Source organism: Streptomyces sp. NPDC059443 (assembly GCF_042750105.1).
In the GTDB taxonomy this organism is placed as follows: domain Bacteria; phylum Actinomycetota; class Actinomycetes; order Streptomycetales; family Streptomycetaceae; genus Streptomyces.
In genome coordinates, this window is the sequence record NZ_JBHYVM010000013.1 from 51274 (window position 1) to 108026 (window position 56753).

Annotated in this window: 53 protein-coding genes and 5 pseudogenes (1 of these 58 running past the window's edge); 32 read left to right on the plus strand and 26 right to left on the minus strand. The window is 68.4% G+C overall.

The features are described 5' to 3' along the window. Nucleotides 1-161: 161 nt before the first annotated feature. The 3 genes and pseudogenes from ACFXDJ_RS15100 to ACFXDJ_RS15110 form a co-directional block, all read right to left on the minus strand. Entirely contained in the window at nt 162-374 is a 213-nt protein-coding gene (locus ACFXDJ_RS15100; protein ID WP_384652949.1) for a hypothetical protein, read from the minus strand. A 384-nt stretch (nt 375-758) separates the two neighbouring features. Then, a pseudogene (locus tag ACFXDJ_RS15105) lies at nt 759-863 on the minus strand (AraC family transcriptional regulator); the annotation flags it as partial. Nucleotides 864-1428: 565 nt separating this feature from the next. Further along, nucleotides 1429-1851: a hypothetical protein gene (locus tag ACFXDJ_RS15110; protein WP_384849165.1), complete on the minus strand. Its 423-nt coding sequence runs from the start codon at nt 1849-1851 to the stop codon at nt 1429-1431. Nucleotides 1852-2292: 441 nt separating this feature from the next. Between ACFXDJ_RS15110 and ACFXDJ_RS15115 the strand changes: the two are divergent. Beyond that, nucleotides 2293-2810, plus strand: a pseudogene (locus ACFXDJ_RS15115) (IS982 family transposase); the annotation flags it as partial. A 150-nt stretch (nt 2811-2960) separates the two neighbouring features. Here the strand turns inward: ACFXDJ_RS15115 and ACFXDJ_RS15120 are convergent. Both ACFXDJ_RS15120 and ACFXDJ_RS15125 read right to left on the minus strand, forming a co-directional pair. After that, nucleotides 2961-3212, minus strand: a complete 252-nt coding sequence (locus ACFXDJ_RS15120; protein WP_384652944.1) for a hypothetical protein — start codon at nt 3210-3212, stop codon at nt 2961-2963. Next, on the minus strand, nt 3212-3433 hold the full coding sequence (locus tag ACFXDJ_RS15125) for a hypothetical protein (RefSeq protein WP_384652942.1): 222 nt from the start codon (nt 3431-3433) through the stop codon (nt 3212-3214). The genes ACFXDJ_RS15120 and ACFXDJ_RS15125 overlap by 1 nt, the downstream gene beginning before the upstream one ends. A 345-nt stretch (nt 3434-3778) precedes the next feature. Here ACFXDJ_RS15125 and ACFXDJ_RS15130 point away from each other — a divergent pair, with 345 nt between their 5' ends. Next, on the plus strand, nt 3779-4342 hold the full coding sequence (locus ACFXDJ_RS15130) for a hypothetical protein (RefSeq protein ID WP_384652940.1): 564 nt from the start codon (nt 3779-3781) through the stop codon (nt 4340-4342). 19 nt (nt 4343-4361) lie between these two features. Here the strand turns inward: ACFXDJ_RS15130 and ACFXDJ_RS15135 are convergent, their stop codons facing one another. From ACFXDJ_RS15135 to ACFXDJ_RS15165, 7 genes are all read right to left on the minus strand, one after another. Next, nucleotides 4362-4613 carry a transposase gene (locus ACFXDJ_RS15135; protein WP_384652938.1) on the minus strand — a complete coding sequence of 84 codons (252 nt, stop codon included), beginning with the start codon at nt 4611-4613 and terminating at the stop codon, nt 4362-4364. Nucleotides 4614-4705: 92 nt separating this feature from the next. After that, the gene (locus tag ACFXDJ_RS15140) at nt 4706-5245 is read right to left on the minus strand and encodes a winged helix-turn-helix domain-containing protein (protein ID WP_384652936.1); all 540 of its coding nucleotides are present in this window, start codon (nt 5243-5245) and stop codon (nt 4706-4708) included. A gap of 66 nt (nt 5246-5311) precedes the next feature. Continuing rightward, a complete protein-coding gene (locus tag ACFXDJ_RS15145) occupies nt 5312-6481 on the minus strand; it encodes a cytochrome P450 (protein WP_384652933.1) in 1170 nt (389 codons plus the stop codon). Continuing rightward, nucleotides 6474-7046 (minus strand): DUF5825 family protein, encoded by a 573-nt coding sequence (locus ACFXDJ_RS15150; protein WP_384652931.1) that lies wholly within the window; start codon nt 7044-7046, stop codon nt 6474-6476. The genes ACFXDJ_RS15145 and ACFXDJ_RS15150 overlap by 8 nt, the downstream gene beginning before the upstream one ends. Beyond that, nucleotides 7043-8959, minus strand: coding sequence for a RiPP maturation radical SAM C-methyltransferase (locus ACFXDJ_RS15155; RefSeq protein WP_384849223.1), 1917 nt, complete (start codon nt 8957-8959; stop codon nt 7043-7045). Before ACFXDJ_RS15155 ends, ACFXDJ_RS15150 begins: the two co-directional genes overlap by 4 nt. Nucleotides 8960-9012: 53 nt before the next feature. Further along, nucleotides 9013-10284, minus strand: coding sequence for an MFS transporter (locus ACFXDJ_RS15160; protein ID WP_384652929.1), 1272 nt, complete (start codon nt 10282-10284; stop codon nt 9013-9015). A gap of 335 nt (nt 10285-10619) precedes the next feature. After that, the gene (locus ACFXDJ_RS15165; RefSeq protein WP_384652926.1) at nt 10620-11858 is read right to left on the minus strand and encodes a cytochrome P450; all 1239 of its coding nucleotides are present in this window, start codon (nt 11856-11858) and stop codon (nt 10620-10622) included. Nucleotides 11859-12421: 563 nt separating this feature from the next. On the opposite strand from ACFXDJ_RS15165, the gene ACFXDJ_RS15170 reads away from it, so the two are divergent. From ACFXDJ_RS15170 to ACFXDJ_RS15185, 4 genes are all read left to right on the plus strand, one after another. After that, nucleotides 12422-12583, plus strand: a complete 162-nt coding sequence (locus tag ACFXDJ_RS15170) for a hypothetical protein (RefSeq protein WP_384652924.1) — start codon at nt 12422-12424, stop codon at nt 12581-12583. A 90-nt stretch (nt 12584-12673) separates the two neighbouring features. Continuing rightward, complete coding sequence (locus ACFXDJ_RS15175) at nt 12674-14635, plus strand: B12-binding domain-containing radical SAM protein (protein WP_384849168.1); 1962 nt, start codon at nt 12674-12676, stop codon at nt 14633-14635. Continuing rightward, nucleotides 14632-15876 carry a hypothetical protein gene (locus ACFXDJ_RS15180; RefSeq protein ID WP_384849171.1) on the plus strand — a complete coding sequence of 415 codons (1245 nt, stop codon included), beginning with the start codon at nt 14632-14634 and terminating at the stop codon, nt 15874-15876. Before ACFXDJ_RS15175 ends, ACFXDJ_RS15180 begins: the two co-directional genes overlap by 4 nt. Nucleotides 15877-15917: 41 nt before the next feature. Then, nucleotides 15918-16868, plus strand: coding sequence for a ThiF family adenylyltransferase (locus tag ACFXDJ_RS15185; protein WP_384849174.1), 951 nt, complete (start codon nt 15918-15920; stop codon nt 16866-16868). Nucleotides 16869-17033: 165 nt separating this feature from the next. On the opposite strand, the gene ACFXDJ_RS15190 is transcribed toward ACFXDJ_RS15185, so the two are convergent. Further along, complete coding sequence (locus ACFXDJ_RS15190; protein WP_384652916.1) at nt 17034-17492, minus strand: TetR/AcrR family transcriptional regulator; 459 nt, start codon at nt 17490-17492, stop codon at nt 17034-17036. A 48-nt stretch (nt 17493-17540) separates the two neighbouring features. Here ACFXDJ_RS15190 and ACFXDJ_RS15195 point away from each other — a divergent pair, with 48 nt between their 5' ends. Next, nucleotides 17541-18032: a hypothetical protein gene (locus ACFXDJ_RS15195; RefSeq protein ID WP_384652914.1), complete on the plus strand. Its 492-nt coding sequence runs from the start codon at nt 17541-17543 to the stop codon at nt 18030-18032. Nucleotides 18033-18096: 64 nt separating this feature from the next. Here ACFXDJ_RS15195 and ACFXDJ_RS15200 read toward each other — a convergent pair whose 3' ends face one another. Continuing rightward, nucleotides 18097-19383, minus strand: coding sequence for an MFS transporter (locus tag ACFXDJ_RS15200; RefSeq protein WP_384849177.1), 1287 nt, complete (start codon nt 19381-19383; stop codon nt 18097-18099). Beyond that, nucleotides 19380-20537, minus strand: coding sequence for a PLP-dependent cysteine synthase family protein (locus tag ACFXDJ_RS15205; protein WP_384849180.1), 1158 nt, complete (start codon nt 20535-20537; stop codon nt 19380-19382). The genes ACFXDJ_RS15200 and ACFXDJ_RS15205 overlap by 4 nt, the downstream gene beginning before the upstream one ends. A 793-nt stretch (nt 20538-21330) precedes the next feature. Here ACFXDJ_RS15205 and narY point away from each other — a divergent pair. Then, nucleotides 21331-21543: pseudogene (narY, locus tag ACFXDJ_RS15210) on the plus strand (nitrate reductase subunit beta); the annotation flags it as partial. Beyond that, on the plus strand, nt 21517-21777 hold the full coding sequence (locus tag ACFXDJ_RS15215; RefSeq protein ID WP_384660908.1) for a hypothetical protein: 261 nt from the start codon (nt 21517-21519) through the stop codon (nt 21775-21777). The pseudogene narY and the gene ACFXDJ_RS15215, both read left to right, overlap by 27 nt. 105 nt (nt 21778-21882) lie before the next feature. Here ACFXDJ_RS15215 and ACFXDJ_RS15220 read toward each other — a convergent pair whose 3' ends face one another. From ACFXDJ_RS15220 to ACFXDJ_RS15230, 3 genes are all read right to left on the minus strand, one after another. Further along, nucleotides 21883-22518, minus strand: coding sequence for a VOC family protein (locus tag ACFXDJ_RS15220; protein ID WP_384660900.1), 636 nt, complete (start codon nt 22516-22518; stop codon nt 21883-21885). A gap of 718 nt (nt 22519-23236) precedes the next feature. After that, nucleotides 23237-23809 carry a dihydrofolate reductase family protein gene (locus ACFXDJ_RS15225; RefSeq protein WP_384660897.1) on the minus strand — a complete coding sequence of 191 codons (573 nt, stop codon included), beginning with the start codon at nt 23807-23809 and terminating at the stop codon, nt 23237-23239. Between the two features lie 513 nt (nt 23810-24322). Beyond that, the gene (locus ACFXDJ_RS15230) at nt 24323-24664 is read right to left on the minus strand and encodes a hypothetical protein (protein WP_384660894.1); all 342 of its coding nucleotides are present in this window, start codon (nt 24662-24664) and stop codon (nt 24323-24325) included. Between the two features lie 505 nt (nt 24665-25169). Between ACFXDJ_RS15230 and ACFXDJ_RS15235 the strand changes: the two genes are divergently transcribed. Together ACFXDJ_RS15235 and ACFXDJ_RS15240 are read left to right on the plus strand one after the other, a co-directional pair. Further along, nucleotides 25170-25487, plus strand: coding sequence for a hypothetical protein (locus ACFXDJ_RS15235; protein ID WP_384660892.1), 318 nt, complete (start codon nt 25170-25172; stop codon nt 25485-25487). Between the two features lie 293 nt (nt 25488-25780). Next, entirely contained in the window at nt 25781-26134 is a 354-nt protein-coding gene (locus tag ACFXDJ_RS15240; RefSeq protein WP_384660890.1) for a hypothetical protein, read from the plus strand. Between the two features lie 8 nt (nt 26135-26142). On the opposite strand, the gene ACFXDJ_RS15245 is transcribed toward ACFXDJ_RS15240, so the two are convergent. Both ACFXDJ_RS15245 and ACFXDJ_RS15250 read right to left on the minus strand, forming a co-directional pair. Further along, nucleotides 26143-26505 carry a hypothetical protein gene (locus ACFXDJ_RS15245; protein WP_384660887.1) on the minus strand — a complete coding sequence of 121 codons (363 nt, stop codon included), beginning with the start codon at nt 26503-26505 and terminating at the stop codon, nt 26143-26145. Between the two features lie 495 nt (nt 26506-27000). Continuing rightward, entirely contained in the window at nt 27001-28056 is a 1056-nt protein-coding gene (locus tag ACFXDJ_RS15250) for a hypothetical protein (RefSeq protein WP_384660885.1), read from the minus strand. A gap of 122 nt (nt 28057-28178) precedes the next feature. On the opposite strand from ACFXDJ_RS15250, the gene ACFXDJ_RS15255 reads away from it, so the two are divergent. Next, the gene (locus ACFXDJ_RS15255) at nt 28179-28520 is read left to right on the plus strand and encodes a hypothetical protein (protein WP_384660883.1); all 342 of its coding nucleotides are present in this window, start codon (nt 28179-28181) and stop codon (nt 28518-28520) included. A 198-nt stretch (nt 28521-28718) separates the two neighbouring features. Here the strand turns inward: ACFXDJ_RS15255 and ACFXDJ_RS15260 are convergent, their stop codons facing one another. Further along, entirely contained in the window at nt 28719-29261 is a 543-nt protein-coding gene (locus ACFXDJ_RS15260) for an ArsR/SmtB family transcription factor (protein WP_384664176.1), read from the minus strand. Nucleotides 29262-29318: 57 nt separating this feature from the next. On the opposite strand from ACFXDJ_RS15260, the gene ACFXDJ_RS15265 reads away from it, so the two are divergent. Further along, nucleotides 29319-30242, plus strand: a complete 924-nt coding sequence (locus ACFXDJ_RS15265; RefSeq protein WP_384664177.1) for a S41 family peptidase — start codon at nt 29319-29321, stop codon at nt 30240-30242. 39 nt (nt 30243-30281) lie between these two features. Further along, on the plus strand, nt 30282-30695 hold the full coding sequence (locus ACFXDJ_RS15270) for an acyl carrier protein (protein WP_384849183.1): 414 nt from the start codon (nt 30282-30284) through the stop codon (nt 30693-30695). Here ACFXDJ_RS15270 and ACFXDJ_RS15275 read toward each other — a convergent pair. After that, nucleotides 30610-31044: a hypothetical protein gene (locus ACFXDJ_RS15275; RefSeq protein ID WP_384664222.1), complete on the minus strand. Its 435-nt coding sequence runs from the start codon at nt 31042-31044 to the stop codon at nt 30610-30612. The two genes, ACFXDJ_RS15270 and ACFXDJ_RS15275, sit on opposite strands and share 86 nt — an antisense overlap. 929 nt (nt 31045-31973) lie before the next feature. On the opposite strand from ACFXDJ_RS15275, the gene ACFXDJ_RS15280 reads away from it, so the two are divergent. The 3 genes from ACFXDJ_RS15280 to ACFXDJ_RS15290 all read left to right on the plus strand — a co-directional run bounded on the left by ACFXDJ_RS15280 (nt 31974) and on the right by ACFXDJ_RS15290 (nt 33870). Beyond that, nucleotides 31974-33308, plus strand: coding sequence for a sialidase family protein (locus tag ACFXDJ_RS15280; protein ID WP_384849186.1), 1335 nt, complete (start codon nt 31974-31976; stop codon nt 33306-33308). A gap of 76 nt (nt 33309-33384) precedes the next feature. Then, a complete protein-coding gene (locus ACFXDJ_RS15285; protein WP_384656132.1) occupies nt 33385-33534 on the plus strand; it encodes a hypothetical protein in 150 nt (49 codons plus the stop codon). Between the two features lie 108 nt (nt 33535-33642). Beyond that, on the plus strand, nt 33643-33870 hold the full coding sequence (locus ACFXDJ_RS15290; protein WP_384656133.1) for a hypothetical protein: 228 nt from the start codon (nt 33643-33645) through the stop codon (nt 33868-33870). A 33-nt stretch (nt 33871-33903) separates the two neighbouring features. Here ACFXDJ_RS15290 and ACFXDJ_RS15295 read toward each other — a convergent pair whose 3' ends face one another. Continuing rightward, a complete protein-coding gene (locus ACFXDJ_RS15295) occupies nt 33904-35778 on the minus strand; it encodes a transglycosylase domain-containing protein (protein WP_384656136.1) in 1875 nt (624 codons plus the stop codon). Nucleotides 35779-36221: 443 nt separating this feature from the next. Here ACFXDJ_RS15295 and ACFXDJ_RS15300 point away from each other — a divergent pair, with 443 nt between their 5' ends. After that, the gene (locus tag ACFXDJ_RS15300; RefSeq protein ID WP_384656138.1) at nt 36222-36437 is read left to right on the plus strand and encodes a hypothetical protein; all 216 of its coding nucleotides are present in this window, start codon (nt 36222-36224) and stop codon (nt 36435-36437) included. Between the two features lie 190 nt (nt 36438-36627). Here the strand turns inward: ACFXDJ_RS15300 and ACFXDJ_RS15305 are convergent, their stop codons facing one another. Beyond that, entirely contained in the window at nt 36628-36846 is a 219-nt protein-coding gene (locus ACFXDJ_RS15305) for a hypothetical protein (RefSeq protein WP_384656141.1), read from the minus strand. A 272-nt stretch (nt 36847-37118) separates the two neighbouring features. Here ACFXDJ_RS15305 and ACFXDJ_RS15310 point away from each other — a divergent pair, with 272 nt between their 5' ends. From ACFXDJ_RS15310 to ACFXDJ_RS15375, 14 genes and pseudogenes are all read left to right on the plus strand, one after another. Continuing rightward, nucleotides 37119-38186: a DUF6183 family protein gene (locus ACFXDJ_RS15310; RefSeq protein ID WP_384656143.1), complete on the plus strand. Its 1068-nt coding sequence runs from the start codon at nt 37119-37121 to the stop codon at nt 38184-38186. A 64-nt stretch (nt 38187-38250) separates the two neighbouring features. After that, nucleotides 38251-39108 carry a hypothetical protein gene (locus ACFXDJ_RS15315; protein ID WP_384656144.1) on the plus strand — a complete coding sequence of 286 codons (858 nt, stop codon included), beginning with the start codon at nt 38251-38253 and terminating at the stop codon, nt 39106-39108. Between the two features lie 315 nt (nt 39109-39423). Continuing rightward, nucleotides 39424-39639, plus strand: a pseudogene (locus ACFXDJ_RS15320) (hypothetical protein); the annotation flags it as partial. Between the two features lie 360 nt (nt 39640-39999). Continuing rightward, entirely contained in the window at nt 40000-40296 is a 297-nt protein-coding gene (locus tag ACFXDJ_RS15325; protein ID WP_384656147.1) for a hypothetical protein, read from the plus strand. A 99-nt stretch (nt 40297-40395) separates the two neighbouring features. Next, complete coding sequence (locus ACFXDJ_RS15330) at nt 40396-41019, plus strand: sortase domain-bontaining protein (RefSeq protein ID WP_384656150.1); 624 nt, start codon at nt 40396-40398, stop codon at nt 41017-41019. A gap of 48 nt (nt 41020-41067) precedes the next feature. Next, nucleotides 41068-41223, plus strand: a pseudogene (locus tag ACFXDJ_RS15335) (transposase); the annotation flags it as partial. A gap of 361 nt (nt 41224-41584) precedes the next feature. Next, complete coding sequence (locus ACFXDJ_RS15340) at nt 41585-42442, plus strand: hypothetical protein (protein WP_384656152.1); 858 nt, start codon at nt 41585-41587, stop codon at nt 42440-42442. Next, nucleotides 42442-43299, plus strand: a complete 858-nt coding sequence (locus tag ACFXDJ_RS15345) for a trypsin-like serine peptidase (RefSeq protein ID WP_384656155.1) — start codon at nt 42442-42444, stop codon at nt 43297-43299. The genes ACFXDJ_RS15340 and ACFXDJ_RS15345 overlap by 1 nt, the downstream gene beginning before the upstream one ends. Nucleotides 43300-43403: 104 nt before the next feature. Beyond that, nucleotides 43404-44114 carry a DUF998 domain-containing protein gene (locus ACFXDJ_RS15350; protein ID WP_384656156.1) on the plus strand — a complete coding sequence of 237 codons (711 nt, stop codon included), beginning with the start codon at nt 43404-43406 and terminating at the stop codon, nt 44112-44114. Nucleotides 44115-44274: 160 nt separating this feature from the next. Beyond that, nucleotides 44275-49413 carry an amino acid adenylation domain-containing protein gene (locus ACFXDJ_RS15355; RefSeq protein WP_384656159.1) on the plus strand — a complete coding sequence of 1713 codons (5139 nt, stop codon included), beginning with the start codon at nt 44275-44277 and terminating at the stop codon, nt 49411-49413. Between the two features lie 45 nt (nt 49414-49458). After that, nucleotides 49459-50457 carry a guanitoxin biosynthesis L-enduracididine beta-hydroxylase GntD gene (gene gntD / locus ACFXDJ_RS15360; protein WP_384656162.1) on the plus strand — a complete coding sequence of 333 codons (999 nt, stop codon included), beginning with the start codon at nt 49459-49461 and terminating at the stop codon, nt 50455-50457. Between the two features lie 62 nt (nt 50458-50519). Continuing rightward, a complete protein-coding gene (locus tag ACFXDJ_RS15365) occupies nt 50520-51746 on the plus strand; it encodes an ATP-dependent carboxylate-amine ligase (RefSeq protein WP_384849189.1) in 1227 nt (408 codons plus the stop codon). Beyond that, entirely contained in the window at nt 51743-53596 is a 1854-nt protein-coding gene (locus ACFXDJ_RS15370) for a hypothetical protein (protein WP_384659248.1), read from the plus strand. Before ACFXDJ_RS15365 ends, ACFXDJ_RS15370 begins: the two co-directional genes overlap by 4 nt. After that, the gene (locus ACFXDJ_RS15375; RefSeq protein WP_384659251.1) at nt 53593-54837 is read left to right on the plus strand and encodes an MFS transporter; all 1245 of its coding nucleotides are present in this window, start codon (nt 53593-53595) and stop codon (nt 54835-54837) included. Before ACFXDJ_RS15370 ends, ACFXDJ_RS15375 begins: the two co-directional genes overlap by 4 nt. A gap of 130 nt (nt 54838-54967) precedes the next feature. Here ACFXDJ_RS15375 and ACFXDJ_RS15380 read toward each other — a convergent pair whose 3' ends face one another. Further along, a complete protein-coding gene (locus ACFXDJ_RS15380) occupies nt 54968-55417 on the minus strand; it encodes a winged helix-turn-helix domain-containing protein (protein WP_384849192.1) in 450 nt (149 codons plus the stop codon). A gap of 388 nt (nt 55418-55805) precedes the next feature. Next, a protein-coding gene (locus ACFXDJ_RS15385) for a sensor histidine kinase (RefSeq protein WP_384659257.1) crosses the window boundary here: on the minus strand, nt 55806-56753 show its 3' portion. It continues 267 nt past the right edge of the window; only the last 948 of its 1215 coding nucleotides appear in the window; the start codon falls outside the window, past its right edge; its stop codon occupies nt 55806-55808.

The following is a 56753-nucleotide window of genomic DNA, read 5'->3' on the forward strand; positions in this document are numbered from 1 at the left end:
CACCCCCCGCCCGCCCCCCAACATCGCCCTGGCCCTCTACCCGGCGGACCCGGGCCCCGCCACTTGCTACCCCGCCCCGGGGCCCCCCGCCGGGGGCGGGGGCGCCCGGGCTGCAGACCACCGGGGCCGGCCGCTTCCACGGTCCGCTGGTGCGGCTGCCGTCAAGCCGAACGGTCACAGAGGACGGCGGCCCCCGTCGCGGGCGGGCGGCGGGTGCCCTCGTAGCCGCCTGCCCGCAGGATCCCGTCGATCTGGGCGTTGGCGGCTTCCGCGCAGCGACGGGCGGCACGCAGCTTGGCCAACGCGGCACCGACGGCCCGGACGTCGTGGGCTTCCAGTCTCCGGGTGCAGTCGCGGATGCCGGTCTCTGACAAGTCTGTACTGCCGTACGGCACCGTCCGCCGCGGTCGCTGCGATCACGAGGGCAGCCAGGACACCTGCCGTGACGCGACGCGACGGGCACGGGGTCGGCCGGTCGTGCTCGGGCCGGTGCGCATCCCGGTACGGCCGGTGGCTCGTGCGCATGGCGGCCGTCTGGGCGGCGATCAGGCCGCCCAGTAGCCGGAACCGCCGGTCGGCGGTGCTCGCGACGACGGCCGCCGCGGCTGCGGGCAGGCACAGCGCGAGCAGCAGGAGGATCGCGCGCAGGGGCGCGGGGCCCTCTCCGGGGCGGCCGTTGCGTCGGACAACCAGCGGGGTGCGCCCGTCACCGAGCCCGAGGGGACCTTGGTGCCGGTCAGCACGGCGGTGGAGGCGCACGTGCGGAAGGTGCGCCGATAGGTGTCGGGCGGGACGTGGACGGTGCGGCCGAAGTGGCGGCGCAGGGCGGTGGCGGTGCCGATGCCAATGGCCGTAGCGAGGGCGGCGTCCGACGGCCTCCGCCAACAACTGGCCGCGACCAAGCGGGAGACCACCGAACCAAACCGACGGCTGACGGCAGCCGCCACTGTCGTCCTCGTCCCACTTCCCCGGCCCGGAGCAACCGAAGGAGAACCCTCGAATGAGGCCTTGCCCAGCACCTGAGCAAGGGCCGAGCATCGCCGTCGCGCCGTCGGCCGCCCCCGTGCCGGAACGGTCGCCCTCACCGGCGCCTGGACGTCACCCTCGTCCACCTCAACCTTGGCAAGCCCGTAGTGGAACGTTGACCCGCCCGCATACCGACGAAAGGGACCGTGAACTACAGCACCAGCGAACAGCCCTGGCTCCACCCTGACCGGGGCCACTCCTGGTCGACCTGCGGACGAAGACGCCATCGGCCACGTCCTGCTCGCCCGGACCGCAAACCAGGCTCAGGCCCTCTTCGACCACAACGCCAAGTCGAACCTGATCGTGCGGGTCCTCGTCGGCGACGCCGAAGGCCGCACCCGCGCCGTCGGAGCTGGTGCTTGTCCCGGGCCGCTCACGGCAGCTGCCGAATCCCTCTGAGGCTCAACTTAGCTGGTGGCGCACGAGGTCAAGGAATGCCTGTCGGCTCGGATGTATGTGCGCCCAGACCTTCTCATCCTGCGGATCTCCCGGATCTTGGGGGCCCTTCCTGATCACCTCCTGTACTGCGAACGCGAGGCTACGTGCCGCTTCGCTGACCTCGGACGCGCACAGTACGTGGATCGTCTTCTGCGTCACCCAGACCCTGTCAAGGACCTGCCTTGCCCGGGCCTGCGACTGCTCGTCAGTCAGGTTGTGGTGATACCGATCCACCGCGACTCGTTCGGCTTCCTGCACCGCAGACAGAAATTCGATGAGGTGAGTGAGACGCTCGTTGCGGCGCGCCTCAGCAAGTTCACGAACACTGCGGCGTGCTTCGCCGCGTTCCAAGGCGCGTCCTGCCGAGCGCTGGGCCAGCATCGACATGAGCCCACCGAGCAGGACGCCGATGAGCGGCGCAAGAGTTGTCCACACAACATCAAACTATGACACCGATGATATGAACACGGCGCGGGGTTCGGGCAAGATCGGTCCGGGACCGGGACGCGCAGACGGCCAGGTTGTCGCAGCCTTCGACAGCGGCGGGCAGCAGAGCGGTGCAGATGGCGGAAGAGCTGATCTTCGCGTTTCCCTGGGCGCTTTTAGCCACAGCGCGGACCGGGAGGTCCGGCACTGGGCGGCCATGGCGGTGGGCGTCCGGTCTCCAGCAGCTTGTCGGCCTACTCCAGCGTGAAGCCGAGCGATCGGGCAGCGCCCTACCGGCGGCCGGAGATATGGACAGGGCGGCCAAGATCCTTCTGTGACGAATGACCTGGACGCCCTACTCATCGCACTGTATGTGAAGATCGACGACGAGACCACGGACACCCACTGGTCAAGCGGGCTATACGGCTCCTTGCCACGGACACCGACTTCTGGTTCGACAACCACTGGATCATCGACTCCACCCCGGTCGAGTGCGGCCGTTCACGACCCACCGTGAAGCGGTCGGACTTGGCTGGCTGGGCCGGATACGGATACTGCGCCAGCCATTCCCGATTCTTCTGGGGCCTGCGGCTGTACCTGGTGTGCACGCCAGCGGGGATGCCGATCTTGTGGTCTCTTGCGAACCCGAAGCTGGACGAACGCGAGGTGCTGACGGCGATGCTGGATCGTGAGCCGGACACAGTCACAGACCGCCCCGGCCTGCGGGTGATCACGAACTGATCGAGTCGGTGAACGACACCCTCAAAGGCCAGCTCGACCTGGAACAACACGGCGGCCGGACCTTTGAGGCCTTCGCCGTCCGCGTCGCCCAACGCATCCTCACGCTGGCCGCAGCAATCTGGCACAACCACAAGACCGGACAGCCGATCACACGGTCCCTGATCGCCTACGACCACTGATCACTTCGGAATGACTCGTCTAGGCCCTGCCCACCGGCGGGGCCCAGCCCCGTTCAAAAAGGGGTGCGCACGGCAGAGCCCCGGACTTGTGGGTCCGGCGCCCTACGGTGGCTGACTGCTCGGGAAGCTGGCGTGATGGGTGGCGTGCGGTCAGTCCGCCTCGACGTACGCGACCAGGACCAGGGTGCCCAGGGCAGTCGGCACGTACAAGATCCGGACGCCGGCCTCGCGGTGTTCGCGGATCGCATCGTGCTTCGAGGGGATACCGATCTCGGGGTTCCTGGAGATGGCCACCAGCGGGGGGTCCAGCCGGAGGCGCTCGGCCTGCGTCATCCTCTCGATCTGCTCCTGCGCCACGTCGTAGAAGACGATGCGGGCGCGCCTTGGGGCGTGCCGCCCCATCAGGCTACGTTCGAGGTGGGAGCGGATTCGTCGAGCGGGGGCTGCCCGAGGTTCTCGCGCAGGTCCTCCCAGGCGGTGACGCGGTCCAGGTCGACACCCTCGCCGGCCAGCCGCTCCAGGACGTAGGCGATCTTCGGGTCGCAGTCAGCCATTTCCCGTGCGTCGGCCCGCAGGGCCTCCTGCTCGGCCGGGTCGAAGACGATCCGCATCACTGTCTCCAAGTGATAGATGCTGCTTCGAGGCTAGCGCAGGAGCGCTCCGCCGGAAGCCGGAAGCCGGAAGCCGGAAGCCGAAGAGGATGCGGAGGCCTACCGGTGCGCGGACCCACCCCGCGGCTGGCAGATACGAAAGACACCACTGAACTTGATTGGGTGATGTCGGCCGTGCGCCTGACGGCCCTTGGCTGTGAGATACGCGCAGGGCGGCGGCTTGACCGAGCCCGAGAGGCTGGCCGAGTCAGTAGGTATCACTGGGGGGCGTGGTGGTTCCACATCTCCCCCGTAGGAGGGAGGACCTTGTGCCCCGGGTGGATGCGCGGAGCACTTGTCCCTCGACAGAGTAATGACATGCGTCGACACACCGAATCCAGCATGTCGTACATCGTCCCCCCGCTGACCGTCAGGCGGGCAGCGATTGCGGGCGCCATCGGCTGTCTTCCCTATGTGGCGATGAAGCTCTACTGGTCATGGGGCGGAACGGCGGGCAAACCGGTGGGCATGAATATCGCCGAGGAGTTCAGCAAGAACGGGGCTCCCCAGGTTCTTGTATGGCTGGAGGAACACGGGATCGATTTCACCGCCGTGGGCATCCTTCTGGGCATCACGCTCCTCGGAGCCCTCACCCGACCATGGGGCCAGATCTTCCCGCGCTGGGTACCCGGGCTGCGCGGACGGCGGGTCCCGCGATGGCTTCCCCTTGCACCCGGTTGGGCCTCGGCGGTGGCCCTCACGCCCTACGGAAGCCTCGGCCTGGTGGTGATTGCGACCGGTGGACTCTCCACGGCAAACTTGGCCGGTATGTCCCCGTGGGTCTTCATTATCGGCTTCGCTAACTTCTTCTCTATGGGATTTTCCCTCGGCGTATGCGCCTTGTCCTACCAGCGTCGGACCAAGCCGATGGCTCAGCACTGAATCGACGGCCAACCGATGGTCAGTTATCCATGGTCAGGCCGGTTCCGGCGAGGCATCCGTCGACCAGGTGCGGCCTGTACTGGATCTGCTTGAGGCTTCGTTTCACAGTTCTGGCCATCTGGTCGAGGTTTGCGGCGGCGAGGTTGCCGATGGTCCGTTTGACCAGGGCCCAGATGCCCTCCTGCGGGTTGAGGTCGGGCGCGTAAGAGGGCAGTAGACGTGGAAGCTGTAGAACAGTCCGCGACCGCTCGCCCTGTTTGAAACAGGTCATCCCAGCCATCGAGACCCGGCCGGACCCTCGGGCACGGACGCTGACGACGGGCGTGTGGCCGAGCCTGCCCCAGGTCCTGGCACGCGGCGGTCTCATGGACTGCCGGGCTTCGTCCTCGAAGACGATCCAGGCTCCACGGGCCACCGCGACGCTTTTACCTGAGGCCAGACCTCCTTCTTCCACAGTTCGACAGCCGCATCGTCGCGCTCGATCGCCCGGCGGGCCGGCTGCTGCCACGACCACCCGTGCCGCTTCAGCAGCCGCCACGTGCCCTCGACCGTGTACGAGACGTGGAACTTCCGGCCGATCAGCGTCTTCACCCGGGCCAGCGTCCATCGCTGGTCCGGCCAGCCGTGGGCGAGCGGCCCGCGCTCCAACTCCTGCTCGAGCCGGACCACTTGCGATTCACTCAGCCTTGGGCGCCCCGGCGATCCTTTCGAGTGGACCCCGGACGCTCCCGCCTCCCGCCACTGCCGGCGCCACCGCTCCACCGACCGCTCCGACACCCGCAGCGCGGCCGCGATCTCCCGATTCTTCTCCCCGCCCCCGAAGCGTTCCACGGCCTGCAGCCGGATCCGCTCCCGCGCGGCCCTCCCGGCGTCGGTCAACCCGCCACCCTGCGCGTATCTCACGGTCCAGGGCTACCGGAACCGGCCAGGAGCTGTCAGGCGAACGGCCCCGACATCACCCAATCAACTTCAGTGGTTCGCGCACTCAACCCAAATCGGGAGTTCGACGAGACCGTTCATGACCGCAGTATCGTGGAAACGCAGCTCTGACGATTCCACGGTCAGGCCGAAACTGGTTGTTCCCGAGAGAAACGCGCGCAGGGCCTGCGCCGCAATAAGACGTGTGACTGGAATGCCCAGGCATGAATGCCGCCCGTGGCCAAACGTCAGATATTCGAAATCTCGACTGCGAGTGGGATCAAATCTGTGAGCATCCGGAAGCACTGAAGTGTCCCTGTTGCACACGTCCACCCCGATGATGAGCAAAGTGCCTGCGGGAACCGCGTACTCGCCTATCACGGATGGCTTCTTCGTCATCCGATAGATCCCCCGCGCAATCGGGCTCGCGTATCGCTGCACCTCATGGACGAGGCCGGGCAGCAGCGTCTCGTCATCGCGCACGAGACTCTGAGTCCTCGAATCTTGCGCCAGGCAGAGGATCCCATTCGTAATCAGTGCCGCCAACACCTCGACACCCGACAGCGCGAGCAGTCGAGTGTTCGCCGCCACCTGTCGATCGTCGAGAGAAGGGAGCTCCGCCATCAGGTCCGACACGAGGTCATCGGCGGGGTGAGCACGCCTGTCGCGCACCCAGTCGACGAGCGTGGCGTCGAGTTCGCGCACCGGGTATCCCTGGTAAACCGCGGTCCTCAGGGCCGAGACGAGGTTTTCGTCAAGTCCAAGCAATCGCGACATTACGCTGTCGGCGATGGGCACGCCGATCGACGCGACCGCGTCGAGCCTTCCCAGGGCGAGAGCGCTCTCGATCGAGTGTTGGACGTCCTGAATCAGTTGGTCCGAGACATCGCGCACGCGAGTATCGATGACCTTCCGAAGTGCGCGCCGTACGCGACGATGCTCTTCCCCATCGGTTTGGTTGACCGAGAAGACCATCTCGGACATCGAATCCGGATCTGACTCGGCCGGCTCGTCGAAAACGCTCGCCATGAGTTCGCCCGCACTGCCGTAGGTTTCGACGTCGGACAAGATGCGGGTGGCTTCGCGGTGATCGTTGACGAGCAGTCCCACTCCGGCCGACCCCATGCGCATCGGAACGATGGTGGCGGCTGGATCCGTCGACCCTCGCGACACAGTCCGCTCATCGAGTGTCTTGCGGAAGAGGATGTTGCCTTCAGACACACCAGACTCCTTGCCTTACGGCAATACCCACACAGTGGTCGCCGGAACGAAAGACGAGGTCGTGCAATTCAAGAGCGTGCAGACTGGCCGCCTCTACGGGGGTGATCGTGTGCCCCCAACTGCTTTCATCAAGAACGGCTGCCGCCGGTTCCGAGCGGTCGATATCGATGCGGCGACGCTCCCCGTAGCGTGTGTCCTCAACGGCTAGGAACGTCGGACCGCGCCGAACGACAAGGGATTCTCCCTGCTGCGCCGACCACGCGAAGGTGCCGTCCGACTGCCGCGGCGGGTCGAGGTGGCGAAGGCACCCGACCTCAAGGGCGCCACAGTCGCCGCTCCACGAAACCCGCAAACCAACGCCGCGCGCGTCGCGGAGCAGCGCGATCAAGGAGACGAGTTCGCGATCGCCCATCTCCGACATGGCGAAGTGACCGACCAGTCGAACCCCGGCGTAACCCGACCGGGTCAGGGTGACGAGATTCTCCCTGCTCTGCATCGAGTGGAGATTCACCGACGCGAAGAGCCTTCGTCGGTTCGACCGCCGCTCTGCTGTCTGCTTCGTCACCAACGCAATCCCGTCGCGAGCGCCAAATAGGTGGAATCCTCATGAAAAATGATTCCGAGCTCTGTCCACGTCCCGACGAGCTCTTCGAGCTGACCTTCTCGCACTGCGATCCCGAGCGAGCGCATCGTGGAAGCGAGTGCAGGAAGCGTTTTGCCCTTGGCCAGTGCACGGTAGGCCTCGGCCTCGAGGCCCGGTTGAAGCACCAACTCACGGGAGGGCCAGGCGGGCCGGTCGTCGACGACGACGAGCGAGTCGTCCGGCGCCGGCAGAGCGACCAGCCGAGAAATCGATGCGGTGGCCTTCCAGTTCGCGACCGCTTCGCGCAACATCCCATCCGTCTCAGGTGATATCCCAGCGGGCTCGGACTCGAACACGTAGACGAGGTCATCGAGGGCGTCCTCTACCCCCTCGTAAGCGCTCATCAGGTTGCGCGAGGGACCGAGAGCCCGGAGACCGAGTTCTGGATCGTCGAAGTAGGGGCTGAAGCGTTCCAGTTTGATCGGGAACGCCCCGGCGGGCGGCGTCAGATGATGGAGGGACGGGAGCGAGTCGATCAACGCCGCGTAGTCGAGGTCCTGCTCCCCGGGGAAGCCTATGAGGATGTTCCACGACGGATAGATCCTGCAGGTGGCACAGTCTCGTAGGAATCGCACGTTCTGCCACCCGGTCACCCCCTTGCGCATGATGCGCAGGATGGGTGTGCAGAGGCTCTCGACACCCGGTTGTAGTTGCGTGAAACCGGCGCGCGCAAGGGACTCGAGTTGACTGAAATTGAGGTTCGACTTCACCTCGGCGAACAACCGTACGTCCCATTCAGCGGGCAGCGCCATATCGGTGGTCAGTTGAATGACATGTTCGGGCGCCAAGATGTTGTCAGCAAACACCAGGTCAAGCACGTTGTGCCGACGGATGGCCCGGCTGGCCTCCGCTTGTACGCGCTCGGCGGGCTTTGCGCGATGGGCCATGGCCGACCCGTTCAAGCCGCAAAATGTGCAATGGTGCTTCGCACCCCACCAGCATCCTCGGCTGGCTTCCAGAGGAATCTTGACATCGATGAGTTGAGCGGCCGGAGATTTCCCCAAATCGCGAAAATAGTGATCGTAGACGGGCTCCGGCACCACGTTCATGGAGACGGGTGTCGGTCCGATGGGGTTGCTCACAGAGGATCCGTCGATGTCGGATCGCCAGCACAGGCCGGGCACGGCACGCAGCAGTTCGGCATGCCTTTTCTCGTCACCGCTACGACATCCTGCGATGTGGGCGATGAGTGGCGCGATCGAGCGCTCCGCCTCGCCCCGGATCACGTAGTCGAACTCCGTGCGAGCACGGTGGACTGTCGTACCTTGAACGCCGTCGCAGTTCGCCCCGCCGAGAATCGTAACGATGCTTGGCTGCAACTCCTTGACGCGGTGCGCGAGCGCGAACGAGGCAATGTTCTGATCGAACGTCGTCGTCAACCCCAGGACATCGACACCTGACGTTACGAGATCTCGGGCCAACTCGTCGATGAAGGCGGGCGCCGCGCGGAACATCGCACAATAGGCATCAACGTGCTCACTGTCGCTCACGAGGTCATGGAAACTCGTGTGGCGTGGGTCGATACCGGGGCGAAAGTAGCTGGAGAAGACCCATTCGCCGACCCCGAACACTTCGGCATCGACGATCAGTTCGTAGTGCTCACGTTCGAGGCCCGCCTCCCGGACCAAGAAGTCGAGCCACCGGATATTGGCATAGACGACGTCGAGCTTCTCAACCTCTCCGCGCTGCTCGAACAACGGAGCGATCGTGCTCAGCGCCAGTGAGGGCATGTCAACCACGGCCCAGGGCATGCAGACCAACGCAACCGAAAGGGCATCCTCGTGCACGACCGGCGGGGTTAGATCCAGCACCGGTCGTTTGTGCCCGATCTGCATCAATTCCACTTCGGCTCCTCATCGATCAGGGGCGTTGTTCGAGATGGTCTGTTTCAGGATGCCTTTTGGTCGGAGGGCTTCTCGATCTCGGTGGTCACCCGCGTCCCCCGGAAGAGCACCGGGAGCCACAGGAGACATGCCAGCAGGGGGACCGCGGCGTAGGCGGCCATGCCCAGACTGGAGCCCAACCCGTCCATGAGCGTGCCGAGGACGAGATAGCCGGTGCCGATGAGCACCGACTCCACGAGTGCGATCATCGACAGCAGGCTCGCCCGGTGGCGCGACGGCACTGCCTCGTTGAACACGTTGTCCACGAGCACGGCGGTGATCTCGGGAATTCCGACCAGGACCAGGAACGCGGCGATGGTGACCCAGACAAGGCCGAGGCCGCTCAGGCCGAGCGCCACGGCGAGCGTCAGGAGAGACACCGGGGCGATGACTCGGTACCCGATGCGCCGGTTCGCGCGGTCCGACAGCAAGGGAGTGAGTCCGCCGACGAAGAATCCCGCCGATATGACCACGCTGACCAATGCGGTGCTTGCTCCCTGATCGGAGAGGGTCTTCTGCGTAAAGATGATGTACGGCGTCAAAGTCGCATGCATCAATCCGGACACCACGACAAGCGTCACGAGCGCCGGTGTGGCGACCCGAAGCATCGCCCGCCATGCCGTGGTGTCGCCGTGCTCCTTCTCGGCTCCGTCCTGTTCGTCCACCGCGTCCGCGCCGCGGATCTCGGGCACCCGTGACATCAGCACCACCACGGCCAGGACGAGGCAAGACGCCGAACCGACGTAGACGATTCCCCAGGAAAACTGCTGCAGTTGGCCGCCGATGACGATGGCGATTCCCGAGGTGACCGTCCCGAGCATGGTGAACCGGGACTTGATCTTGACGTAGCCGGCCGTCGCACCACGACGCACGAGCAGGTCGTACAGCAGGGCGGTGTCCGAACCGGATACACATGCCATGCCCACGCCCTGGCCGATGAACAGCGCCAGGAACACCCAGTAGTTGGAGGACGCCACCTGTCCGAGCAGGCATCCGGCCACCAGCACCTGGCCGATCACGATGCTGGCACGCCTGCCGATTCGGTCGGCGATGATTCCCGTCGGCAACTCCGCAAGTCCGCCGACCAGGTAGAGCAGTGTCTGAAGGAGGGCCACTTGCCCGGCGGAGAAGCCTCGCTGATAAAGGAAGATGACGAATACGCCACGCTGGAAAAGCGCGTTGGCGAGCACGGCGTATACGTAGAACGGGCGCGTGACGCTTCGTGCTGCATCGTCGACTGCAGCCGATCCGCCAAGGGCCTCCGTGGTGCCGGTCATGCTGCGGGCTCCCCCTGGTGACTCCGGTGATCATTGGTGTTGGGCCTCGGCCGTCGACCGGAACCCCCCGTCCGCACTTCGCGCAGGACATGGGGCCGACCCTCCGGGAACCGTTGCCGGCGCCGCGACCATCTTCGGTGGAGGTGCCACATACTGGAACCGGTAGCGCGCATCTCCTGGAAACGGTTGCGCACATCTTGGAGCCGGCGTGGGCGTGAGGTCGGGACGCCCTCGTCCACCACCGGCGGACTCGGCTCCTGCTCCGGCTCCGGCCGGATGTGCCCGACCCGAAACAACTCCACTGCGCCTCCTGTCACCGGCTCGACCTCGTTCACTTACCAGCTCACGGGCATTTCCTTGAGGCCGTACCCGAGCCCGTCGTCCATGAACGGGAGGTCGCCGAGGTCGACGGCCAAGGCCAGTGTCGGAATGCGCCGGAACAAGGCGGCGAACACGACCTGGAGCTCCAGGCGGGCCAGCGGTTGGCCGGTGCACTTGTGCACCCCGAACCCGAACGCGAGATGCTGGCTGGCATCGCGGCGCAGGTCCAGCACCCCGGCACCGGGGAACGCGCTTTCGTCGCGGTTGCCGATCTCCTCCGGGAGGATCAGGCCCTCGCCGGCGCGGACCAGCTGCCCGGCGATCTCGATGTCCTCCACGGCCACGCGGCGACGGCCGGGCTGGACGGTGGTCAGGTACCGCAACAGCTCGTCGACGGCCGCAGCGACCCCGGGGTCGTCGGCGTCCTTCAGCACGGCGATTTGGTCGGGATGGAGCAGCAAGGCCAGCGTGCCCAGCGCGATCATGCTGGCTGTGGTCTCGTGCCCCGAGATCAGCAGGAACAGGACCAGCATCACCAGTTCGTGCCGGTTCAGCTGGCCGGTGGCCAGCCGTTCGGTGGCCAGCTGGGACAGCAGGCCGTCATCGGGGTCATCGAGCTTGCGGCCGATCAGCCGGGCCAGGTAGTGATACAGCTCGCGCTCGGACTTGCTCACGACATCGTCCGGGACGTCGCTGCTGGTCACTGCCCTGATGGCGCGATGGAAGAAGTCGTGGTCCTCGTAGGGGACGCCGAGCACGTGGCAGATGACAATGGACGGAATCGGCAGGGCGAACTCCGACACGAAATCCGCCGGCTTCGGCCCGGCCAGCAGAGCATCGATGTGGTCGTCGACGACTTGCTGGACCGTTGGCCGTAGTCGCTCGACCATGCGCGGGGTGAACGGCCGGGCGATCATCCGACGCAGCCGGAGGTGCTCGGGGCCTTCCATGGCGGTCAGGAACTGGCCTTCTTCATGGTGGTCCTGCAGAAACTGAGTGTGGAACGGGTAGCCCGGCTGCATCCAGTCCGCGCTGACCCGGCGGTCCGACAGCAGCGCGCACTGCTCCGCATGCCTCGTCACCAGCCACGGAGTGCTGCCGTCCCAAAGCCGAACTCGGACCAGCGGCGCCCGTTCCTGCAGCTCGGCGAGCTCAGGTGCCGGATCCAGCGGACAACCAGGCGCCCGGGGAATCGGAAAGAACGGGACCGCCGTGGATTCCAGATCAGGAACTTTGGCCTGCGAAGACGTCACAATCCTAGCTCCGTCCCGAATGTCACATATCGGATGACACATCAAAAGCAGGAGGATCCTGCTGAATGCCCTGAATGACTGGGCTCGCTGAATGGAGTGATCGCCGAATCGGCCTCCGCGACCTGCGGATTCCGGTGCCTCGACCTTTTGCGCCACATGGCGGGAAACCATCCATGTGCAGCCCTTGTCCGCTGAAGGTGAGCAGATCAAACGGCGACCTCTCCGCTTGGCACTGTTCCGGACCGGCAGCAGCCTACCCAGACTCGATCAAGCCCTACAAGGGGCGGGAAAGGCCCGGCATCCGTCGGTCAGCAGACATCGCGGCAGGAGATCGAATCTCGGAAATGCCCTCTTGATCCAGCGTGCTGGAAGCCCGGAGAACTCACGTCATCGCAGGCCAGAGGGCAATTCCTCATTCCTGGCAAGATCCACCGTCGCACATCGACCGATGGGTCAGGGATCAGTTGTTGCATCGGACGATGTGTGCAGGCCCCATTGACAGGGCGTCAAGGACTGTATGAGATGAAGCTGTTGGTTCCATTCGAGGTGAAGAGAGGACAACGATGACGCAGGAAGTGCAGGAACGTCCGGTGATCGCGATGGCCGAGGCGGAGCCGGAGATGGTGCTCTTCTCCGACGGGGAAGGGGTTGACCTCGCCGATGATGTCGAGCTGATCAGCCTGTCATCGGCTACTTTGGGTGCCATTGTTGCGCGGCGCTGCTGATCGCATCTGATGTCGACTCCGAAACGACTGGCCCTCTCGTTTGCGGGGGAGGGCCAGGTGTCGGTTCGATCGTCCACGCAGAGTGTTCGCGTGACGCTGGGCCGGCCCTTGATCAATGCCGATGTCAATTCTCCGTTCTTCGTTCCTCTCGGACTGCTCTGCATTGCCTCACCCCTGATGGCGCATGGTCACCCCACCGTCGTCGTCGACCTGGAGTACGAGCACCGGATCGGTGTCTTCGAGCCCGGTGACGCCGACTGGCTCGACCGGACCTGCGCCCGTCTGCTCGCCGCCGATCCCGACATTCTCGGCCTCACCTGTCTCGCGGACACCCTCCCGGCATGCCTTCTCATCGGGCGTCAGGTCAAGCGGCTCCGGCCCGATGTCACGGTGGTGCTCGGTGGACCCGGGACGTTCGGCGTCTTCCCCGACGCCCTCCCGCGCTTCGCCGACTGCGTCGACTTCGTGTGCCGCGGCGAGGGAGAGCTCGCGATCACCGCTCTCGCCGATGCCCTTGCCGACGGGGCCGATCCCGCCAAGGTGCTCGGCTTCTGGTCGTGTGTGAACGGCAAGTCCGTGTCCAGCGGGCCTCAGCCGACCACGAACCTGAACCTCGTGCCGATGCCCGCATACGACGCCGTCCCGATGGGTGACTACATCCGGCTGTCGACCCCGCACATCTTCGACGTGCACATCGGATCCGGGTGTACCTATTCGTGCAAGTTCTGCATGACGTCGACGTTCTGGGACCGAGACTTCCGGATCAAGGATCCTGCGGTCATCCTCGACGAGCTTCGCTTCCTGCATCGCACCTACGGGGTGACCCAGTTCAACTTCCTGCACGACAACTTCGCCAACAAGCGCCCGTATCTCGACGAGTTCGTGTCCTATTTCTCCGAGCACAACGACATGTTCGAGTGGGGCTGCGCGGTCCGGCCGGACAACGTCAACCCGTCCCTCCTGCGGCGCATGGCCGACGCGGGGTGCTTCAACATCTTCTGCGGCACGGACGCGGGGTCGGAGAAGATCCTCAAGGCCATGCTGAAGATGCCCTCGACGAAGCGGACCTACGAGTTCTTCCGGTCCGCCCAGGAAGTCGGCATCCAGTTCGAGACGAACACGATCGTAGGGTACCCGGACGAGACCGCCGAAGATCTCGAGAAGTCGCTGGAGGTCGTCTTCGACGCGATCGCCTACGGTGCCGTCAATAGTGACCTCAGCGTGCTCCAGCCGCTTCCCGGTGCCGAGATCACAGATGAGTACCGAGCGGAACTCGAACCGCTGGAGAGCGAACTCGACGCCATGGGGACCTTCCTCCCGCCGGATGTCCGCGCGCTCATCAGGGACGATGTGGCGACCTTCACCGGATTCAGCTTCATTCGCAGCGGAAATCGAGACTACGAGTACTATCAGGACGTTTTGCGTCTTTCCCGGTACTTCACACGCCGTTATTACCACCTGCTGCGATTCCTCAAGCAAGGCGCGGGACTCACGTACGTGGAATTCATCGACGCACTGCTCGAACGGGCTGCAATGCCCATTCAGGAAGCGGTCGCTGAGATCCTGGCGCAAATGGACGGCGTGCACGCGCAAGCCGCCAGGGCGCTGTACGCGTACGACTCGATGCTTGCGGAGTTCCGGGGAGACGAGGTCGAGGAAGAGCTCGTCAACGTATACCGGCGGCCCGCCACCGTAGAGGACAAGCCGCATTTCCTGATCGCGGACTTCGATGTCGACGTCGTCAAGATGATTTCGGACCCTCGCGAAATCACCTGGACGCCGGAGCTGAGCCGTCCGACCGTCGTGGTCGTATATCGCGCAAGTGAGGCAGAGGTGTCGACTCTCCGCCTGACGCCGGCGCAGGCCAAGGTGTTCAAGACCCTCATGCCGCGCGAGCGGGAAGAGCGCGAAGCTCTCCTCGCGAACGTCGCCCCCGGTCGGCTGCGCGAGGTCGCGACGGCGGTGGCCGGATTGTGTGCGCAGATCGACGCCTCGCCGGACGCCCCCGAACGGACACCTCGGGCGGTCGACAGCCCCCTCGTGGCCACGTGAACGAAATGCGCCCCGTCACCGTCGAGGTGGACGATGACCCGATTCGATGGCACGGGCCCACGGGAGGCGACTACCTGAGCCGTTGGTTCGCCGCGGCGAGCCAACGCAGCCGGCTCGATCTCGTCTGGGTCGCGGACGACGGGCTCAGCCAGCACTACCGCGTCCGGCAGGGCGCGTCCTTCTCCGATGGGAGCCCGGTGCGTGCGCGCGATCACGCCCGGGCGATCCGGACCGCGCTCACGGTTCCGTCGCTCCAACGGTTCCTGCTCGACATCCGCGCGGTCCGCACCTCGAAGGACGCGCTCGTCATCGAGCTCCGCCGCCAGGCGCCGCACCTGCCGAGCCTGCTCCGGAGCGTCGATCTCGCTCCGATCTCGTCGTGCGGGCAACTGTCCTCCGGTGCGTACGAGCGTGCCGTGCGCACCGCCGATGACGAGTACTGGCTCGAACCCGTCAAGGCCGGCACGCCACCTGTGCGGGTGCTCGTCCGCCGCGATCCGCACGAGGCCCCGGCGAGGTTCCGGCGGGGTGAGGTCGACGTGACGTGCGCGACGGCGTTTCCGCTCGACCGAGTCCCGGAGTTCGCGGACAGCCGGGTGTTCCACACGGCACCGACCGCGATCGAGATGCGTCTGGAGATCACCCCCGACAGCCCGTCGGCGGTGGGCGACGCGGAGTTTCGTCGCCGGCTCCTCGGCGCGATCCGCTATGACCGCCTTGTCGCACGGTGCTGGAACGGTGTGGAGGCGGCGGCGCCCGACGACCATGTCGAGGCACCGCCCAGCACCGTCGGCGCCGGTGAACGGCTGCGCCTGGGGTACTGGGACTACTACCCCAACCTGGTCGTGGCCGAAGAGGTCGCGGCTCAGCTGACCGAGAACCTCGGTGTCGAGGTCGAGCTGGCACCCGCAGACTTCGTCTCGGGCTCGGCACAGTCCTTCGACTTGCTCCTCGCGTTGCGGGGCCCGTTCTTCGAGGATCCGATCTGTGCTCTGGACCTGCTCGACCCGGCACGCCGTGACCCGGTGCTCGCGCCGCTGCTGCGTCGGCTGTCCGAAGACCCGGATGACGATGCCGCGTGCGAAGAGCTGCGCCGAGCGGTCCGCGAGCAGTGTCCGGTCCTGCCGCTCTTGCGACTCCGAGGCCACTGGCTGCAGCGCGAGGCACTGGCAGGCCGGCCCTGGCCATCGATGGACGCTGTGCGCTTCCCCCGGTTCAGCTGGAGCGCCGATTCTCCGTGATCTTCGTCAAACCGTGATCTCGCTACGAAGGGAGGCCAGGGATGGCTGACGGAAGCGACCGCTACGTTCTCTCGCCTGCGGCGACCTGGTCCCGCGACGGCGACGAGCTGCGCGTTTTCTCCGACGAGGTACTGCTGGTCCGACGTTGCCCTGAAGCGATGTTCGAATGGCTCAAAGCGGTCTCCGACGACCCGGCCGGCCTGCCAGCGCCGAGCGGAAGGCAAGTGGACGCCATCGTGCGTACGCTTCTTCGGCTTCGCTTCGTAGTCGCACCGTTCGACCGCTCGTGGCACTCGTCCGCTTGGCGGAACCAGGTCGAGTACTTCGCGGCCCTGGGTCTGGATGCCGGCGCGGCACAGGATCGGCTGCGCGCGGCGCACGTGACCGTTCTCGGCGTCGGCGGCATCGGCGGCGCGGTGCTGGCCGAGATCGTGGGTGCGGGCGTGGGCGGACTCACGCTCGTGGACGGCGACCGGGTCGCGCTGGAGAACTTGAACCGCCAATACCTCTACCGGCGTTGTGACGTCGGACGGGCAAAGGTCGATGTGGCCCGCGAGTGGGTGAGTGAGCGCCTCCCCGAAGCGGAGCCGACCGCTGTCATGGAAACCATCACGACCAGCGAGGCGTTGGTGCCGCACCTGCGCGAAGGCGGGTTCCTCGTAGTCGCCGCCGACCGTCCTGCATCGCTTCCGGAACTGTGCGCTCAAGCCTGTCTTGAGCGCGGAGTGTCGATGATCACCGGAGGCTGCGGCCTCCGAGTGGGGTCGAGCGGCCCGCTGATCCGGCCCGCCGACGTCCCGGCCTTCATCGCGTCGCGCCAAGAGGCAAAGGTCACGGCCGGAGCCGCGGTCACACCGATGGCGGCCTCGTTCGGTCCGGTCAATACGCTGGTGGGCGCGACGATGGGCCGTGATCTCATCTTCGGCATACTCGGCGTGAGCGCCCGAACGACTTCGCATCGCGTCGAGCTGCTGGGGACCGCTTTGACCTGAGAGTGCGGAAGGCCAGCTCTGGCCTCGATCTTCCGTGAGGGTCCGTCAGCTTTTCGGCGGACCTTTCGGTTTGCTCGGGCGAGGTTCCTGGTGTGTGCGGCGTGGGCCGGCCGTGGTACGCCGCCGCTGGTGATGGCGATTCTTGAAAACGGCTCTGACCGATCTTTACGGGGTTGGTTGGGTGTGGGTGGCGAGGCCTGCGCATACGAGCCGCACGCTGCGGATGAACCTTTCGTCCTCGGTGTAGGCGGTGGCGGCGGCCACGGTGAGGGGGAACCCTGTGTGCAGTGCCGCGGCCTCTTCCGCGCTGACGTCCACCGAGGGGGATTGGCTCTGCTCTTGCAGGACGAAGCCGGTGGTGTGACTGAGGAGGGTGTCGGCGCCGACTGCTGCGTGGCCGGCGGGGATGCCGGCGTCGTGGAGGGTTTCCAGGAGCCGTTCCATCAGGGACAGCGCGGCGGTGCCGGCCTCGTAGGCGCGGCCGGCGACGCGGTCCGCCGTCAGCTGGATCAGGGCGCTCTTGTTCGGCACGTGGTAGTAGAGGCTTCCGGCCTGCGCGTCGAGGCGCTGGGCGACCTTGCGCATCGACAGGCCGTCGTAGCCGGATGCGGCGAACTCGGCCATGCCGGCGTCGATCCGGCCCGATCGGGCTGGTGGCGGGTCCTGACCTCGGTGTTCATGCAGAACGGCGGCCTGTCCGGCGGGGCCTGGAACATCGTCACGCTCGGCGTCATCGCGGCCCTGGCCGACTGGTTCTGGGGCACCCCGCTCACCCTCGGGCTCTTCCTCACCGGGATCCTGCTGCCCGAACACATCGACACCCTCTTCGGTGCGGGCGGCCACCACAGCACCGACCCACGCAACTTCGCCGGCAGCTCGGGAGCCACCTACTTCCTCGGCGCCACCCTCGCCGCCGCGCTCCTCCTCCGCGTCCTACGGAACCCGCGCACCGTGCGCACGGGTCTGGACAAGACGCAGTACACGGAAGTCCTGCTCGCAGCCGGCGTGCCCGTGTTCGGCCTGGTCATGTGGTTCACCCAGTCCAACGGCCACGGCCTCGTTTCCGTATACGGATTCGTCCTGGGCGCCTTGGCCTGCCTGCTCGCCCGCCCTGCGGCGCTCCGCACCAGCCCGGTCGGACAGGACACGCCCCACCCGGCCTGAGCCCCTGACCCCCGCCTGCTGTCCCGGGGCGATGCCTCCTCGGGACAGCAGTGCCCCGCACCCCTTACGCGGGCGCTGATGCCGGGGCCGCAGGTGCGGAGCCGAGCCGCCCGGTGCGGGCGAGCGCGTAGACCGCGCCCGCGCAGCCGAGCCCGGTCACGGTCAGGGCCGCCCAGGTCAGCCATCGGATGTCGTGGGCTGTGGCGTAGTCCCACAGCCCACCGGTGGCCAGGTTCCCCAGAGTGATGCCCAGGCCGGAGACGGTGCTGTAAAAACCGTAGTGGGTGGCCACCATCCGGTCGCCGGCCAGGGCGACGACGGTGTCCATCTCCAGCGGGTAGACCACCGCGCTGCCGCCGGCCAGCAAGACCACCGCCGCCGCGAGGGCTGCCAGCTGAAGACCGGTTGGCCACGCTCCCGCACCGGAGGGTGCGAGTACGAGGGGAGCGAAGGCCATCCCCATCGCGGCCAGCCCGCGCACCATCGCCTCCTCACGGCTCCACCGCCGCTTCGCCCAGCCGGTCAGCTTCAGCTGCCCGGCCACCGCGACCGCGGCCGACAGTACGAACAGCCCGCTCGTGGCCTTCGCCCCGTCAACCCCCAGCACGGTGTCGGCGGCCATCGGTAGCGCCAGGTACACCTGGAAGGTCAGCACGTAGGAGCCGATCATCGCGAGCGAGAACAGCAGGAACGGCCGGTTGGCCACCACCTGCCGCCACTGCGCCAGCACCCCGCCCAGCCCCTCGCCCCTGCCGCCGTCGGAGTCGGAGTCGGCGGCGCGGCGGGCGGGCAGCGCCTGGGCCTGGAGCACGGTGAGCGCGGCGAAGACGGCGGCCGCGACGGTGCACACCAGGCGGAAGTCGGTTGCCAGCAGGGCCAGGCCGACCAGCGGGCCGAGCAGCATGCCGGCCTGGTAGTAGACGTTGAACGCGGCGAAGGCGTCCACCCGCCGCTCACCGGCCTCGGCGGCGAGGTAGGCGCGCACGGCCGGGTTGAACAGGGCGCCGGCGAAGCCGGTGGCCGCCGAGGCGGCGATGAGGGCGGGCAGGTTGTCGACCCAGCCGAGCAGGGCGAATCCCGCGGTGCGCAGCAGGCATCCGGCCATGATCGGCGTCTTGTAGCCGTGGCGGTCGGCGATGGTGCCGCCGATGAGGAACATGCCCTGCTGGGAGAAGTTCCGCACCCCGAGCACCAGGCCGACGGCCCAGGCGGCGAGCCCGAGTTCGCCGGCCAGGTGGGCGGCGAGGTAGGGCATGAGCATGTAGAAGGCCAGGTTGATGGCGAACTGGTTGATCATCAGCAGTCGTACTGGTTGCGGGAAGCTGCGCGTGGTCGCCAGCAGCGTCCTCATCGCGTCACCTCGACGACAGCGGCGTCCTCGTCCGCGGCCGAGGTGACGCCGGCACGGGCGAGGGGGTCGGTGATCGTGGTGCAGCGGCTCCAGCGGTCGACGACCCACTCGCCCGGATGTGTCAGCTCGTCTGGGACATCGACCGTCTTACCGCTGAGGAGTTGGTGGGCGTGGCACCAGGCGTCGTCGAAGACGGTGCCGATGTAGCGCTGCGGTCCGTCGGGGAAGACCGCGGCGATCCGGCTCTCCGGCGGGGATGTGGCGGCCAGGTGGCGGGCTACCAGTGCGACGGCGCCCACGCTCCAGCCGCCGCTCGCGTAGCGGGCTTTCGCCAGGGCGCGGACGGATCGGACCGACTCGCTAGCGGCGACCCAGTGCACTTCGTCGAACAGGGCGTAGTCGACGTTGCGCGGGTAGATGCTGGACCCCAGCCCCCGCATCAGGCGCGGTGCGGCGGGCTGCCCGAAGATCGTGGAGCCGCAGGTGTCCACGCCGACAATCCGCAGATCGGGGAAGAAGCCGCGCAGGATCCGGCCGATACCGGCCGAGTGGCCGCCGGTTCCCACGCTCACCACGAGCGTATCGATGCGGCCGAGCTGGGCGACCAGTTCGTGAGCGAGGGGCGCGTAGGCAGCGACGTTGTCGGGGTTGTCGTACTGGTCCGGGCACCACGCGCTGGGGCGGGCGATCAGCAGTTCGTCCACCTTCTCCCGGCGCGCCTGCTGCCAGCCCCCAACCGGGTGTGGCCGGTCCACCAGGTGCACCTCGGCACCGTAGGCGTTCAGCAGGCCCCGCATCAGGGGCTCCATGCCCGGGTCGCTGACCACCGCCACCGGATGCCCGAATGTCACCCCGGCCAGGGCCAGGCCCAGCCCCAGCGTGCCGGAGGTCGACTCGACGATCGGCGCCCCGGGCGCGAGCTCGCCGCGTTCGCGGGCCCGGGCCACCATGTACAGCGCGGTCCGGTCCTTGATCCCGCCGGGATTGTGGCCTTCCAACTTCGCCCAGAAGCCTCGGCCCGGGTCGGTGAACGGCTCGCCGATCCACAGCACCGGGGTGTCACCGACGAGGCCGGCCGGGGTGTGGGCGGCCGTGGCCGCCGGTGCGAGCAGCCGGGCAGGAGAAGAGGGAACAGCATCGTGCGAAGAGTTCATCGCGTAGGCCTCCCACGGCCCCACCGCCGGGGTGGACCGCGTGATCGTGAGGACGGTTCAGGACGCGTGAACACCGCAAAGCCGTAACGGGGCCGGTCCTTCGGCCACTGCGTCACTGCGTGCGGTGCGTCCCGATCAGGTCCGCCACACCCCCAGTACCGACCGCACACGCTGCTGTTCCTCGTGATGTTCCAACGAGCCCCTCGACGGGCCCGCGCGCCAGGCAGCCGTGACCGGTTGCCTGGGGGCCGTGTAGACCGATGCCGCGGCGTCGGGTGCCGGCGGGGCGCTGACCTGCCTGGACGGCACACCGGGCTCGTCGGCCTCCGCGCAGTCGGCGAACCGCATTCCCCGCTCCGCGCCGATTCCCGCCGTGTCGGACACGGGGAGCGGTCGTCCATCCGCGACCACTGCCGCAGCGGCGACGGGCAGTGAGTCGGAGGCGGCAGCCCGTCCCGGCTCGGGACCATGGGCGCACGCCAGGACGTGCACGAGAGCGGCCAGCACTACGGCGAGGACCGCCGGGAGCGCTGACGACCACAGGCGGCGCCGCATCACAAGCACGTCACTCAGCGTATGTGATATGTCGCATAAAGTGCTCGTTAGGCGCGGCCGCCGCTTCGGCAAGCACCTCCCTGCCCGTCGGCCGTTCCGTCCATACCCGAGCCCCAACTCAGAGGAGGGGTCTTCCCCGATTGGCGGTACGTACGACGCTGAGCATTTCGCGCCCTGCGCCGGGGCTCAGAGCCCTGCGTCCGCCTGACGCGCCCGCGCGGCCCGGCGGGAGGGTCCGTTCTGCTACCCGCGCATCGAAGTCGGCCTGCCCGCCGTCTGCTCCGAAACCTGCGTCGGGTGCCTGCGCTACCTCGGCGTCATGCTCTACGGCGCCGACGAGGTCGCGGCCGCAGCCTCCGTAGAGGACGACAAGGCACTGTACGAGGCCCAGTTGGACGTGTTCCTCGACCCCGAGGACCCCGAGGTGCGCCGCGCCGCCGAGCAGGCCGGCAAGTTCAAGAAGAGCCCGCCGGGCGGGTACGAGGAGATCCATGAAGAACGCCAGCGCAAGGCCCACTCCTCACGCCGTATCCGCGTCGAGCACGGCATCGCCCACCTCAAGAACTGGCGAGCACTGGCCTGTCACCACGGTCGACGCGAGTACATGAGCGACACGATCCAAGCCGTCGCCGCACCGCTCTCACACCAGCAGACCGCCACCCGCGGCGCCCGTCAGCCGCAGTGATCACGGGGCCGAACCGCACCCTTCGACGTGCCACGGCCAACCATGCACGAGCTCGTCAGCAAGGAGACCCCAGCCGGCTGCTCCCGCGGGGCAGCCGAGCCCTCGTCAGATCGTGACCGGGCCGTGGGCGGTGGCGAACTCGACCGAGACCAGGCCCGGTTCCTCATCCTCGACCCAGGTGACGTCGATCTGCTCGAGGGGGTGGTCGGCCGGTTCGCCGAGGAATTCGGCGATGGAGGCGGCGTCGCCGGCGATGGAGACCCCGTGGATGGTGGTGGAGGTGCGCGGGTCGGCGCTCGGGCGCTCCTCGATGGGGACCGACCACTGGAGGAAGTAGGGCAGTTGCGGGTCCTCCAGCAGTTCCAGCAGGCCGATCTGCTTCCACCTCAGGTCGAACCCGTCGGGGCGGACGCGGTGGCCCTCGGCCGAGGTACGGCCGAGGCGGGCCTCGACCGGGGCGATGTCGTCGACGGAGACCACCCAACCGAGCCAGCCGCCGCCCTCGGCGGCGCGGCGCGCGACCGCCTGGCCGAAGGGTGCGCGGTCGGCGGCGGGGTGGTCGAGTGTGGTGACGACCTCGACGTAGGTGCCGCCGCTCAGCGGGAGGATGAAATTGCGGGTGCCGAATCGCGGGTGCACGCCCCCGTCGACGAACCCGGCTCCGAGGGCCGATCCGATCCACTGGACGGTCGAGACGAAGCTGTCGCGGGCCACCGCATAGGACACGTGATCAAGTCGCACTGAGCCATCATCACCCGACAACCCGCACAAATCCCGACGCCACGCCCGCCGCCCCGGCCACGTCCGCCGTGGATCAACCGTGGAGCGGCAGACAAGCCGCTTCACCAGCGAATTCGCACCGTGCTGGAACGCGTCATCGATCACTATGGTCAAGAGGACGATCGGCTGGCTGATACGAGCCCGCCGCAACGTCAGGGACTACGAATGCCTTCCGCAGCGCTCTGAAGCTCTCTTGCCCTGGTCACTCATCACCCTGATGACCAGGCGCATCACCCGCGGCGGCAAGCCCCGCACCGACCGCTAGGACAAGAAGACCCCGCTCGCAGAGCGAGCGGGGAGGGTGGCCAGCGCCCGAGCTCCGCTTGTGGGCCGTGACCGCCCTCCACGACTCTGATCAAGGTGTGGAGGGATCGGTCAGGCGGAGCGGGCGAGGTTGGCGACCTGCGCGGTGAACCGTGCGCGTCGCTGTGCGGTGAATGTGGCCGGATCCGAGGCCTTGATCTGAGGCACGGGCATGACCGAGCTGGAGGTGACGCCGCCGGTGAGGCAGGGGTGCAGCTGGTACTCGCCGCCGCGGTCGTTGAGCGGCCGGCCCGCTTCGACGCGGCCTCCGGAATGGCCGGCTCGGAAGCCAATGAGCCCGTGTTGGGCTCAGCCACCGAAGCACGCGGCCGTGGCCGGCTGGGGCAGCTGTGGGTGCGGCCGGTACGGGGTTCCGTCAGTGGGTGACGTCGAAGACCTGTCGCTGGATGCCGTTGGCGTAGGCCTCGTGCTCGATGAGCTTCAGCTTCTGCGCGTCCTTGTCGGTGGTGCTGAAGAGACGCTTGCCCGCGCCGAGGAGGAGGGGGAAGACGAGCAGGTGGTAGCGGTCGACCAGGCCGGCGTCGGAGAGGGCCCGGTTCAGGGAGGCGCTGCCGTGCATGATGATCGGGCCGCCTTCGGTCTGCTTGAGCGCGGCGATCTCGTCGAGCGAGCGCAGGATCGTGGTCTCGCCCCAGTTCGACACCAGGTCGTCCTCGGCGAGGGTGGTGGAGACGACGTACTTCGGCATCTCCTTGTAGTCGGCGAAGTCCTCCATGGCGGGCCACACCGGGCTGAACGCCTCGTAGCTGGTCCGGCCCAGCAGCATCGCGGAGGCTTCCTTCTGCTCCCGCCCCTTGATCTCGAACGCCTCGGGCAGGAACTCGATGTCCTTGAAGGTCCAGCCCGAGTTGCGGTACCCGGGCTCGACGCCCGGAGCCTCCACGACGCCGTCGAGGGAGATGAAGGCGGAGCTGATGAGAGTGCGCATCTGGGGTTCCTCGGAGTTCGGAGTCTCGTGGCCGCCTTGCGGCGTACCTTTCACGATCTAAGACCGCGGCCCACCGGAAAACTCATCGGCCTGCGCCAATCTTTTTCCGGGCCGCCCTGATGCCCGGCGACGGTCTGCTCGCCGTGCTGGTCTCCTCGCTGTCTCTGGTCGCGCAGCCCCTCACCACGTGGCGCGAACACGCGCCGGTATAGATTCGGTGCTGGCCGTCTGCTTCGACGACACGGTCACCGACGCCCCCGCCCACCTGGCCGACATCGACGCCGAGTCCACGATGGACACCGCGGCTATCAGTGGTCGGGGAGAAGCTGTTCCACCTGCCGCCGCGAGGCGCGGAGTTGAAAGACACCGAGCTGGTCTGCGCCAGGCGAAGTAACAGGACTGCCCGCAGCGCGCCCAGACCAGCACCGACGCCATGGGCATGGCCGTCGACTAGGCGATGAACCGACAACGCGATCGGATCCGGCAGTCAGCAACAAACGTCACCCGAGCCGCTTAGCAGGCGTACCAGGAGCTCCAGGAGGAGCCCACGATGGAGCTGCACCAGTACTTGTGGGGTGCCCAGGAGACGTACACCCTGACCGTCGGCTGGTTGGACGAGTTGTAGAAGGCCGAGTCGGTATCGCTCGCCTGGCCACCGATGCTCGCCCAGTTGCTGTACCAGGAAACGATGTGCCAGACCGCATTGTCGGTGCCGATGACGAAGGACTCGGTGTGTCCGTCCGCCCAGGTGACGTCCAGGACGCTGGAGCCGCAGATCCCATAGCCGGTGTGACCGTAGCGGGTTACCGGACAGCCATCCGCAGCACTGGCCGGCGCGATACCTCTGGCCTGCAATGTGGTGGCCTGGACGCTGGTTCGCCCCGTTCGGTTGTCGTGTGCCGCAGCCGGAGCCGTGCTCACGGCCCCCAGCACTGCGACAAGCATTCCCAAGCCGAGGAGTGCGCGCCATATCCGGGTGTGCAGAGGTGAGTTGGTCACCGCGTACCTAGCCTTTCCCTTGATCGTAGGTGGCGTCGGCAGCTTCGGGAAGCAGCCGTCGATAGGTAGCACGAGTGAGGCTCGGCCGATGTGGCGCCGGACCGGCACGGCACCTGGGTGCCGCGGGGTCATGATGCCCCGGCGGGCGCCGGATCTGTATGGGCAGAGCGTTCTGCACCAGCAGTCGGCCAGATCCAACATGTCCATGGCGACATGTGATGGGCGCGCCAGGCCCGTGAATCGTCTGCTGCCCCGCCGAAGTAGGCACACGCCCTGGCGCAGCTCGGCGAGGGCGCTCCGTACCGCGCACTGGACGCTGGACGCCGGGCGGCTGCGGAAGCCGTCGCATGATCAGCACGTCGTGATCGGTGAGCTCGCGCGCACGGCGCGCGCTCTGGCCGCCGAGGCCGGGCGGACCGTGAGCGAGCCGGTGCTGCACGAGGTCGAACAGATCCTCCACGCGGTCCTCGCCGATGCCGACGTCGCCGCGCAGTGGGCGGGAGGCCAGCTGGCGAAGGCCCCAGACGTGTCGGGTTTCGCTGGTCTTCTACCGCTGCCGGGTACGGCGCCTCCGCGACCGGCGCAGGAAGCCCCGACGGCCGGCTCCACGGCGGAGCGCGTCCTGCCCCAAAGTCGGACGCGGACAATCGGGCGGGGCACGCGCACCGCGAGCGGGTGAAGGCGGCCCGGGCGGCGCGGGCCAGGCAAGATCCGAAAGAGACGGTCTAGGCGGAGGCAGAGCGCCTGGAGGCTGCGCAGGTTGCCGCACAGTAAGTGTGGGACCGCATGGCCGCCGCTGTGGTGGCGGCTGAGGAAGACGTACAGGCGGCGAGGGAGCGGCTGGTGACGGCACGTGCGGCGAGCGCGGCCGCGGCCGCCCATCTGCTGGAGGTCGGTCGAGCGGCTGTGAGGGGCCCGGATGCGGGCGGAGGCGGCGGCACGGAAGGTCGAGAACCTCACCAGCTCCGAGGGGTGATCCGCAGGGTGGGGTTCGCCGATGCCAGCGGCCTGAAGGCATACGCGGGGTCTTCGCCCGTCATCCGGGCCTTCGGCAAGAAGTCCAGCATCACCCGTCGCCGCATCGAGAACGACCGGCTCAATCATGCCGGCTACCTCTGGGCCTACTCGGCCCTTCGCGCCTCACCCGGAGCCATGGCCCGCTACCGCCACCGCCGCGACGAACGCGGAGACTGGCACGCCTCCGCCCTGCGCAACGTCTTCAACAGCCTGATCGGACAGCTCCACCACTGCCTCCAACACCGCGAACTATTCGACGAACAAGAGGCCTTCCCATCCACCGTGGTGAAGGCGTCGCTGGCAGCGTGAAGTGGTGATCAGCTGACACGAGGCGTCTCTTTGGCGAGGGGGAGATGCGTACGGCGTGCTGGTGGTCGCCAAATGAAGGCGTCTGCGATCTCGGCGCCGAGAGGGTGCGCCTGCCAGCGGCTGGTGATGTCATGCCACTGCTCGATGACGGCGTTGCGTACGGAGCCCGCCCTCCTCCGGTTGTAGCCAATGTCGAACTCGTAGACGTGACCTCCGTCGGACAGAACGACACCGGTCTCCGTGTCGGCCCCGTCAGGGAAGAGGTAGACGAGGACGGTGGTGGAGATGATCAGCCCGCGTTCGGCAAGCAGGCTTCGTAGGCGTACCCAGGGGTTGTGCGGGCTCGTCCGCAACAGCCGAGTGCAGTTCACGTAGCTCACTGCTGGTTCGCAGAGGCCAGCCGCATGTGGGGGGAGCAAGGAGGCCAGGGGTCTCCAGACCTCATACGACTCTGCTGGGATCAGCGCGCTACGGCGTACCTGGCCGTTTGCGGTCCCAGGACTGAACACCGCGGCGCCCTGGAAGGATGCTGCCGCCGCGCGTGACCGGGACTGTCGGCTGTGATGAGACGACTCGTGTCGGAGTCGGCCAGGGGGCCTACGAGGCATGCGCCTTTCGGATGGTCATGCCTCGCATCTTGCCATGTCCACAATCTATTTCGCGAAGCCCAGCCCCGCTGGGCAGCGTCAACTTGACGTCTGGCTTCGTGAGGTGTCTCCGGTGAAGATGTCCCCCGCCTGGGCGGGCTCGCCGCGGATCGGCCCGCCGGGGCGTGGGCTGACCGGTATGAACGCGGTCGTGATCAAGCACCGGTTAGGCGGTACGGCCGCGCTCTCCCTTGCCGTTACGGATGGGCCCGCAACGCCCTACTCGCCGGTAATGCCCCAGCGGTGCAGGACCGCGGTCTTCCCGTCGTAGGTGAGCCAGGTGCCGTCGCCCAGGGGGCGGGCCAAGCCGTCGACGGGCTGAGGGTAGGCCACGTGACCGTGGACCCGCAGGGTGTGGGCGTCCAGAAGCCAGTGCCGGGCGAGTTCGGGGTTCTCGTCGTACTCGGTGGTGGTGGCTATGACGGTGTCGCCGTCGACGAAGCCGCAGGAATAGTCCCAGGCCGGCAGGTCCTCGTCCGCGTCGTCCGCCAAGGGCTGTCCGGTGGCCAGGACCGTGCCGTCCAGCGCGTGCAGCCTGATGTCGTAGCCGTAGTGTTCGAGCGTCAGGTATCCGCCGTGCTCCGGGTGGACGTCGGCGAGGATCCGGTCCATCGTCTCGTTCAGGTCCCAGCTGGTGACCGTATGCCCGTCCCAGCGCGCCCAGTGCAGCAGGATTCCGTCCTGGCCCATGCCGATGCCCAGTCCCATGTGGACCCCGTCGGGGTGGGAGAGGTGGTTCGAGCCGGAGGTCACGCTGTCCAGGGGTACGCGGGCCAGCTCGGTCCCGTCCCGGGCGTCGAGGACGACCCAGCACTCCTCGTATTCCCCCTCCGCGACGACGTGCGCCCACACCAGCCGCCCGTCGTCCGAGACCCGGCACGAACCGGACTCGTAGTCCCGGCAGATCTGCTGCTCGTCGCCGGAGTGGGCGTGCCCGACCTCCTGGTCCCAGCACCCGTGTCCGTACACCCAGAGCGTCGCGCCGTCCGCGCCGACGGCCCGTACGGACCGCTGGCCCGAGAAGACGGCGAAGGAGCAGTCCGGGCTCGCCGAGTGCTCCCCACGGGTCCAGCCCGGCCAGGGAACCGGGAAGGCGGCGACCGGCGCCCGCTCTCCCTCCCACAGTGCGTCCAGGTCGTACACCTCCAGCACGTCGCCGCTGCGCAGCAGCGCTCGGCGCCGGCCGTCGCTCCGCGACTCCAGGGCGAAGCCGTTGGTCAGTCCGTCCCCGCCGGAGAGGGGAACCGAATCGAGCAGTCGTACGGAAATCGTCATGGCCAGAAAATAGCGCCCGGCACCGACATCGCCCTGCCCGTGTCGGGTACGGGACGCTCGCGGGCGTACTCCTGAAGGGCTGCGCCGGGTGGGTGTTGTGGTCCGGATACACGGACGCGGGCATGGCGCTGTCGCTCCTGGCCGGCGCCGTGGTCCTGGCCTGGGGTTGGCGGTCCGGCGCGCTGGAGCGACGCCGTCCGCGGCGCCCGCTCTGGACGGCGTACGGCGTACGGCGTACGGCGCCGCGCGGCCTCGCCCTGGGAGGGGAGGCGGACCAGGAGCGCTCGGTGCGGCTGTCGAAGGCGATCGACGAAGCCGCCGACGACGGCCTCGGGCAGGGCGGCGATCTCACCGAGTTCGAGCGGATCGTGCTGTACGCCTTCGACATCGAAGACAGTCGCGTGCAGTGCGCTGTTCTGGGGCGACTGGGTTGGTTGTCAATGGGTACGGCTCGTCTCGAGTGAGCTGGCTGTGCCGTCTCGTGAGGATGGTGCCGCTAGGCCGTCTCTTTCGGATCTTGTCGGGGTCCGCGCCGCCCGGCACCGCACCTCGGCGCACTGCCGGGGCACCCGGGTACGTCCAGTACGCGGGAGCCCCGGCAGCGCGCCGAGGCACGGCACCGGACGACGCGGCCAAGGCCGACAAGATCCGAAAGAGACGGCCTAGGCGGAACTGGTGGTGCTGATTGGTAGGGCCTGCTGATAGAGCGCCACCAACACGCCGTGCAGGGGCTGGTCCTCTGCGTCTTCCTCGGCCTCGTCGACCAGTTGGGCGAGGGCCTCGCCGAGTTCTCTTGCTTTCGCGGGGCTGAGACGCAGGTGGCGCAGTGTCAGGTGGGTCTCGGCGGGTGAGCGGTCCAGCTCCTGGGTGAACGCGGCGAGCATCGCCGCGGTGCCCGCCGCTTGGGGTTCGGCGACGACCATGTGGCGGGCCGTGCGCTGGTAGTACTGCTCGGTGCCGCCGCGGACCTGGCGGGTCTCGGCGATGTGGACCAGCCCGGCTTCGCGGAGCACTTTGAGGTGGTGGGCCACGTTGCCCTTCTTCGCTTCGAGCTGCGCCGCAAGCTGGCTGGTGGTGGCAGGTCGGTGGCCCAGGGCGAAGAGCAACCGCTGACGCAACGGATGGGCGAGCGCCGCGAACTGCTCAGGCGTACCGATCTCCAGGACGTCCTCAGGAGGCGGCAGATGGGAAGGCTGATCACGCATACCAAAAGTGTCTAAACTCTTTGACGCTTTCGCAAGGACGGTGCTCTACTCCCTGCCATGACCACTTCAACGAAGCTTTCGCCGGCCCCTGTCATCGACGAGACGGCCCGGCTGCTGACCGAGCACTACGTTTTCCCCGAGATAGCCGAGCAGCTCGCCGGCCTGCTGCAACGACGCCTCGCCGAGGGCGCCTACGACGTCGATGGCGTCGACGGCGTCGACGGCGCCGAGGAGCTGGCCCGGCTGGTCACCGCGGACCTGCAGTCCGTCAACGGCGACCGGCACCTGAGACTGAAGCACCACGCCGACCCGGTCCCCCCGAAGCAGGGGGCGGCCACCCTGGAGGCCATGCGCCGGGACTTCGACACCTCGCTGGGCGGTGCGCTCCGAGTGCAGTTGCTCGACGGAGGGGTCGCCGTGGTGGAGCTGGCACCGATGCTCTTTCCGCTGGAGTGGGCCGCCGAACCGCTGGGCGCCGCGCTCACCCTGGCCTCCCGCGCCCAGGCGCTGATCATCGACCTCCGCACCAACCGGGGCGGCGACCCGGACACGGTCGCCTTCGTCTGCAGCTACCTGCTCGACGAGCGCACCCACCTCAACACCATGCACTGGCGTGGCGGCGAGCGCAGCGAGCAGTCCTGGAGCCTGCCGCACGTTCCCGGCGCGCGCTTCGGCGGCAGCAAGCCGCTGTACGTGCTGTCCAGCGACAGCACCTTCTCCGCCGCTGAGGAGCTGGCGTACGACCTCCAGCAACTCGGCCGCGCCGTGGTCGTCGGCGAGCGCACCCGCGGTGGCGCACATCCCTGCCAGGGCTGGACCGTACACCCGCACCTGGAAGCCACCATCCCCTTCGGCCGCGCCATCAACCCCGTCTCCGGCGCGAACTGGGAGGGTACCGGTGTGCAGCCGGACATCCCTTGCGCCGCTGCTGACTCCCTCGACCGTGCTCACGCGCTGGCCCTCGCCCGCCTGGCGGGCTGACCCAGTCCAGCTCATCGCCGGCACTGTGCGCAGCGCGCCGTGTGGAGCGAGGTGCTCGAAGCCGGTGACGTCCCGTACGACGTCAACTTCTTCGACGCGGGCGGCGACTCGCTGCTGCTCATCGTCCTCATGGAGCGGCTGTCCGAGCTGACCGGCCGTGAGCTGGACGCCGCCGACTTGTTCGAGCACAGCACGATCGACGCGCAGATCGAGTTCCTCACCGGGGGAGACGCGCAGGCGTCCGGCGAAGGTCCGGACGTGCTCGACGGCTGCGTCGAGTTCGGGGCAGGCGTCCCGGACCCCCCATCTGGGAGGCGGGTTCCTCTTGTTGGTGCCGTCCTGGATGGCCTCGCTGTTCGGACGAGCGTCAGAAGTACAGGACTTCCGTGCCCGCGGCGCAGGTGCCCACGTAGATGTTGCCGTCGCCTCCGCGGTACAACAGGCATTCTTTGAGCTCGATACGACGCACGTTCCCCGCGAAGGTGTACTCGCCGATGCCCACGACCGCCTGGTTGCCGCTGGTGTTCCAGACTTCTTCGTCGCGGGTGCCGCCGTCCGAGTACACCGCGTGGATCTTGAGCGCCGCGCCCTTGCCGTCGCCCGCCGTGTCCTTGAGCTCGCCGCTCAGGTGGACCCGGCCGTCGGCCGCCTTCCCGTAATATCCGTGCGCCCAGGCGCCGCCGATGTCACCGCCGGTGCCGGTGACATCGAAACCGGAGCCGGCAGAGGCCGGCCCCGCGAGCAGCAGCAGCGCGGCCGGGACCCCGGCAAGGGTCAGGGCGGCCTTCGTGGTGAGCTTCATCGTTCCTCCGTCGTCTGGTCCACGTCGCACGGGACAGCGCGAAACGTAGCCCTGGCGGCGGAGCCTTCTCGACCCACCCCGGGTTGATCTTCGGCCCACCACGGGGGTAGCCGGCCTACCCCCTGCGGTGTATTCGGCCCGGCCCGGGGCCTTAGGAGCCGTGTCTGAACCTCATTGCCCTGGCGCAGAGCTGGCGGCGAGTCTGCTTGCTGTTTGGATTGAAGTCGATTGGCGGTGGTCCGAGCGGCACCGGCCTGGAGACGTTGCACGCTGCCGAGAGGTCGGCTGTGGCTTTCGGGCTGACGGTCGGGTCTGGCCATGCGGTGGGACACGGGGTGATGAACGCGCAGGGGTCGTGCCCGTGTCACGCGCAGGCGCTCGGTGGTTCCGCGTGCAGACCGCAGACGAAGTAATCCCTTTACCGGATGCACCGGTTCAGTGCGGCCGGCCGGATGAACTGGCGAGCCGTCAAGGTGGGGACTGGGCGGGTGACGGCTGTCCGTCGGGCGTGGCGCGCCGGGCCTGCCGACGCTTTCCGGTGGGGAAAGATCGCGTAAGCCGCAAATCGCCTGTATGCCACGGCGCTGCTCCAGGAAGGAGCCACGCAGTTGACCACACCCCGATCCACCGGCCGTAGGGCCCTCACGGCCCTCGTCACAGCAAGCCTTGCCCTGCTGGCGGTACCCGCCTCCAGCGCGTACGGAGTCACGCCCGGCCCACGCGACCGACCGAACGGCGTCTCGGCTGCCGTTGGGGGGCCTCCAGGATCTCCAGGGCACGCAGATCGGGCCGGCCGTAGCCACGCGATGTCATCTTCGCCGGCCCCGGCTGCGGCCGGGTGCAGGGCCGAACCGAGCTCGACGGGAAACGTACTGGTCAACTGCCGGAGCAGCGATTCGGGGAAGCCGTTCGACCAGAGCGAGCCTGCGGTGGTTGCCGATCGGAACAAGGTGGTCTCGGCATTCAACGAGGAGAACGCCGATGGATTCGACATCGGGTACTCGGTATCCCACAACGGTGGCCGCACGTGGGTCGACATGGGTAATCCGCCGCGATCGCCGGACGTGCAGCCGTTTGCCGACCCGCGCCTCGCGATCGACCCGGCGGGCAATATCTGGCTCACCGTCCTCGCAAAGGACGTCTCGGATGTCGTCAAGATCGCTCTGTACGAGATGCCGGCGGGCAGCGACACGTTCCATCTCGTCTCGCTTCCGGCGGTCGCCTCGGCGCCAGGCTTTCAATTCCAACCCGACCGTGGGCGGCTCACCATCGCCCGCGACGGCGACGGCCGCACGCACTTCTACCTCACCTACCACCAGTACCAGGGCTCTCCCGGAGCGATCCAGGGGCCCGTCGTCCTGGCCGACTCCACCGACGCGACACACTGGCGCCACACGACGCTCACCGAGCCGGATCTGTGTGAACCGTCCGCACCCGCCGCCGCACCGGTCACGAAGGGGAACAAGCTCTACGTGTTCTTCCACGACATCGACAAGGCCGCATGCACGCACGACCCCGATGCGGATCCCACGGTGACCAGCGGCCGGGAAGAGATGGTCACCGTCGACGTCAAGACAGCCGGCGTCCTGCACCGGACCGTGATCGCCCCGATCCACGGAGTCGGTGAACGGGTGGACGCGGACTGCGGCGGCCAACAGGTGATCGCGACCGCGCCAGATCTTGCAGCGCGCAACGCGTCCGCGTCAGATCCCACACTCGGGCCTGACGGTGTGCTCTACGTCGTATGGCCTGACCGGCCAGGAGGCTTGGGTGGCGGCTTCGGCAACGCCACCAGGATCTACCTCAGCTACTCCAGAGACGGCGGCGTCTCCTGGGCTGCGCCGAAGGTCATCAGTGGTCCGCTCTCGGCGACCCACATGGCCGACCGGTTCCAGCCCGCCCTGACGTCCGACGCCCACGGCCTGCACACCATCTGGTACGAGCGGGTTCCGGACCCGGCCGGCGGGCCCGACCTGATCCGCACCGACAAAGCCGACCTCACCCTCGCCGGACCACAGACCGGGCCCGTGGTCCGCAACCGCGAGCAACCGCTGTCGACGGTCCCCTGGCAATTCCTGCCCGAGGCCCAGACCGGCTGCTACGCGGGGGACTACATCCAGGTGGCCAGCAACGGCGTCAAGGTCTTCGCAACCTGGGGCGACCTGCGAAACACCGTAGAGGCCGCTGACGGCACAGTGACCCACGATTCCGACGTCTTCTCGGACAGCTGGCTGGCCAAGGGGAGAGAGCAGGAGCCTCGGTGATCGACCCAGTATTCGATCTTTGGGTTGGGTCGGGGAATGACGCGGTGGCTTCCCGTCCACTTCGGATGCGGAGTCGGTGGCGATCGAGCTGTCCGAACTGCGGCTGTCGGAGTTCACTGCGGCCCGGGACGCGTACGTGGCCAAGGCCCGCAAGGCCGGAGACAGACCGCTCGCCGCCGCGGTCGCGGCGTGGACAGCCGACCTGCTGGGCCCGACGGCGACCTAAGGCGACCGAAGGAGGCGCACGGCCCGGTCCAGCTCGGCGAGGGCGCTCCGTACCGCGCACCGGACGCTGGGCGCCGGGCGGCTGCGGAAGCTGTCGTATGACCAGCACGTGGTGATCGGTGAGCTCGCGCGCACGGCGCGCGCTCTGGCCGCGGAGGCCGGGCGGACCGTGAGCGAGCCGGTGCTGCACGAGGTCGAACAGATCCTCCACGCGGTGCTCGCCGATGGAGACGGCGCGCGCGGCGAACACGAGCGCCGGGACCTGCTGAGGACGTTCGAGTTCGCGTCCAGCCCGGTCGGCGAGCGGGTGCGGTGCTGGACGCGCTGGCGTTCGTGAAGTCCCTCAAGGGACGGCGCCGCCCGCGGATCCCTATCCGCCGGGCACCGGGGACGCGGTGCCCGGCGGCGCCGTTACCGGGGGCGCGGGCACTACCGCCTCGTTGTACGCCTTCCAGATCAGGGGCGGGAGGGTGCTGCCCCGCTCGGAGTCGGGGCCGCCCACGCCCTGCATGGGCAGCAGCTGCGTGACGTCGGGCTTCGTGCGGAACATCGCGACCGAGGTGCTCAGTTCCGGCGTCGTGCCGATGAACCAGGCGGAATTCATGCGGTCGTTCGGACCGGTCTTGCCCGCCCAGTACGGAACGTACGTCCGCTGGTCCGTCGGAGGTCCCACGGCGTTCCAGCCCACGTGGCGCAGCGCAGCGCCCACGATCGCGGCCGTGTCGGGGCTCATGGCCCGCCGCGGCTTGGGTCGGCCGAAGCCGTCCACCGCGGTGCCGCTCCGCTCGACCTTGGTCACCGAGTAGGGCTCGGTGGCCTGGCCCTTGTTGATGAAGGTCGTATAGGCGCTGGCCAGCCGGACGGCGCTGGGGGTGGACGTACCGATGGAGAAGGTCGGCTCCAGCTTGGCCATGCTCTCCTCACGCAGTCCCGACGCGACGGCGAGGTCCTTGACCTTCTCCAGCCCGATCTTCTTGCCGGCTTCCACGAACGGTATGTGCTCGGAGTCCACCAGGGCCGAGCGCAGGTGCTCGGATGCCGGGGGCGTCACCGACGCCCTGGGGTTCACGGGCTCCGGGACAGGGGTTTCGACCGGGGGCCTCGCGCCCCCGAGCTCCTGCTCCAGAGCGGCGGCGTACACGAAGGGCTTGAACGCCGAGGCCGCGGGCACGCCGGAGGTGTCCGCGTTGTTGGTGAAGTGCTCGATCGCGTCGGAGCCGCCGTAGACCGCGACGATCGCACCGTCCTCGGGGCGGATCGAGGCGGCGCCGACCTGCACGTACTCGTCCTCCGCACGCTTTTTCGGGTCCAGCCGCTCCGCGCGCACCCGCTCGACGGCCTTGGTCAGCGCGGACTCCTTGTCCTTCTCGAAGGTGGTGTGGATGCTGTAGCCGCCACGGGCCAGGTCCTTGTCCGTGATCCCGCTGCGGCTCTTGAGGTACTTGTTGGCGATGTCGACGAGGTAGCCGGTCTGCCCGGCCTGGCTGGTCGGCTTGACGGGAGGTTTGGGCTCGGGGAAGTCCGTGTACTTCGCGCGTTCCTCGGCGCTCATCGAACCCGTCTTGACCTGACGGTCCAGAATCCAGCTCCAGCGGTCCTCGGCGCGCTGACGGTTGCCGGCGCTGAGGGACGGGTCGAAGCTCTCCGCGCCCTTGAGGACGGCGGCCAGCAGGGCCCCCTGACTGGGGTTCAGGTCCTTGGCGGGGATGCCGTAGTACGCGTACGAGGCCGCCTGCACGCCGTACGCGTCGCGGCCGAACCAGGAGGTATTGAGGTACCCCTCGAAGATCTCGGCCTTGGGCCGCTGGTTGCTGACCTTCAGGGAGAGGAAGAGTTCTTTGACCTTTCGCTGGACGGTCTGGTCCTGGCTCAGATAGGTGTTCTTCACGTACTGCTGCGTGAGCGTCGAGCCGCCCTGGGTCTCCTTGCCCTTGACGATGTTGACGGCGGCGCGGCCGATGCCCGTCACCGAGACGCCCGAGTCGGTGTAGAAGTCCTCGTTCTCCGCGGCGATGACGGCGTGCTGGACGGATTCGGGCACCTGGGAGAGCGTCACGTCCTGCCGGTTCACATCGCCGACGCTCACCATCCGGCTGCCGTCCGCCCAGTAGTACACGGTGGCCTGCCGGCGCGCGGAGTCGTGCGGGTCCGGGATCTGGACCCGTGAGTAGACGACCGCGAAGAGGCCGACGAGGGTGCTGCTGAAGAGCAGGAACAGGCCGGAGACCAGCTTCCAGGAGGGCATCCAGCGCCGCCAGCCCCGGCGGCCGCGCCTGGGCAAGTCGACGACGCGGAGGCGACGGGTCTTCCGGCCGGCTCTCCTGGGGCTCTCCGCACGGCCCGTGGAGCGCCGGGCGGGCTCTGGCCCTTCTGCCCGGTCCAGGCCTTCTGCCAGGTCCGGACCTTCCGTCTGCTCCGGACCGGCGGTGGCGTCCGTACTACTGGTGCGGTACGTGCGGCGTTTGCGGGGCAGCCTCATAGGGGACGCGGACCTCCTCCATCGTGAGCCGTCACCTCGGGGGCGGTGACGGGCTCGGCCGGGAGGATGATCAGATTGCGTTTGTGGTTGGGCTGTCCACGAAATCTTCATACGTGGCAGGGGACTTAAAGAGCGTTTTGTCCGGAGAAAGGTGTTTGGAATCTGAGGGCGATAGGGGTGCGCGGCTGTCCAGCAGGTTCAATATGAGCGTGGATGATGCATTGTGGAGCAGGCTGTCGCCCGAGGTGCGCGCAGAGCTGGACGAACTGATCGCCTCTGGTCGCACTGTGCAGGCCGTCAGGGTGATGCGTGGCCACATCGGCCCGACGCGGCTGGCCCTCTGGGACTGCATCGAGGCGCTGCAGGAGCGCGCCGATGTCCTGGAGGTGTCGGGGCCGATCAGGAGTCGCGCCAGTTCGGAGTGACGTACGGTCGCTAGCCCGCCGGTTCCTCCTCACGAGGCTGGGCGACTGGCGTCAGCCACTGTCACGCCCCGTGCACCCGCGCACGGGCGGCCACTGAGCCGTCCAGAGCGCTTGTACGGCGCCACTCCAACGCGGGTCGGCGCCGCACACCGCCTGCCGGACCTCGGCAGCCGCCTCTCGGGGGCGAAATCTATGCCTGCTGCCATGAGCGCAGGCGGTCGGCTACGTCGAAGACGGTGGTGCGGAGCGTGCGGATGTCCGTGATGAGCTCGCGCCACTGTTCGTACGGCGCGTCCACCCCGTGCCGGGCGACTGCGGCGACCAGGGCGGAGTGGTCGGCCACCTCGACATCCTTGAACAGAGCCTCCTGACGCTCCAGCAGCCAGCGGTGGTCGACGCGCAGTTCCACTCAGGCCGCCCGGGAAGCGGCACGGTGGACGGCGGCGGAGCCGACCAAGGCTCGTCCCGTAAGGATCAGGTTCAGCCGCGGCTGCGCTCCAGTACTCATGCCAACGGCAGCCTCCTGCGGCGATGACCGCGGTCAGCGGCACGATGCGCGTCGTGACGAACAGCGCGGGCATGCTCCCGGACCGTATTCCGGGAGCTCTGCCGACTTGGTGCCGGGGTTCGGCTCTAGGGTTGCGCATCGTGAATGGTGATGCGCGTGAGCTGGTGTGGCACATGGGAGAAGAGGCGGCGACGGGTCTGCGGGAGGGGGACCTGGGGCGCGTGGGGACGGTCGGGGGACAGCTGTGGGACAGCTTCCGCGCTGCCTCCGAGCAGGCGCGCGCCTACGGGGACGGCCTCTCCCGGGTGATCCGGATGCTCGCCCTGACGCCCGGGCGGCCGAGCCTGGAGCAGCTGATCCGGCTGATGGAACAGCACGGCACCTCCGTGAACCAGCGGATGAACGAACGGTTCATCGCCTCGCTCCTCGCCGAGGGACAGCGACCGGCCGACCTGGTCGAGTTGCTGTACACGCACGGGCGGCGGGACGGCCTCGACGAGCTGCGGTCCTGCCTGTTCCACGAGTTGCTGCTGCGCGGCGCCGACGTATCGTCCCTGCGCCTGAGCGGGCGGTACGGCTGGAGCGCCCTGACCTGGCTGCCGCAGCACCTGCGCCCCTTCGAGACGGACGCCCCCTTTCCCACCCGCAAGGCCGACGGCAGCGGCGCCGGCGGGGTGTGGACCGGGTCCACCGGCGCGGACCGGCTGGAACCTGCGACGCCCCGGCCGCAGGCGCGCTTGCCACTGCCCGACCGGGCGACCGTCGAAGTGCACGAGGCGATCGTCGCGGCGCCGACCGCCGGGGACTTCGGCTGCAGCGGGGCCTGGGTCTTCGCCCCGGAAGAGCCGATGGACCCCGACCTGGTGCCCGCCCTCGTGCCCGACCTGCCCATGCCCTGCGTCGAAGGGCTCGGCGCCGAAGGCCGGTTCGAGATCTCGCGCCAGAGCCTCGCGGAGATCTGGCGGATGCTCTTCAGCACCGCGTCGGAGGGCGGCGTGTACGCCCCCGGGGCGCACGGGGCCTACGGCCGGCGGGCGGCGTGGTGGTCCCTGGCCGGGCTCAGCGGCGCCCCGCTCGACGCGACCGCCGAGGAGGTGGAACGCCACGCAGTGCAGAGCACCTGGTTCCGCTTCGAGTGCGATACGGAGTGGTTCCACAACGAGATCTACGACTACGGGATCGTCGCCCTCTCCCCGGACCGCCGCCGGATCTCGGTCCTCGCGGTTACGGACACCGACTGAGGACGGTCCGAGGGATTCGAACGGTCTGGGCCTGATGACCCCGGACAGACCTCGGGCCTAAGGTATGCCGGTGATCTTCAAGAGGAAGCGGAAGGCTACGAGCCTCACCGCCGCCGTGTCCGAGCTGGAAGGAGCGGTTGCCGCTCGGGACGGCGACCGCACCGGACGTGCCTTCACCGCCATGATGAACGCCGTGCAGTCGGCACCGGATGCCGAATGCGTTCTGGCAGGGCCCCGGTTGGCAGCGCTGCTTCCGGCCTTCCCGCCCACCGGCCCGCGGCCGATGCTGGCGATGGCGGCCGGATTCTGCGTCGAGCGCGGTGCCGATCCGGCGGCCTGCGCCGAGCCGATCCTCGGCGGCGTCCATCAGGACCTGCTCGACGCCCTGAAGTTCGCACGCAGCTGGACCTCCACCGGCGCGGCCGAGGACGAGCTACCGGAGCCGGACGAGAAGATCATTGATGACGGACTGCTGGCGCGCCTCGGCGGTGACCGGCACCAGGCCGCGCGGCTGGCGCTGGCCTGGTGCTCGGTCGAAGAGTGGCAGCCACCCTCGTTGGCCGTGCTGTGTCGCAGCACCGAGGCGCGCCGTCGGCATGCGTCCGAGATCCTCCCCGCCTGCCGAGACCTGGCGGCCCTGGAGCGGCACGACCTCAAATGCCTGACCTACGCGTTGGCAGTCCTGGACGACGAGCCCCTCGTGGTGTTGCACAAGCCGACCGGGACCGGATTCGAGGTGAACATCGGCGGCATCGGGGACAACTTCCAATTGCACACGCTGCTTGCCCACGTCCTCGTCGGCGGCGGCCCGGATCTCCCGGGCACGGCCGAGCTGACCCGCGTCCTGACAGCGGACGAGACGCGGGCGTGGTTCGCCCGCACATCGCCCGGCAACGGGATACCCCGCCCGGTTCACTGTTGAGCGAGACGGGCTGGACACCGGTCGCCCCGGAGACGCTGCGGCCGTCGACGCCGGGACTCATTTCGAGCATGGCGACGTCCAGACCGTCGTCCTGCCAGTTCTCGGCCATCCGTACCCGGCGCGCCGTGAATCCGCCGTGAGGTGCGGGCACGTTCTCCAGACTGCTTCCGGGGATCGGGACCTCGCGCTCCGAGAGGAATTCTAGCTATGTCCGAATCGGCGGAAGTGATGAAAACTGGCCTGCGGCCGCCGTAAAGTGCCAGGTCAGTCTGCTCCCCGCGCATGCGGGGATGACCCCTACCGAGGACGTGTGGCGTCGTCGACCGCTTCTGCCCCCTGGGCCCGGTCGAGGCCCACATCGAGAGGCTGCGTGTCCTGCGCGACCTGGGCGTCGACCAATTCGCGGTCTACGACACGGGCGACGTGCGGGAGGCGACCATCGACGCCTCTTACGGTTCCTCCATCATTCCGTCGTTCAGCTGGCGCTCGCGGGTAGAGGGCCGGCCCGCCAGTACGGCATCCATACCTTAAGTGGGCCACAGCTTTCTGGGTGGAGTTCGGCATGCCTCATATTCTCGATTCCGCCCCCCGGGCTCCGGGATATGGAATTACATGCCGGTTGACCGCAGGGGAACTTGCGCGATCGAATCGAAAACGGTTCATCGCAATCTCCACTCAGAATGAGGATGCATTCGCGTGCGTATCGCATTTCGTGCCGCAGTCGTCGCTGCGGGTGCCGTAGTACTCGCTTCCCTTCCGGCAACACCTTCCTTCGCTGCTGCCGCGAGCGCAGATCGGCCCTCTGCCGGTTCACCGACGGCCATGGCGGGGGACCGGCTGACAAGGAAGCGCGTTGGTGAGCAGACCTTCATTTTCTCGGCCAGCGGCCAGGTGAGCGCTGTCAAGTCCGAGACTCCGGGCAAGCCCAATGAGTCGGGCACGCCTGGTGTGCCCGGCAAGCCCACAGGCAGCGTCAAGCCGGAGGCTCCGAAGGACGAAAACAGGTGCAAGGGCAAGGGCGCAGAGGGGCGGAAGAAGGCCCCCGTTCCTAAGGGCGGCGTCAAGGCCGGCGCCGAGGGCGTGGACGCTCAGGGCAACGAGATGATTGCGGGCAGCGCCGGTCTGGCCGCCATCGCGGCCGCCGGCCTCGGCTTCGCGACCCTGCGCCGCTCCCGCTCGGACTCCTGACTCTTCACTCCTAGCCAGTACGACCAGCGGCTGGGTGGATCCTCCTCCACGCGGCCGCCGGTCCGCACCAACCCGCACTCACCCGGAGCCATCCGCCCCATGCTTCCTGTCGCCCCGCGCCGCCACATCCGCCTGCGCCCGCTTGTGACCGCTGCCGCTGCCGTGGTCGCCTTCGGCACCCTGGCCGCATGCGGCTCCGACCTGCCGTCGGACCCCGAAGTGGGCAGTGCCGCCTCCACCCAGGCCCGCGACTTCGCCGCCGCGCTGCCGCAGTCCCGCCCGACCGGACTGAGAATCGAATCGGCCGGTGTCGATGCGAAAGTGATGGTCGACCTGAAGATCGAGTTGTCCGGCGAGCTGGGCGTACCGGACCCGGACAAAGAGGCGAACGCCCCTGGCTGGTGGACCGCCCGCGTGACCCCCGGGGAGAAGGGCGTCTCTGTCCTGGTCGCCCACTACGACACCAAGCACGGTCCGGCCCTGATGAAGGACGTCAACAAGATCAAACTCGGCGACGTCATCGAGGTTCCGCGTGAGGACGGCAGGACGGCCCGGTTCAAGATCCGAGAGATCGAGGACGTCGACAAGAAGAACTTCCCGACCGCCAAGGTTTACGGGGAAACCGAGCGCCCCGAACTGCGCCTGCTGACCTGTGGCGGCGAGATCAAGGACGGCCACCGCACCAACAACGTCATCTTGTATGCCGACTTGGTCGGCGCCTGAGGCGCTGGACCGCCCCACCGACCGCGAGAGCATCCGAGGGACCTGCGTCTCCAGGCCGACACCGAGATGCAGCGGATCGTCTGCACGGCGAACGCGATCGAGTCCGTGAACGCGCGGATCCGCAAGGCCGTCCGGGCCCGCGGGCACTTCCCGAACGGGCAGGCCGCCATCAAGTGCGTCTACATGGCCATCATGAGCCTCGACCGACGAACAGGCAGTCGGTATGACTGCGGCGCAAGAGGTGTCGAGTCCCCGGAAGGGGGTCCGCGCCCATTCGATGGGTTGTTGGACGTGATCCAGCTGAAGGCCTCTTCAGCCATTCGTGGGCATTCGCTGAATATCTGCCATATTTGCCGAGGATTCCCCATCGCGCAGATTGGCTCGTATTGTGAGTATTGCTCGGACGATCACTCTTGCTGTAGCGGTAAGCGCAGCAGGCGCCTTCCTCGTAACGGCAGGGGCATCGGCCGCTGTTGCGGACCCCGGTCCGGTCGATTCTGGTGCCCCCATCGATCGATACCCCTGCGGCCACGTGAAAACGCCTCATGACCCCAAGCTGGGGCCGGTGGAAAAGGCCCCGTGGATCTACTCGCGGGTAATCTCCTCGGGCTTCTTCTACACCGACAAGCCGGAGGGTAAGCGGGCTGACGACATGGTGACGTGTTGGAGGGACGGCGAGGTAACCCTCTACCAGGGAGACCCTGACGGCGACTTCGACAAAGAGCATCAGCTGATCGACCCCAAGGCCGAGCAGCGATTCAAGAACGCCACCTCTATGACTGCCGGAAACTTCACCGGATCCGGCAACAATGACCTCCTGGTGCGCTGGAAGGGCGGAGACATCTCGCTCTTCAAGAACGTCACGCCGCACCACAAGCTGAAGGAAGAGATAAAGATCGCCCCGCCCAAGGGCGACGAGGACGTATGGAAGAAGAAGGTCGTCTCCGTCACCTCGGGGAAATTCCAGAGTGATGGAAAGCGGGACGACGTCGTTGTCCTGTGGACCGACGGCGAAGTCACCCGGTACTCGTTGAGCGAGCAGGGGTTCGGCAGCCAGACTCAGCTGCTCAAGCCCAACAAGCAGTGGAACCGAACCATCGCCAGCATCTCGGCGGGCCACCTCGACGCAACCGGAAACACGGCCATCAGCGACCTGCTGGTCCAGTGGAAGAGCGGCAAGGTCAGCGTCCATGACTACACCCCGGGCCGCGAACTCCCGCCGGGCGTCTTCATCCAGAAGGATGCGAGCAAGGGCTGGGGGGACGCGCTCATCACGGTGGGCAACCACCACCGCGAGCCGGGCGACAAGCGGGACCTGCGTGACGACCTGATCGTCCGGTGGACCAGCGGAAAGCTGTCGATGTTCCAGGACACCAGCATCAAGGGCCTGGGCAAGGAGCGCGTGCTGGCGCAGGCACCCTGATGCCGAAGACCTTCCGCGGCGGACTTGCCATGTCCGCCGCGGCCGGTCTGGTCGTACTCCTGGCCGTCGTGGCCGAGCACCACCCCTACGCCGACGACATGGCACAGCCGTTTAGACCCGCCGCCACCCAGACCGCACCAGGAGCACCGGGCGGGCCGGACGCCGTCGCAGAGCACTTCGACGGAACACCGGCGGTAGGCACGTTCGTCGATGCCGATGAGGACCTCACCGACCACAGCTGCACGGGCACGGTGATCGAAAGCCCCCAAGGAAACCTGATCATCACCGCCGCACACTGCGCAATCCAGGCGGGCCGCTCTCTGTTCGTGCCCGGCTACAACCGCACGAAGAGTGCGGCCGAGCAGCCCTACGGGACCTGGCAGGTGGACAGAACCTGGGTCGACTCCCGGTACTACGCGGCCAACGACCGGGACGGTGACGGGGGCACCGACTACGACGTGATGTTCGTACGAGTGAAGCCGGACAGGGCCGGCCGGAGTGCGGCCTCCGTTACCGGAGCCCACCGGCTGGCGCGAACCCCGGACTACGAGAACGACGAAATCACGCTCATCGGCTACCCCTGGAGCAGCAAGGACCCCGAAGACCGCGCCGTCCGCTGCACCGTGCCCACGACCCGGCTGCCAGGACATGACCAACTGCAGGTCACGTGCGACGGGTACGCCAGCGGCGTCTCAGGCGGCCCGTGGCTGCGCAACTTCGACGGCACCAAGGGAGAGGTCATCGGTGTGATCGGCGGACTCCAACGCGGCGGGCCTACCGACCAGATTTCCTACAGCCCGTTCATCGGAAACGCCGCATTCGAACTGTTTGACCGGGCAATCCACGACCAGTCATAGGAACCACCAAGGTGTTGTCCCAAATATCTGCCACACAGCGGCTGGAGTGCCTCTCTCCGTTGGGGCGCCGCCGCACGGGCTCCCTCCTCCTCATCGTTGGCGCCGTGGCGTACAGTGCCTGGCCGCTCGAGTTCCTGGTAGCGACCGGAATCCGGCCGACAGTGTCCTACGTCTCGGAACTGGCTGCGCAGGGGCGCCCATCACGATGGCTGTTCATACTCTGTGACGCTGTCTCAGGTGCATTGGTGATGCTGGGCAGTACACACCGGCTGATCAGTACCCCGCGATCAGCGCCGCGCCAGCGGATTCTGTGGGCCGTTCTGGTGGCCTTTGGCACAGCTACCTGTCTGAATTCCACGTTGGCGCCGATGGCGTGTGCCCCGTCCCTTGACCCGGCCTGCGAAAGAGCAGGAAGCGGGGAGGCAGGCGCCTCCGCGCAGGCACTGTTCCATCTCGCCCTGAGCACGATGGCGGAGTTGACCCTGCTCGTTGCGATGGCCGTGGCCACTGGAGCGGCCCGGCAGGGTCGGGGGAGAGGTCTGCTGGGGGTTTCGGCGGTCGGGAACATCGGTTTGCTGCTTGTGGACGTACTCATGTCACTCAGCCCGGGAAGCTGGCATGGCATACCCCAGCGTGCACATGTGGTCATGGCTTCCGTCTGGCTGGTGTGCCTTGCCTTGGCGGATCAAAGCCGTGTCCGAACTCCCGCCGGTGTATGTACGAGCGGTGAGGCTGCGCAGAGGGATCACGAATGCGCCGGGCCGATCCGTTGCGCCCAGCGAGGAGAGATCGAGCGAAAGCGCGAGATTGTCTGACTTTACCCAAGCGGTGACCCCATAGCAGGCGTCGCTTTGCGCGCCGGCGGCCAGGCAAAGCGGTTAAAACCTATTCGTGCTCGTTGAGGTGAGAATGATCGGCACAAATGCAGGTCCGATGTCGAACGGTGTGCATGGAGATGATTCGGCTCTCTCGGAATTGGTCGAACGGCACGTACTGACCCGCCCGGAGGCGGTCTCGCTTTCGTATCCGGAGGAAGGCGTCACCCTCACCTACGCCGAGCTGGGCTGCCGGGCCAACCGGCTGGCGGCGTACCTCATCGGGCAAGGCGTCGGTCCCGGAGACCGGGTGGCAACGTGCCTGCTTCCCGGGTCCGACCTGGTGATCGCCTTCCTCGCGATCGTGAGAGCCGGAGCCGCCTACGTTCCCATGGATCCGGCGCACCCCTTGGAGCGCCGTCGGCTGATCGTGCGCGACTGTGACGCAAGGGTCGTGGTGACCACCGAGGCCTTCGCCCCGGACTGTGCGGGCCTGTCGGCTGTGACCGTGGCCGTTGACACCCTCGCGAAGTTGATCGCCGCGCAGTCCGACGGTGTCCCGGAGGTACGGTCGGCGCCCGATGACGCCGCTTACGTCTGTTACACCTCGGGAACCACCGGCACGCCCAAGGGGGTCGTCGTCCCGCACCGTGCCGTCATCGACCTGGTGACGTCGACCGACTACGTACACCTGACGCCCCGGGACGTGGTGGGTCAGGCCGCCAACCCCGCATTCGATGCGGTCACTTTCGAGATTTGGGCCGCGTTGACCTCGGGCGCCCGGGTACTCGGCTTGTCGAAGGACACCGTCGTGTCCCCGGCCGCCTTCGAGCGTGAGGTGCGCGAGCACGCAGTGAGCGTCCTCTTCCTGACGACCGCCCTGTTCAACCAGATAGCCCGGGAGCGGCCTGCGGCATTCGCCCCGCTGCGCGTCCTGCTCTTCGGCGGAGAGGCGTGCGACCCGCGCCGGGTCCGGGAAGTGTTCGCGGCGCGGCCTCCCCGCACGCTCCTGCACGTGTACGGGCCCACCGAGACCACCACCTTCGCCACCTGGCACGAGGTCACCGAACCGTCCGTAGGCACCCGGACCGTGCCGATCGGCCGCCCGATCGGCACGACGGTGGCCTACGTGCTCGACGCGGCCGGACACCGGGTGCCACCGGGTGGCACCGGAGAGCTCCACCTCGGCGGGCCCTGCCTGGCTCTGGGCTATCTCGGACGCCCGGACCTCACGCGGGAGCGATTCGTCGACGACCCCTTCGCGGCCGACGGCAGCAAGCTCTACCGCACCGGAGACTGGGTCTTCGTGCGCCCCGACGGCGCGATCGAGTTCCGCCGCCGCGTTGACGATCAGATCAAACTCCGTGGATTCCGCATCGAACTCGGCGAGATCGAATCGGTGCTGACGTCGCATCCCTCCGTGGCCCAAGCAGTGGTCTCCCTGCACGAGGCGGGGGACGACCGGCGGTTGGTCGCCCACGTCGTGCCCGCGGCATCCGCAGCCGAGCGCGAGCCCTCCGAGCAGCTCACCGAGTGGCGGGAGATCTACGAAACGCTCTATGACGACGCGGAATCCGCCGCCCTCGGATCGAACTTCACAGGCTGGAACAGCAGCTACGACGCGGAGCCGATCCCCCTGGAGCAGATGGAGGAGTGGCGTGCGTCGACGGTCGAGGCCGTCCGCGGACTCCGGCCCCGCCGGGTACTCGAGATCGGCGTGGGCACCGGCCTGCTCCTCCACCGGCTCGCCCCGGACTGCGAGGAGTACTGGGGCACGGATTTCTCCGCATCCGTGATCGACGCGCTGTACTCCCAGACGGTGGCGGACCCCGAGCTCCGCGACAAGGTCACCCTGAGCTGCCGGTCGGCGGACGACATCGACGGACTGCCCGCCGGGTACTTCGACACCGTAGTGGTCAACTCGGTCGTCCAATACTTCCCGCACCTCGACTACCTGAGGACCGTCCTCGAAGGCGCACTGACCCTGCTGGCGCCCGGCGGTTCCCTCTTCCTCGGAGACCTGCGCAACCTGGACCTGCTGCGCTGCATGCAGACCGGAGTGGAGCTCGCACAGGGCAGCGACCTCGACCGTGAGGGAACGCGCCGGGCCATTGGCCAGCGTGTCGCCCAGGAGACCGAACTGCTCCTCTCTCCCGCCCTTTTCAGCGGCTTGACGGCGGACCTGCCTGCCATCCGATCGGTGGACGTACGGGTCAAGCGCGGCGTCCACCACAACGAGCTGACCCGATACCGGTACGACGCCGTCCTCAGTACTCGGGAACCGGTCTGCGATCTGAGAACCGCCCCGCGACTCGACTGGGCCCGGCAGCTGGACGGTGTCGACCGGCTGGCGGAGTACTTGCGGGCGGAGCGGCCCACCACCCTGCGCGTCACCGCGGTGCCCAACGGCCGCATCCAGGCCGAGTACGCGGCCATGCGGGAGCTCGACCGCGCCGGCACGAGCGCCGGGACCGCGGAGCAGCCCGTCAGGACCGGCGCCGCACCCGACCCCGAGGTACTGTGCGCGGCGGGAGAGGGCTTGGGATACCGGGCGTTCACCACGTGGTCGGCTCAGTCCGACGAGGCCCTCGACGTCCTCTTCGTGTCCTCCGCCGACATCCCGGACGGACCTCTGACCGGTGGATACGCGATGGACACCGACGAGGCCCCCACGGCGGAGGACTGCGCCAACACACCCAGGGCCTTCGACCACACCGTCGACCTGGGCGGCGTGCTCCACGGCTACCTCCAGGAACAGCTGCCGCACTACATGGTCCCGGCCGCGCTCGTAACACTCGGGGAGCTTCCGCTCACCCCGAACGGAAAGGTTGACCGGCGAGCCCTGCCGGCACCCGTCTTCGCGGCCGCCGCCGCTGGGACACGGCCGGGGACGCCGGTGGAGGAGATCCTCCGCGATCTGTTCGCCGAGGTTCTGGGACTGCCGAAGCGGGAGGTCTACGCCGATTCGGACTTCTTCGCCATCGGTGGCCACTCCCTGGCGGCGGCCCGGCTCGTTGCCCGGCTGCGCGCCACGCTCGGGGCAGACCCGAGCAGCCGGGCCCTGTACGAGGCACCGACTCCCGCACTGCTCGCCGCCCTTCTCGACGGTCCCGGTGCCACCGCCATCGACTCGGCTGCGCACCATCCGCTCACGGCGGTGGCCGCAGCACCGCGCGCAGGGGCCGCGGCAGGGGAGTCCCCCCGGCCCACCCCGGTGCCCGTCGTCGTCCCGCAGGAGCAAGCCCCCGGGCACGGCACGTGGGAGACGCAGATCGACGTGGACTTGCACCGTCGGCTCACCGCGTTCGCCGCCGAGCACGGAACCACCCTGTTCATGCTGGTGCACACGGCTCTGGCCGCCGTGCTCACCCGGATGGGCGCGGGAACCGACATCGTCCTCGCCACCATGGTGCCCGCCCGCGATGACGGCCCGCCGCGCCGTGCCGCCCCGCATACGCGCATGCTGGCGTTGCGTACGGACACCTCGGGCGACCCTGCGTTCACCACGCTGCTCCGACGTGTCCGGGAAGCCGACCTGACCGCCTACCGCGTGAGAGCCACGCCGCGGATTCAGCCGGGCGGCGTGATCCTCGCGTTGGCCCAAGAGGCCGGCGTTGCTCTTGCGCCGTCAGGGCCGGACGTACAGACGGAACGTACCCTCCCACCTCACCTCGACGCGGAACTCGCGTTGCTGCTGACGGAGCGACAGAGCGCGACCGGCGCGCCGCTCGGCATCACGGTCCGTTCGGTATTCCGCCGCGGCGCTGTCGACGGGGCGACGGCGGCTTCGCTGACCGCGAGCCTGGTCGCTCTGCTCGCCTCCGCACTGGACGACTCGGGCAGCGCGATCAGCCGTCTTCCCCTCGCGTCCGACCATGCGTCGCACCGCATGCGCCGGGATGCGGACGGGGGGCATCGCACCGTGGCACCGGCGACCGTCCCCGAGCTCTTCGCACACCAGACTGGGCACGCTCCGAACGCCCCAGCACTCGTCAGCGAGGGGCAGGAGGCGACCTACGCGGAGCTGGACTCGCGCTCCGACCGGCTCGCCCGGACTCTCGTCGGCCACAAGGCCGGGCCGGGAACGGCCGTAGCCATCGCCATCGCCTCGCCCGTCGGCTTCGCCGTCGCCCTGCTGGCCGTCGCCAAGGCCGGCGCCGTGTGCCTGCCGCTCGACCCGGACGCCGGTGCGCCGCAGAACGCGGACCGGCTCGCGAAGACGCGGCCCGTCGCCCTGCTCCTGGACGCCCACGCCGCGGAGTCCCTGCCACCCACGCCAGGTATCGCACGGCTGTCGGAGCACACCGACGTGATTCCGGGATCCGCCGCCCCGCTCCTCGACGCCGACCGCACCGGGCCGCTCACCGCGGAACACCCCATCCTGCTCGCCCCCGCCGGCGCCCCCGGAGCCGGCCAGGCACTCATCGGTCCCCTGCCGGTCGCCGCGGAGGCCGCCCGACGATCCGAGGGGCTGCCGAGCGCCCGTAGCGCCTGGCTGGTCAGGCGCTACCCCGATGCCGACGCCGCACTCGGACTCCTGGGCGTCCTCGCCTCGGGCGGCACGGTACTCGTCCCGGACACAGGGTGGTCCAACGACCTGTCGGCCCTCCTCGACTGGCTGCACGAGCGGGCCGCCGAGGAAGTGCTGGCCTGCGACGCGGACGCCGCTGGCCTGTGCCGGGCCGCCGGAGCGCGGGGCCGTGGATCCGCCCGCGTACGGGCCCTCACGGTGTCCACGTCCCTCGACCGCGCGAGCGTCGACACCACCGCGTTCGCCCGTGCCTACGGGCTGGCCCTGACCGTACGGGGAGGGCCGGCCGAAGCGCGTCTCGTCACCGTGCGGCAGCCCGGAGGGCAGACCCGTACCGATCCCCACCACAGGGTGTACGTACTGGACGAGGCCCTACGGCCCGTGGCGCCGGGATCCACCGGCGCGCTGTACCTCGCCGGCGCCGGCATCGCGCTCGGATACGCGAACAGGCCCGCCGCCACGGGCGAACGCTTCGTCCCCGACCCCTTCGCGGCGCCCGGCAGCCGCATGTGGCGTGCCGCGAGCGCCGCGAAGCGAGGCAGCGACGGCAGCCTGGAAGTGCTGGGCGAGCCCTGGCCCGAGGACCCCTTCGAGGACGCCTACGGTACGTTCACCGTCCTCGCGAACGGCCGGGGGCAGCGCGCGCTCTGGCCCACCACCGCCCCCGTGCCCGGCGGTTGGTACGAGGCGCACCCCGAGGACCTCCGTGAGACCTGCCTCGGTCACCTGGACGGACACCGGGCGGCGGACCTCGAAATTGGCAGCTGATCCGCACCCACCCGCATCACCCTCCCCCGAATCAGAAGGTCTTTCATGCCCGCAGTGCACCAGGCCGCCAGTCCCCGGGACTCGCGCCACCACCTACTCGAACTGTCCGAGGAGGACGCGAACGCCGCCCACGACCTGGCCCGGCGATGTGCGAAGGAGTTCAAAGCGGCCGACGACGCCCGCTTCCTCGACGAGGCGCCCGTCATCGCCCACGACCTACCCCTGACCGTACGCCGACACCTCAACACCGCGCGCCGGGACGAGGCCGCCCACACGACCGTGATCCGGGGCAATCTCGTCGACCAGGGAGCCCTGGGTACCACCCCGGGCCACTGGAGCCGGGCCGACACGCAGCCGAGCCAGGCCTACGGCTGCCTGCTCGTCCTCTACTCCGCCCTCCTCGGCGACGTCATCGGCTGGGCCTCTCAGCAGGCCGGCCGACTGGTCACGGACGTCCTGCCGAGCCGCGGCTACGAGCACAGCCTGGTGTCCGCGTCCAGCGAGCTCGAGCTGGCCTGGCACACCGAGGACGCCTTCTCACCCCACCGGGCCGACTGGGTCGGCCTCCTCGCGGTGCGCAACACCGCCCGGGTCCCGACCACCGTCTCGCACGTCGATGTCGGGAGCGTGCCCGGGAACATCGCGAAAGTGCTCGCACAGCCGCGTTTCGTTCCCGTCCCCGACGCCTCGCACGAATTCGGCGACGATACGCCCCGGATGGCTCCCGTACCGGTCCTGGAAGGCCACCCCGACCGCCCCGTCCTGCGCATCGACCGCGACTACTTCCGGGCCGGGGACGAGGACCCGGAGGCGGCCGAAGCCCTGGCCTGGGTCGTGGCCCACCTGGACGCCAATCTCGCCGACCTCTTCCTGCGAACCGGTGACGTCTGTTTCGTCGACAACCGCAACGTCGTGCACGGGCGCAGGCCGTTCCGCGCCGAATTCGACGGCTCCGACCGGTGGCTCAAGCGCGTCAACATCGTCCGCGATCTGAGGCGCACGCGGCCCGGGCGCCCAGACGGCGCGACCCGAGTCATCGGCTGACGAAACCCCAACCGGCATCGGCCCTTCCCTACACAACAGACCGCAATCCAGCGAGGCCCCGAATGACCTTCCAGACCACCCGCCCCGTCGTCCTGTTGGTGGAGAGCCGCCGGGCCACGTTCACCGACAGCGCGCTGAGCCGCGACGACGTCACCGTTGTGCTGCTCCGGTTCGATTCCGTCGAGCTGTCCCCGCACTACGTCCAACGCACTTCGCACGTTCCCACGTTCACCCTGGAGACCGCCGCCCCGCTGGAGGACGAGGCGGCCCGGTACCTGCGCTGGACCGCGGACGCCGGTATCCGCCCGCAGTTCTTCTGCAACCCGAACGAGGCGCTCCAGGCGGACGCCCAGCGCTTCGCCGCGCTCGTCGGCCTGCCACACCTGGGCCGAGAACAGGTCGGCTGGGTGCGCAACAAAATGTCCATGAAGGACCGTTACGCAGAGCTGGGCATCCCCCATCCGGCCTACCGGCCCGTGGACACCCTGCGGGACGTCGAGGCGTTCGCCGCCGATCACGGCTGGCCGGTCGTGCTCAAGCCGGTCGACTCCGACTCCTGCATCGCCACGTACCGGATCGGATCAACGGAGGGTCTGGCCGCCGTACCACCCCTCGATCCCGCCCTGGAGTGGATGGTCGAGGAGTTCATCGACGGACGCGAGTTCCAGCTGTGCGCGGTCGTGGCACGGGGACAGGTCGTGGACGCGTACCTGTCCAAGAACCCCCGTCCGATCCTGGAGGTCCTCGACGGGGCGATCAACGCCAACATCACCTACGCACCGGGGGAGCGGCTTCCAGTCGACGCGAGGGCACTGGCCCAGCAGCTGACCGACGGTCTTGGCATCCCCCACGGGTACCTGCACGGCGAGTTCTTCCTCACGGAGGGGGGAGAGTTCTTCATGAGCGAGGTGGCGGCCCGGCTCAGCGGCTGCGAAGTGCCCATGAACCACGGCCTGGCCTACGGCTTCGACTTCCTCGGCGTCGTCCTCGACACCTACCTCGACCGGGTTCCGGTACCCGAATACACCAAGAACCGCGCCGTCGGCGACCTGCTCCTGCCCATCCGGCCCGGAAGGCTCGTGCGCATCAGCACCGGGGACGAACTGCGCCGGCTGCCCGGCGTCATCGGCGTCCACCTCACCGCAACCCGAGGCGACCTGCTCGATCCGCCGAGAGCATCACACGCCGCCACCGGCTACGTCCACGTCGAAGGCGCCACCGCGGACGAGGTCGAGCAACGCATGTACGCGGTGCTCGACCACTTCGAGCTGGAGGTGGAGGAGGCGTGAGCGGCCCGAAGCGCGGCGCGCTGTTCCTCGCGTGCGGGACACTGCCGGACTACGAGGAGGCCGTCACCCGCCTCCTGGCCGATGACGGGGAGGGCGAGCCGGTCCCGGTATGGAGCGGGGGCCGTACCGGACTGCGCGACGCGATCGACTTGGCGGAGCAGGTCTACGGAAGTCGGCGGGTCCCGGCACCCAGCGCCACGGGCATCGTCCTCGGCGGGCCGCTGCCCGAACCGTTGCAGCGCCTCGCACGCCCCCTGGCCCGCGACTGGGTGCCGAGCGCGTCCGATCTGCCGGACTCCGGTTCCGTGCTGCTCATCGGCACGTACGGGGACCTGCGCGCGGACGCCGTTCAGGAAGTGATCGAGCAGGCCCACGCGCAGGGCCGCCCGCTGTTCCTGCTCACGGGCCGCGACGTGCACACCCTCAGCTGGATGGTCGCCAAGCAGTACGCCAACGTCGTACCGCACGCGGACGTGGGGATGTTCTCCGAGCTGGACGCGCTCGCCCCGGTGCCGGGCACCGTGTGGCTCGGCGCCGAGGACGTCCGCCACCGTGACGTCCAGAGCATCGCGCTGGGCCGTGTCTGGAGCCGGGTGCTGTTCCACGGCAACGGCAAGGACGACCAGCTCAACCTCGGACAGTTCACGTTGTGCGGGCTGAGCCCGGTCGGCGAGCGGCAGCCCGGCGCTGACGGGCCGAAGTGCGCGTACGGGCTGGGTTGCCCCAAGCCCGAGGACAAGCTCATCCCGGTACGGCGCATCCGCGCCGCGGAACTGGTCCTGGGCAACTGCTTCAGCGGCCCGCTGTCCGACCACGCGATGTACGACGCGAAATACGTGATCCTGCTCGACGCGCTGGACGGTCCTGCCCAGACCGTCGTCGCAACCCTGACGGCCTGCGACGCACAGCGTCCGGAGAATCTCGCATGGCTCACCGGCACCGCTCTCCGGGGCAGTGCGGCCGGCGCGATCAACGAGCGGCTCAAGGACATCAACCCCTACCCGGCGTTCGTACAGATCGGGCTGCAGTCCTCCGGGCTCACCGAACAGAACGCGACCGCGGGCGAGGAACCGGGGGAGCGGCCGGAGGACGGAGAGTCGCGTGTCCCCCTGCACACCCTGGGTGCCCGGCTGTCCGGCCTGCTCGACAGCGGCCTGTTGACCGACGAACACCCCCTGCGGCCCAGGCTCCGGCAGCTCGCGGACACCGTACTCGGCGCTGCCGCGGTGCGGACCGTCCTGCTCTCACCCCGGGACGGAGCCTGCGCCTTGTCCGAGGTCGGGGCCGAGACGAAATCGCTCGACCTGGCCCTAGCCCAGCGCCTCGCCAAGCACCACGACGACCCCGTCCTGGGGTTCCCCACGTACTTCGGGGAGCGCAGCGTCGCCGGGGAACCCATCGAGCTCGACCGGCCGTGCGCCTGCGGCCGGCCACTGCGAAGCTACACGCGCCGGGGCCGGTTGCCGGTCGTCACCGACACGGTCCAGGCGGTGTGCGCACGCTGCGGCGACGTGGCCAACTCCCACGTGGACGCACCCGAACTGCGGGTGAGGTCCGCCGGTCGGACATCTCCCGGAGACCGCCTCCACGTCACGCTCGAGGCGCTGCCGCACAGAGCGGGCACGGTGAACATGGGGATCGTGCTGCCCACGTACCTCAACGCCCGGGTCCGGCCCGCGCTGTGCCGGGAGGAGGCCTCGGCGGGAGGAACCGCCCGCGCCGAGTTCGAAATCGAAATGGCGCCGCAGGCCACACCGCAGGCCTACTACTTCACCCCTTACGCGGTGCAAGACCTCGGGATCTCCACCCGCCGTGTTCACTTCACCCTGACCGGGAGCCCGACCTCGTGAGCCTCTTCATTGCCGAGAAGCCGATTCTCTCCGCGCTGCGGCACCGCGACTTCCGGCTGCTCGCCTCGGGCCGGCTGCTCATGTACTTCGCCAACTCGATGGCGCCGATCGTGCTCGCCTTCGCCGTGCTCGACCTCACCGGGTCCACGACCGACCTCGGCATCGTGGTGGGCGCGCGGTCACTCGCCAACGTCGTGCTCCTCCTCCTCGGCGGAGTCGTCGCCGACCGTGTCTCCCGCACCCTGATCCTGCAGGGTTCCGCAGCGGCCGCTGCTTGCGTCCAAGGTGCGATCGCACTCAGCGTGCTGTTCGGGGCCACCTCGATACCCCTGCTGATCGTGCTCGGTGTTCTGAACGGAGCCCTCGCCGCCCTGTCCTTCCCGGCATCTGCGGCCATGACCTCGCAGACGGTCCCGGCCGAGATCCTCCGCCCGGCAAACGCCCTGATGAGGATGGGCACCAACGTCGGCATGATCATCGGCGCTGCTCTCGGCGGGATCGTGGTCGCCCTCCTCGACCCCGGATGGGGGCTCGTCTGCAACGCCGCAGCCTTCCTCGCCGCATCCCTGTGCTTCCTCGGGATCAAGAGGGCGGACGCCGAGAGCGGCGCGGCCGCACCCACCCGCCCGATTCAGGAACTGCGACAGGGGTGGCGGGAGTTCACCGCGCGCACCTGGGTGTGGGTGGTGGTGCTCCAGTTCATGGTGGTGAACGCGGTCGTCGCCGGTGGCATCCAGGTCCTCGGGCCCACGATCGCGGACGACACCTTCGGCCGCAGTGCCTGGGGAGTGGTCCTCGCAGCGCAGATGGCGGGAGCGGTGGCAGGTGGCTTCCTCGCGGCCCGCACCCACCACCGCCACGCGATGCGCATCGGTGTGGCCGTCGTGGCCTTCGAGGCTCTTCCTCTCATCGTGCTTGCCGAGGCTCCGGGAGCGCTGTTGCTGAGTGCGGCGATGTTCCTGAACGGAGTCGCCCTCGAACAGTTCGGGGTGGCCTGGGACGTGGCCCTCCAGGAGAACATCCCGGCAGACCGTCTCGCGCGCGTCTACTCCTACGACGCACTCGGGTCCTTCATCGCGCTGCCGATTGGCGAGATGGCCGTCGGCCCGGTGGCCGGCCTGCTCGGCAGGGAGGTCACCCTGCTGACCGGGGCGTCCCTCGTGGTTGCGGCAACCGCACTGGCCCTGTGCAGCCGAGAAGTCAGATCCCTCACCCTGGCTCGGCCTCAGCGCGCGGCCTGACGACCAAGGGGACGCCTCAGCAGTCGAACCCCCAACGCGCATGAGGGCCGGAGGGCCTCCCGGTATCGCTCGGTCGGATTCGCACCACCGAGCTACCGAGAGGACCTTCTGCCCTCATGCGCGTTGGGGTTCAGTTTCCGGAAGGGTCGATGACGTACGTGCCCTGGTGGCGGTTGCAGACGACCAGCCCCTCGCGCTCCAATGCTTGAACGGCCTTGGAGACCGTGTCCACGCTGACCCGGTACTCGGTGGCGAGCGTGGGTCGGTTGGGCAGGCGGCCGCGCAAGCCCCGGTCCAGGATTCGCCCGCGAATGAGGTCGGCGATCAACTCCCAGGCATGCGTCACCCCGACCCGCGGGGGAGCGTATCGGGCTCCGGGGGTGCGCAGTCGCGTGCGCGCGGCACGCCGCACGAACTGGGCGGTGGGGTACGGGATCCGGTAGCGCTTGGCTATCTCCCCCGCGTCGGGTATCCGAGGGTCGGTGCCGGGCTGCCCGACGCGGCGGACGACGTCGTCCGCCAGCAGTTGGTAATGGGGACGCGGCGTCTTTTCCCGCTCGCAGTTGTGTGGTGCAGTCATCAAGAAGCGACCGTCTCGTGATGGGGCGTGCCCGGTCCTGACGGGGGTCTGCGAGCACTCGAACATTTCTGAATCCGTCCTACTGGCCGGACTGTATAGCGCATATGTCCATGGTCCATCGCACGCTGTGACCGTCTTCAGGGTGCGGAACGGTGGTGAGCGCCACAGGGGACCGATACGTCGGCGTGCGCAAGGTCGCGCGACGCATCCAGGTGGGCTCCGAACAGGCCGCGGTCGGCCAGGACCAGCTGCCGCCTCGTCCGCGACGCGCCAGGCGCACCCCACCCGTCCTCGCGCCGCACCGCCTCGGCCAGCGAGGGCCTGGGTGACCCCGTCATCGGTGTCGAAGGTGGTCAGTACCAGGACCGCGGGCCCATGGGGCAGTTCTTCACGGCGCACATCCACTTTCGGGCAGGGCGAGTCCGGCCGGTGCCGGTACGGGGCAGGGCGCGGCCTCGAGCGGCAGCATCACGTGTACTCTCCAGCCTCCCTCAGGGGTGGGGCCGGCGGCGAACCCGCCGCTCAGCAGGGATACGCGCTCGCGCAGTCCGGTCATTCCGAAGCCCCCGCCGATTTCCAGGGGCCAGGCCGGAACACCGGCGGGGGCTGATGAGTTGGTCACCGAGACCGACAAGGACGCGCCCTGTGACCACACGCGGACGGTGGCGCGGGCCCCTGGAGCGTGTTTGGCGATGTTGGTGAGGGCCTCCTGGACCGTCCGGTAGACGGTCAGCGCGACTTCTGAAGGAACGTGCCCCGTCGATACCGTCGGGCATTCGACCCGGAGGCCGGCCGAGCGTGCTTCCTCGACCAGAGTGTCGAGGTCTTTCAGCCGCCGCCCTGTGATCACCGTGCCCTCGTCGTCGCGCAGCGCGCTCAGTACCTGGCGAAGGTCCCGCATGGCTGCCCTAGCGCTGTCACCCACGCCCCGGGCGAGCTGTTGACTTTCGGGCCGGGAGCCCCCGGCGGCCTCGATCGCACCAGCCTGCATGGCCATGATCGAGATTCGGTGGCCGAGTACGTCGTGCATCTCCCGCGCCAGCCGGAGCCGCTCCTCCGACCGCGTCCGGTCGGCCCGCCGTTCCCGTTCCTCGCGCAGGGCCGCGAGGCTGCGTTCGTAGGCCCGCGACCCCATGCCGAAGACCAGCGGGAAGGCCGTGTAGATGGCTGCGCACAGGAACCGGTCCGGGAGGGAGGAGCCGACCGACCCGGGCAACAGCGTCTTGAGACAGGTGAAGAGGGCCCAGGCGAGGCCGATCACGACGGTCCGGTCGCGACGCTGTCCCTGGGCCAGGCAGTAGAGGGCCAGGAAGACCGGGAGGCGGGAGCCGTCGAC

What these genes read in the sequence shown, in the direction of transcription:
- ACFXDJ_RS15110 (WP_384849165.1), bottom strand. Translation starts at nt 1,851, where the DNA reads ATGTCGATGCTGGCCCAGCGCTCGGCAGGACGCGCCTTGGAACGCGGC.
- ACFXDJ_RS15120 (WP_384652944.1), bottom strand. Translation starts at nt 3,212, where the DNA reads ATGGGGCGGCACGCCCCAAGGCGCGCCCGCATCGTCTTCTACGACGTG.
- ACFXDJ_RS15130 (WP_384652940.1), top strand. Translation starts at nt 3,779, where the DNA reads ATGCGTCGACACACCGAATCCAGCATGTCGTACATCGTCCCCCCGCTG.
- ACFXDJ_RS15135 (WP_384652938.1), bottom strand. Translation starts at nt 4,613, where the DNA reads ATGACCTGTTTCAAACAGGGCGAGCGGTCGCGGACTGTTCTACAGCTT.
- ACFXDJ_RS15155 (WP_384849223.1), bottom strand. Translation starts at nt 8,959, where the DNA reads ATGCAGATCGGGCACAAACGACCGGTGCTGGATCTAACCCCGCCGGTC.
- ACFXDJ_RS15160 (WP_384652929.1), bottom strand. Translation starts at nt 10,284, where the DNA reads ATGACCGGCACCACGGAGGCCCTTGGCGGATCGGCTGCAGTCGACGAT.
- ACFXDJ_RS15170 (WP_384652924.1), top strand. Translation starts at nt 12,422, where the DNA reads ATGACGCAGGAAGTGCAGGAACGTCCGGTGATCGCGATGGCCGAGGCG.
- ACFXDJ_RS15185 (WP_384849174.1), top strand. Translation starts at nt 15,918, where the DNA reads ATGGCTGACGGAAGCGACCGCTACGTTCTCTCGCCTGCGGCGACCTGG.
- ACFXDJ_RS15190 (WP_384652916.1), bottom strand. Translation starts at nt 17,492, where the DNA reads ATGGCCGAGTTCGCCGCATCCGGCTACGACGGCCTGTCGATGCGCAAG.
- ACFXDJ_RS15200 (WP_384849177.1), bottom strand. Translation starts at nt 19,383, where the DNA reads ATGAGGACGCTGCTGGCGACCACGCGCAGCTTCCCGCAACCAGTACGA.
- ACFXDJ_RS15205 (WP_384849180.1), bottom strand. Translation starts at nt 20,537, where the DNA reads ATGAACTCTTCGCACGATGCTGTTCCCTCTTCTCCTGCCCGGCTGCTC.
- ACFXDJ_RS15225 (WP_384660897.1), bottom strand. Translation starts at nt 23,809, where the DNA reads ATGCGCACTCTCATCAGCTCCGCCTTCATCTCCCTCGACGGCGTCGTG.
- ACFXDJ_RS15250 (WP_384660885.1), bottom strand. Translation starts at nt 28,056, where the DNA reads ATGACGATTTCCGTACGACTGCTCGATTCGGTTCCCCTCTCCGGCGGG.
- ACFXDJ_RS15255 (WP_384660883.1), top strand. Translation starts at nt 28,179, where the DNA reads ATGGCGCTGTCGCTCCTGGCCGGCGCCGTGGTCCTGGCCTGGGGTTGG.
- ACFXDJ_RS15260 (WP_384664176.1), bottom strand. Translation starts at nt 29,261, where the DNA reads ATGCGTGATCAGCCTTCCCATCTGCCGCCTCCTGAGGACGTCCTGGAG.
- ACFXDJ_RS15265 (WP_384664177.1), top strand. Translation starts at nt 29,319, where the DNA reads ATGACCACTTCAACGAAGCTTTCGCCGGCCCCTGTCATCGACGAGACG.
- ACFXDJ_RS15275 (WP_384664222.1), bottom strand. Translation starts at nt 31,044, where the DNA reads ATGAAGCTCACCACGAAGGCCGCCCTGACCCTTGCCGGGGTCCCGGCC.
- ACFXDJ_RS15295 (WP_384656136.1), bottom strand. Translation starts at nt 35,778, where the DNA reads ATGCCCTCCTGGAAGCTGGTCTCCGGCCTGTTCCTGCTCTTCAGCAGC.
- ACFXDJ_RS15310 (WP_384656143.1), top strand. Translation starts at nt 37,119, where the DNA reads ATGGGAGAAGAGGCGGCGACGGGTCTGCGGGAGGGGGACCTGGGGCGC.
- ACFXDJ_RS15315 (WP_384656144.1), top strand. Translation starts at nt 38,251, where the DNA reads ATGCCGGTGATCTTCAAGAGGAAGCGGAAGGCTACGAGCCTCACCGCC.
- ACFXDJ_RS15330 (WP_384656150.1), top strand. Translation starts at nt 40,396, where the DNA reads ATGCTTCCTGTCGCCCCGCGCCGCCACATCCGCCTGCGCCCGCTTGTG.
- ACFXDJ_RS15345 (WP_384656155.1), top strand. Translation starts at nt 42,442, where the DNA reads ATGCCGAAGACCTTCCGCGGCGGACTTGCCATGTCCGCCGCGGCCGGT.
- gntD (WP_384656162.1), top strand. Translation starts at nt 49,459, where the DNA reads ATGCCCGCAGTGCACCAGGCCGCCAGTCCCCGGGACTCGCGCCACCAC.
- ACFXDJ_RS15365 (WP_384849189.1), top strand. Translation starts at nt 50,520, where the DNA reads ATGACCTTCCAGACCACCCGCCCCGTCGTCCTGTTGGTGGAGAGCCGC.
- ACFXDJ_RS15380 (WP_384849192.1), bottom strand. Translation starts at nt 55,417, where the DNA reads ATGACTGCACCACACAACTGCGAGCGGGAAAAGACGCCGCGTCCCCAT.